The organism is Bacillus mojavensis (genome assembly GCF_012648005.1).
In the GTDB taxonomy this organism is placed as follows: Bacteria; Bacillota; Bacilli; order Bacillales; family Bacillaceae; genus Bacillus; species Bacillus mojavensis.
The window spans coordinates 3,987,109-4,031,121 of sequence record NZ_CP051464.1; the positions used below are offsets into that span (position 1 = coordinate 3,987,109).

46 protein-coding genes and 4 pseudogenes (1 of these 50 only partly in view) are annotated in these 44,013 nt (G+C 39.3%); 19 read left to right on the plus strand and 31 right to left on the minus strand.

The genetic code is table 11. The features are described from left to right. Positions 1-111: the beginning of a LysR family transcriptional regulator gene (locus tag HC660_RS20665; RefSeq protein WP_168749284.1), read on the minus strand. It extends 786 nt beyond the left edge of the window; 111 of the gene's 897 nt are visible here — the first part of the coding sequence; it begins with the start codon at positions 109-111; its stop codon lies beyond the left edge, outside the window. Positions 112-231: 120 nt separating this feature from the next. Here HC660_RS20665 and HC660_RS20670 point away from each other — a divergent pair, with 120 nt between their 5' ends. After that, the gene (locus tag HC660_RS20670; RefSeq protein WP_168749286.1) at positions 232-810 is read left to right on the plus strand and encodes a LysE family translocator; all 579 of its coding nucleotides are present in this window, start codon (positions 232-234) and stop codon (positions 808-810) included. A gap of 81 nt (positions 811-891) precedes the next feature. After that, a pseudogene (locus tag HC660_RS20675) lies at positions 892-1,008 on the plus strand (VOC family protein); the annotation flags it as partial. Positions 1,009-1,160: 152 nt separating this feature from the next. On the opposite strand, the gene HC660_RS20680 reads toward HC660_RS20675, so the two are convergent. Beyond that, complete coding sequence (locus HC660_RS20680; RefSeq protein WP_168749288.1) at positions 1,161-1,841, minus strand: ArsR/SmtB family transcription factor; 681 nt, start codon at positions 1,839-1,841, stop codon at positions 1,161-1,163. Positions 1,842-1,929: 88 nt separating this feature from the next. Here HC660_RS20680 and HC660_RS20685 point away from each other — a divergent pair, with 88 nt between their 5' ends. Continuing rightward, a complete protein-coding gene (locus HC660_RS20685; protein WP_168749290.1) occupies positions 1,930-2,553 on the plus strand; it encodes a flavin reductase family protein in 624 nt (207 codons plus the stop codon). A 102-nt stretch (positions 2,554-2,655) separates the two neighbouring features. Next, on the plus strand, positions 2,656-3,066 hold the full coding sequence (locus HC660_RS20690) for a hypothetical protein (RefSeq protein ID WP_168749292.1): 411 nt from the start codon (positions 2,656-2,658) through the stop codon (positions 3,064-3,066). Between the two features lie 534 nt (positions 3,067-3,600). Here the strand turns inward: HC660_RS20690 and HC660_RS20695 are convergent. After that, a complete protein-coding gene (locus tag HC660_RS20695) occupies positions 3,601-4,155 on the minus strand; it encodes a P-loop nucleotide/nucleoside kinase family protein (RefSeq protein ID WP_010332631.1) in 555 nt (184 codons plus the stop codon). A gap of 334 nt (positions 4,156-4,489) precedes the next feature. Between HC660_RS20695 and HC660_RS21305 the strand changes: the two are divergent. Further along, positions 4,490-4,655: pseudogene (locus tag HC660_RS21305) on the plus strand (DUF255 domain-containing protein); the annotation flags it as partial. 205 nt (positions 4,656-4,860) lie between these two features. Here HC660_RS21305 and HC660_RS20705 read toward each other — a convergent pair. From HC660_RS20705 to ydfH, 3 genes are all read right to left on the minus strand, one after another. Then, positions 4,861-7,035, minus strand: coding sequence for an MMPL family transporter (locus HC660_RS20705; RefSeq protein WP_168749293.1), 2,175 nt, complete (start codon positions 7,033-7,035; stop codon positions 4,861-4,863). A gap of 116 nt (positions 7,036-7,151) precedes the next feature. Further along, a complete protein-coding gene (gene ydfI / locus HC660_RS20710; protein WP_168749294.1) occupies positions 7,152-7,793 on the minus strand; it encodes a two-component system response regulator YdfI in 642 nt (213 codons plus the stop codon). After that, entirely contained in the window at positions 7,786-9,006 is a 1,221-nt protein-coding gene (gene ydfH, locus HC660_RS20715) for a two-component system sensor histidine kinase YdfH (RefSeq protein WP_168749295.1), read from the minus strand. The genes ydfI and ydfH overlap by 8 nt, the downstream gene beginning before the upstream one ends. Positions 9,007-9,451: 445 nt before the next feature. On the opposite strand from ydfH, the gene HC660_RS20720 reads away from it, so the two are divergent. The 5 genes and pseudogenes from HC660_RS20720 to HC660_RS20740 all read left to right on the plus strand — a co-directional run. After that, the gene (locus HC660_RS20720; protein ID WP_168749296.1) at positions 9,452-9,622 is read left to right on the plus strand and encodes a hypothetical protein; all 171 of its coding nucleotides are present in this window, start codon (positions 9,452-9,454) and stop codon (positions 9,620-9,622) included. A 160-nt stretch (positions 9,623-9,782) separates the two neighbouring features. Then, positions 9,783-9,890: pseudogene (locus HC660_RS21210) on the plus strand (DUF255 domain-containing protein); the annotation flags it as partial. Between the two features lie 117 nt (positions 9,891-10,007). Further along, positions 10,008-10,364 (plus strand): MmcQ/YjbR family DNA-binding protein, encoded by a 357-nt coding sequence (locus HC660_RS20730; protein ID WP_010332635.1) that lies wholly within the window; start codon positions 10,008-10,010, stop codon positions 10,362-10,364. Between the two features lie 159 nt (positions 10,365-10,523). Continuing rightward, positions 10,524-11,090, plus strand: a complete 567-nt coding sequence (locus HC660_RS20735; RefSeq protein ID WP_168749297.1) for a dihydrofolate reductase family protein — start codon at positions 10,524-10,526, stop codon at positions 11,088-11,090. A 289-nt stretch (positions 11,091-11,379) separates the two neighbouring features. Continuing rightward, a pseudogene (locus HC660_RS20740) lies at positions 11,380-11,559 on the plus strand (DUF255 domain-containing protein); the annotation flags it as partial. A 264-nt stretch (positions 11,560-11,823) separates the two neighbouring features. On the opposite strand, the gene HC660_RS20745 reads toward HC660_RS20740, so the two are convergent. Both HC660_RS20745 and HC660_RS20750 read right to left on the minus strand, forming a co-directional pair. Beyond that, positions 11,824-12,333, minus strand: a complete 510-nt coding sequence (locus HC660_RS20745; protein ID WP_168749299.1) for a MepB family protein — start codon at positions 12,331-12,333, stop codon at positions 11,824-11,826. Between the two features lie 142 nt (positions 12,334-12,475). Next, positions 12,476-12,919, minus strand: a complete 444-nt coding sequence (locus tag HC660_RS20750; protein WP_168749300.1) for an Lrp/AsnC family transcriptional regulator — start codon at positions 12,917-12,919, stop codon at positions 12,476-12,478. Positions 12,920-13,070: 151 nt separating this feature from the next. On the opposite strand from HC660_RS20750, the gene HC660_RS20755 reads away from it, so the two are divergent. Further along, positions 13,071-14,360 (plus strand): APC family permease, encoded by a 1,290-nt coding sequence (locus HC660_RS20755; RefSeq protein ID WP_168749301.1) that lies wholly within the window; start codon positions 13,071-13,073, stop codon positions 14,358-14,360. Between the two features lie 234 nt (positions 14,361-14,594). Here the strand turns inward: HC660_RS20755 and HC660_RS20760 are convergent, their stop codons facing one another. Continuing rightward, positions 14,595-16,511, minus strand: coding sequence for an SIR2 family NAD-dependent protein deacylase (locus tag HC660_RS20760; protein ID WP_168749302.1), 1,917 nt, complete (start codon positions 16,509-16,511; stop codon positions 14,595-14,597). A 458-nt stretch (positions 16,512-16,969) separates the two neighbouring features. Between HC660_RS20760 and HC660_RS20765 the strand changes: the two genes are divergently transcribed. From HC660_RS20765 to HC660_RS20785, 5 genes are all read left to right on the plus strand, one after another. Then, positions 16,970-17,671 (plus strand): recombinase family protein, encoded by a 702-nt coding sequence (locus HC660_RS20765; protein ID WP_244956478.1) that lies wholly within the window; start codon positions 16,970-16,972, stop codon positions 17,669-17,671. Positions 17,672-17,688: 17 nt separating this feature from the next. Then, a complete protein-coding gene (locus tag HC660_RS20770; protein ID WP_178938637.1) occupies positions 17,689-17,856 on the plus strand; it encodes a hypothetical protein in 168 nt (55 codons plus the stop codon). Further along, positions 17,853-18,371, plus strand: coding sequence for an ImmA/IrrE family metallo-endopeptidase (locus HC660_RS20775; RefSeq protein WP_168749304.1), 519 nt, complete (start codon positions 17,853-17,855; stop codon positions 18,369-18,371). Before HC660_RS20770 ends, HC660_RS20775 begins: the two co-directional genes overlap by 4 nt. 23 nt (positions 18,372-18,394) lie before the next feature. Further along, on the plus strand, positions 18,395-19,225 hold the full coding sequence (locus HC660_RS20780; RefSeq protein ID WP_060399965.1) for a hypothetical protein: 831 nt from the start codon (positions 18,395-18,397) through the stop codon (positions 19,223-19,225). 78 nt (positions 19,226-19,303) lie between these two features. Further along, positions 19,304-21,373: a thioredoxin domain-containing protein gene (locus tag HC660_RS20785; protein WP_168749306.1), complete on the plus strand. Its 2,070-nt coding sequence runs from the start codon at positions 19,304-19,306 to the stop codon at positions 21,371-21,373. On the opposite strand, the gene HC660_RS20790 is transcribed toward HC660_RS20785, so the two are convergent. Continuing rightward, a complete protein-coding gene (locus HC660_RS20790) occupies positions 21,370-22,269 on the minus strand; it encodes a CPBP family intramembrane glutamic endopeptidase (protein ID WP_168749308.1) in 900 nt (299 codons plus the stop codon). The two genes, HC660_RS20785 and HC660_RS20790, sit on opposite strands and share 4 nt — an antisense overlap. A gap of 228 nt (positions 22,270-22,497) precedes the next feature. Here HC660_RS20790 and HC660_RS20795 point away from each other — a divergent pair, with 228 nt between their 5' ends. Then, complete coding sequence (locus HC660_RS20795) at positions 22,498-23,850, plus strand: MFS transporter (RefSeq protein ID WP_168749310.1); 1,353 nt, start codon at positions 22,498-22,500, stop codon at positions 23,848-23,850. A 31-nt stretch (positions 23,851-23,881) separates the two neighbouring features. Here the strand turns inward: HC660_RS20795 and HC660_RS20800 are convergent, their stop codons facing one another. The 11 genes from HC660_RS20800 to HC660_RS20850 all read right to left on the minus strand — a co-directional run bounded on the left by HC660_RS20800 (position 23,882) and on the right by HC660_RS20850 (position 32,540). Further along, entirely contained in the window at positions 23,882-24,436 is a 555-nt protein-coding gene (locus HC660_RS20800) for a maltose acetyltransferase domain-containing protein (protein ID WP_168749312.1), read from the minus strand. A gap of 18 nt (positions 24,437-24,454) precedes the next feature. Then, the gene (locus HC660_RS20805; RefSeq protein ID WP_168749314.1) at positions 24,455-24,835 is read right to left on the minus strand and encodes a VOC family protein; all 381 of its coding nucleotides are present in this window, start codon (positions 24,833-24,835) and stop codon (positions 24,455-24,457) included. A 51-nt stretch (positions 24,836-24,886) separates the two neighbouring features. Further along, positions 24,887-25,828 carry a transcriptional regulator CcpB gene (locus HC660_RS20810; RefSeq protein ID WP_168749316.1) on the minus strand — a complete coding sequence of 314 codons (942 nt, stop codon included), beginning with the start codon at positions 25,826-25,828 and terminating at the stop codon, positions 24,887-24,889. A 58-nt stretch (positions 25,829-25,886) separates the two neighbouring features. After that, complete coding sequence (gene xth, locus HC660_RS20815) at positions 25,887-26,645, minus strand: exodeoxyribonuclease III (protein ID WP_168749318.1); 759 nt, start codon at positions 26,643-26,645, stop codon at positions 25,887-25,889. A gap of 60 nt (positions 26,646-26,705) precedes the next feature. Next, positions 26,706-26,945 carry a 30S ribosomal protein S18 gene (gene rpsR / locus HC660_RS20820; protein WP_010332656.1) on the minus strand — a complete coding sequence of 80 codons (240 nt, stop codon included), beginning with the start codon at positions 26,943-26,945 and terminating at the stop codon, positions 26,706-26,708. A gap of 42 nt (positions 26,946-26,987) precedes the next feature. Continuing rightward, complete coding sequence (ssbA, locus tag HC660_RS20825) at positions 26,988-27,506, minus strand: single-stranded DNA-binding protein SsbA (RefSeq protein ID WP_010332657.1); 519 nt, start codon at positions 27,504-27,506, stop codon at positions 26,988-26,990. Between the two features lie 38 nt (positions 27,507-27,544). Continuing rightward, on the minus strand, positions 27,545-27,832 hold the full coding sequence (gene rpsF / locus HC660_RS20830; protein ID WP_010332658.1) for a 30S ribosomal protein S6: 288 nt from the start codon (positions 27,830-27,832) through the stop codon (positions 27,545-27,547). A 110-nt stretch (positions 27,833-27,942) separates the two neighbouring features. Beyond that, positions 27,943-29,043, minus strand: coding sequence for a redox-regulated ATPase YchF (ychF, locus tag HC660_RS20835; RefSeq protein ID WP_010332659.1), 1,101 nt, complete (start codon positions 29,041-29,043; stop codon positions 27,943-27,945). Positions 29,044-29,169: 126 nt separating this feature from the next. Further along, positions 29,170-31,173 (minus strand): molybdopterin-dependent oxidoreductase, encoded by a 2,004-nt coding sequence (locus tag HC660_RS20840; RefSeq protein WP_168749320.1) that lies wholly within the window; start codon positions 31,171-31,173, stop codon positions 29,170-29,172. A gap of 50 nt (positions 31,174-31,223) precedes the next feature. Then, positions 31,224-31,430 (minus strand): DUF951 domain-containing protein, encoded by a 207-nt coding sequence (locus HC660_RS20845; protein ID WP_010332661.1) that lies wholly within the window; start codon positions 31,428-31,430, stop codon positions 31,224-31,226. Positions 31,431-31,523: 93 nt separating this feature from the next. After that, a complete protein-coding gene (locus tag HC660_RS20850; protein ID WP_168749322.1) occupies positions 31,524-32,540 on the minus strand; it encodes a YkvI family membrane protein in 1,017 nt (338 codons plus the stop codon). Positions 32,541-33,101: 561 nt separating this feature from the next. Between HC660_RS20850 and yyaC the strand changes: the two genes are divergently transcribed. Beyond that, on the plus strand, positions 33,102-33,719 hold the full coding sequence (gene yyaC, locus HC660_RS20855; protein WP_168749324.1) for a spore protease YyaC: 618 nt from the start codon (positions 33,102-33,104) through the stop codon (positions 33,717-33,719). A gap of 37 nt (positions 33,720-33,756) precedes the next feature. Here the strand turns inward: yyaC and spo0J are convergent, their stop codons facing one another. Together spo0J and soj are read right to left on the minus strand one after the other, a co-directional pair. Beyond that, a complete protein-coding gene (gene spo0J, locus HC660_RS20860; protein WP_168749326.1) occupies positions 33,757-34,605 on the minus strand; it encodes a stage 0 sporulation protein Spo0J in 849 nt (282 codons plus the stop codon). Further along, complete coding sequence (gene soj, locus HC660_RS20865) at positions 34,598-35,359, minus strand: sporulation initiation inhibitor protein Soj (RefSeq protein WP_010332665.1); 762 nt, start codon at positions 35,357-35,359, stop codon at positions 34,598-34,600. The genes spo0J and soj overlap by 8 nt, the downstream gene beginning before the upstream one ends. Before the next feature lie 248 nt (positions 35,360-35,607). Between soj and HC660_RS20870 the strand changes: the two genes are divergently transcribed. Continuing rightward, entirely contained in the window at positions 35,608-36,048 is a 441-nt protein-coding gene (locus HC660_RS20870; protein WP_168749327.1) for a PH domain-containing protein, read from the plus strand. A 43-nt stretch (positions 36,049-36,091) separates the two neighbouring features. Here HC660_RS20870 and noc read toward each other — a convergent pair whose 3' ends face one another. From noc to rpmH, 8 genes are all read right to left on the minus strand, one after another. Then, complete coding sequence (gene noc / locus HC660_RS20875; protein ID WP_003219249.1) at positions 36,092-36,943, minus strand: nucleoid occlusion protein; 852 nt, start codon at positions 36,941-36,943, stop codon at positions 36,092-36,094. A 121-nt stretch (positions 36,944-37,064) separates the two neighbouring features. Next, positions 37,065-37,784: a 16S rRNA (guanine(527)-N(7))-methyltransferase RsmG gene (rsmG, locus tag HC660_RS20880; RefSeq protein WP_010332667.1), complete on the minus strand. Its 720-nt coding sequence runs from the start codon at positions 37,782-37,784 to the stop codon at positions 37,065-37,067. Between the two features lie 13 nt (positions 37,785-37,797). Then, a complete protein-coding gene (mnmG, locus tag HC660_RS20885; RefSeq protein ID WP_168749329.1) occupies positions 37,798-39,684 on the minus strand; it encodes a tRNA uridine-5-carboxymethylaminomethyl(34) synthesis enzyme MnmG in 1,887 nt (628 codons plus the stop codon). 20 nt (positions 39,685-39,704) lie between these two features. Then, positions 39,705-41,084: a tRNA uridine-5-carboxymethylaminomethyl(34) synthesis GTPase MnmE gene (gene mnmE, locus HC660_RS20890; protein WP_026014643.1), complete on the minus strand. Its 1,380-nt coding sequence runs from the start codon at positions 41,082-41,084 to the stop codon at positions 39,705-39,707. A gap of 314 nt (positions 41,085-41,398) precedes the next feature. Then, positions 41,399-42,025 carry an RNA-binding cell elongation regulator Jag/EloR gene (gene jag / locus HC660_RS20895; RefSeq protein WP_010332670.1) on the minus strand — a complete coding sequence of 209 codons (627 nt, stop codon included), beginning with the start codon at positions 42,023-42,025 and terminating at the stop codon, positions 41,399-41,401. Then, positions 42,022-42,807 carry a YidC family membrane integrase SpoIIIJ gene (spoIIIJ, locus tag HC660_RS20900; RefSeq protein WP_081638392.1) on the minus strand — a complete coding sequence of 262 codons (786 nt, stop codon included), beginning with the start codon at positions 42,805-42,807 and terminating at the stop codon, positions 42,022-42,024. The genes jag and spoIIIJ overlap by 4 nt, the downstream gene beginning before the upstream one ends. A gap of 141 nt (positions 42,808-42,948) precedes the next feature. Further along, complete coding sequence (gene rnpA / locus HC660_RS20905; RefSeq protein ID WP_010332672.1) at positions 42,949-43,302, minus strand: ribonuclease P protein component; 354 nt, start codon at positions 43,300-43,302, stop codon at positions 42,949-42,951. Between the two features lie 146 nt (positions 43,303-43,448). Further along, on the minus strand, positions 43,449-43,583 hold the full coding sequence (gene rpmH, locus HC660_RS20910; RefSeq protein ID WP_003178075.1) for a 50S ribosomal protein L34: 135 nt from the start codon (positions 43,581-43,583) through the stop codon (positions 43,449-43,451). Between the last annotated feature and the right edge of the window lie 430 nt (positions 43,584-44,013).

A 44,013-nucleotide genomic window follows, 5' to 3' on the forward strand; every position in this document is an offset into this window, starting at 1 on the left:
TTGGATATGAGTGGTGATCGTGGATTGCGTATAACCCAGCTTAGCAGCAGCTCCCGTGTAACTTCCCATTTCTACAATGGCCTGGAACGTGACAAGATGTCTGATCTCCATACGTTTTCCCCTTCTATCGAAAAAAATGATAATGCTTTTTTATATTTCAATTTTATTTATAGATATCACTATCATACAATAAAAACTGCCCAACATGACTTAGCAAATGAAGGTGATTTAATGAGTATCATAGCTTTTCTTTCGTATGTGATTTTGACATCGATTACGCCTGGCCCAAGTAACATCCTAATGATGAACGAAGCGCGAAGGTTTGGCTTTATAGGTTCGTGGCGTTTCAATAGCGGCATCTTATCGGGTTTTGCAGCACTCGGGATTCTCAGCGGTATATTTACAATAGGTTTGTACAATTGGATTCCTCTTGTTGAGCCCTACTTCAAAATAGCTGGTGCGGTCTATTTGCTCTATTTGGCCTGGCAGATCGGTTTCGCCAAAGGCTCAAAGAAGGATTCCGAGGATACGCACTCTTCTTTTTTATCCGGTTTCATCTTCCAGATCATCAATATGAAAAGCATTTTGTTCTTCTTAACATTAATGAGTGCTTTTATACTGCCGTTTCAGCATTCAATGACATCAATTATTTTTTATCTCTCATTGGCCATTTTTCTGGGCTGGTTCGCCCTGCTGCTTTGGTCAGGGTTCGGCTCTGTTTTTAAAAAGCTTTTTGAAAAACATGATAAGGCCTTTCGAGTCATCATGTGTTTGCTGCTTATTTATTCTGCGGTAAGTATCTTTCTTTAGTTGGTCTGATCTGATACGAAAGCAGCTAGGCGGATTAATAATCGTTTAGTGGAATGGTTTACTTTGCAGGAGGGATCATGAATGATAAAACGACTTGATCATTTGGTTTTAACGGTGAAAAGCATTCAGGAGACAATCCGCTTCTACACATTTGTTTTGGGAATGCAGGAAGAAACGTTTGGCTCAGGGAGAAAAGCATTTATTAGACATATGTAAAATTGATTTGCATTGGAAAAGCAGGTTTCAAACCCTGCTTTTTATTTGTCTGCAAAAAAATAAGTGGGTTGCTCATGTTATAAGTTCGTAAAGTACTTTTCTTCCCTTCAACGGTGACATTTTCTATTCAAATCTTAGATACTCAACTTAAAGTAATGCTCAAATGCAGCTTTTCCGCTTTGTGTAACCTTAATAGCTCTAGTTTTAGGCATACGCACAATCCATTGTTGTTCCAGCATCCTGTCTAATAATGCATGTCCCAAAGCTCCCGCTAAATGATGCTGTCGCTCGCTCCAATCTAAACAGCAAAGCGCAAAAGCTCTCCTCTTATTTCTTTGTTTTTCTTCGTCGACTCCAAAATCCTTTAAAAACAAAGAGCCTTCTGAAGTCACCTCATATTGTAAATCCGCTTTTCGTAAGAAGCCTTGCTCGACTAATGAATGTGTCACTTGCACGCCGATATAACCGGCCAGATGATCATAACAGGTACGGGCAAAGTGTAAATCACTTTTTTCTTTTGAATCATTGAAAGACTTCACTTTTGAATCTGGCGAAATACTAAGCAATTGTTCTATCACTTTTGCAGCATCGGCGTTTGCCAATTTATAATACCGATGTCTTCCATGCTTCTCTACACTGATGAGCTGTGCTTCAAGTAATTTATGCAGGTGGAAGCTGGCAGTTTGAGGCTTGATTTTAGCGAAATATGCAAGCTCTCCAGCAGGGTGTATTCTTCCATCCATAAGGCTCAAAAGAATAGAAGAACGCGTGGGGTCAGATAGTAACGAAGCAACCTTTGCAATATTAGGATTCATCATTCTCCTCCTTACATTCATATTTCGATGATAGTTGAAATGTTAAACCTTTACAATATGAATAAATAATGATTAGGAGGCATAATCGTTGAACAGTGAAAAACAAGACACTCTCCATTTTAAAGAAATCAAACCAAACATTATGTACTATGGCACGTCCACATTCCTTCTTTCCACTTTGAATGAAGATGGAACCACCAATATCAGTCCGATGTCTTCCTCATGGGCGCTTGGAAACTATATTGTTCTGGGAGTAGGCTTAGGAGGAAAAGCGATTGAAAATTTAAGTAGTCACAAAGAATGTGTCATTAACTTGCCCAGCCCGGATTTATGGAAAAACGTTGAAAAAATTTCGTCTTTTAGCGGAAAAAAGAATATCCCGCCTTTGAAGAAACAGCTCGGGTTTACGTACAAAAAAGAGAAATACGAAGCGGCAGGGTTAACACCTTTACCATCAATGACAGTAGCACCAACACGAATTAAAGAATGCCCTATCCAAATAGAAGCAGAAGTGAAGCATATTCGGATACCAGATTACGAACCATCATTTGCGATTGTGGAAACACAAGCTTTACATTTCCATGCCGAGGAAAAGATCATATTGAACGACAACCACATTGACCCTTCAAAATGGAGTCCACTTATTTATAATTTCAGACACTATTTTGGTTTAGGAAAAGAAATAGGAAAGACCTTTCGTTCGGAAACATGACTCAAAATAAAGCTTTTAATGGGAAATTGCGTATTATACCCCTTCTATGTTTCAATGGAAACCGTTAGTAACAGCTTAAAAATAAAAACGGAGATATTGAAAATGAGAACTTTACATACGAGATTTAAACGTTTATTGAGATTAAGAGATTTTGAATTCTTTCAGGTAGAATTAAACGATGATGAGAGATGTGCTTTTTTATTATACGTTGATGAAAGATTTCCAGACTCTGAAGAAGGTAACAAAATTAATGTTTATTTGATTTCTCACTTTGAGCTACCTGATTCATCATATCATGATGTGCTACGTTTTAATGATGATCTATTGGGTATGAAACATAATTGTTCATATGTAATGGACACTTTAGCTGTTAAAGAGGAATTTGATTTCAATTTCCCATTTGATATGCTCGCTATACGTGAATATGTTCAAGAGTTATTGTCCATCTTAAAAATTGAAAAAGAACTCCCTGAATGTAAAGAAACGGATTTCAATTATTTATCTCAAGAGTAGTAACGGTTACGTTAAATGAAAATACCGTGTAAGTTTGGTTTTGATCTGTCTTATTCTAATAGTTGTTTGTCGGGTGATAGTTTCAAATTTTAATGGTTCTGAGCCTAATAACAACTTTTCTCATTGTTGCAATTTAGATAAGATCTACCACTTATTCGAATACTAGATAACATTTTCAGTGAAAGACTATCTTGATAACGTACATTTAGCATGTGCTTACCATTAAATTTGGATATATTGTAGAAAGTGTTGATTGATTTGAACAGAGAAACATTAAAATTCATACTGATTTTATTTACAGTTTATGCTACCATCCAGGTTACAAATGAAATTGACTTTACTAACTATTGGTTTCTAAATAGACTTATTCAGTTTTTAATTTGTATAGTTGTTTTTTTGGTCATTACTTTAATGGTTCCCGAAAAAAAGAAAAAGTGAATTTCGTTTTAAAAAAGAGCTCTCATTGAGCTCTTTTTTAAAAATAACACGCTAACCTTTCCACATGCAGTCAATTTACTTTACTACATCCCATAGTTAAGTGAGATAAGCTATTATTGTTTCTATAGTTTCATTAAAATTTAAAGAGCTTTCGAAGTATTGAAGATTATATTTTTGGCATTCCTCTTTTATTCGAATACTATCTGTTTTTATCCTCTCTAATTCTGATTTGATCTGAAAATGATCTAGATTTCTCAATCCGTCATTTTCTGTCATACTGGAGTGAAATTTCATTTTATCTATGTTATTTTCTATGTTTATTTCTGCTATTCCTATAAAACAGGTCTTAACATTCCCTAAATAGTATTGCTCAAACTGTGAAACGTGACTAGGGATTAATTGTACACCTTCTATTATGTAATCTATTTTGTTCTCAACCATAGCCGTCATCAAAGGATTAATTATTTTCCAGAGTCGTTGTCCATTTTTAAAATCACCATCAGTCGGATTAATGTCCATTTCTGGTACTCCATTCGCAATTCCCATCATTAAGTAGTCTAACGAGAAATAAGGAATTTTTGTTTCTGCTAACATTCTCTTTGCTGTAGTTGTCTTCCCACTCCTCGAAGAACCACCAATTAGATATAACATACTTCATCTCTCCTAATGAAAATAACTTCAAAAAGCGACCTCTGAGATAACCTGTATTTAATGCCAAGTTCGTATAGCTACACATTTATCCTTACGCTCATATCGTACTACATTACATTTAAAGAAGAATAGGGTAATTGGCTGTGGAGTTAAAAAACAAGACCAAGCAAGTAGCAGATTTATATAAGAAAAATCAAGACAATAAAGCTTAAAAAGCCGACGAGTTTTTTCAGATTCAGTTCTTTAAACCTCAGATAAATAGATTAAAGAGACAAATTCATTTCACTTCACGTGTTGCATTAATGAATTAGAAACTTAGAAAGAAGGTGATCCCATATCCACTAACAATAAACCCAACAGATTAGTCTCTATACTTACTCCAGCACGCCCACAACCCCGTAGACTGGTACCCCTGATGAGAAGAAGCCTTCGAAAAAACAAAACGTGAAAATAAGCCGGCTCTGGTCAGCATCGGTTATTCGACTTGTCATTGTTGGCATTCTATTTGAATAACCATTTCTTATTCAGATGACGAATGAAAAAAGAGTAGACCTTTCAGTCCACTCTTAAATAAATCTTATTTCTCTCGTTCTATATATTCTTCTTTTGTTGTTTATTGCCCATAAACTTTAACCTCTAATACTTTGCCATTAGTTAAAAAAGAGGAGCTACATCCCTACATGTTATTAGAAAGAGCCTATATTGCTACATACTGATTCGGTGTTTTTGTTCATTCTCTATCTCGGGCTGTATCTCCTTTGTTAGTTGATGACCCTCTATATCTACATTCGGAATGATTTTGTCTAACCACTTTGGTAAATACCAAGCTGCATTCCCCATCAACTTCATAATACTTGGAATGAGTGTCATTCTTACAATAAATGCGTCAAATAATACACCAAAGGAAAGAGCTAATCCATTTGCTTTGATAGAAGCTTCACCAGCAAAGATAAACCCTGCAAAGACGAATATCATGATTAGTCCGGCTGCGGTGACAACAGGTCCACTGTGTTTTAATCCAGCTTGAATCGCTTGTACTGGATTCTTTGTTTTTACATATTCTTCACGCATTCTGCTTACAAGGAATACTTGATAATCCATCGCTAAGCCAAAAAGAATACCAATCGTTAAAATAGGCAAAAACGCGAGTATCGGCCCTTTTTCAGGTATATTGAACAAGTCAATTAAGTTTCCATCCTGTAACACAAATACACAAATCCCAAGAGTTGCTGTCATTGTTAATATGAAACCTGCTACAGCAACAAGAGGTACTAGCAGCGAACGGAATACGATTGTCAGCAATATAAACGCAAAACCAACAATGAGTAAAGCAAATACTGGTATTGCATCATTAAGGCGATCTGAAATATCTATATTCACTGCCGTGGATCCAGTTACGAGCAAATCTACCCCGTTTTGATCTGCTAAGCTGCGCACATCTTGTACCAAATCCTTAGTAGCTTTATCGTTTGGACCTGTTGTAGGAACAACCGTAATAATAGCAAAATTGTCTTTTGCATTAGGCATTGCAGGAGTAACACTTGCTACATGGTCTAAATCCTTAATTTCTTTTACTGCATCTGCGAATGCTTCAGTCTTATTTTCTGTAACACTTGTGGCATCCGCCACTATCGTTAATTTGCCATTAAATCCTTCTCCAAACCCTTCGGCAAGCAAGTCATAAGCTCGGCGCTCGGGATTATCCTTAGCTTTCATTCCTGCATCAGGTAAACCTAGCTCCAAATGTATAGATGGGATACTAATGACTAGCAAGATGAGAATACTAAATACACTTAGAAGAATAGGGTTCTTTGTGACAAAGCGTCCCCAGAAATTTGTTTCAGCGCTTTGTATTTCTTTTTTCTTGTTTGCTTTCGGAATCATGCGTTTCCCTGCTATTGATAAGACGGCAGGCACTAATGTAATTGACGCTAAAACAGCCATGAGCACACTGAGCCCTGCTGTTAGCCCCATTGCAGACATAAAAGGAATATTAACGACAGTCAATCCGCAAAGTGCGACAATAACTGTAAGTCCGGCAAAAACGACAGCACTCCCAGCTGTTCCCGTAGCTCTCGCAATTGATTCATTTTTTTGTATACCTTCTCCTAAAAACTGGCGGTGTTTCGAAAAAATAAACAAAGCATAATCAATACCAACTGCAAGGCCAATCATTCCGGCTAATGAAAGACTGACGGAGGCAATATCAAACACTTGTGTTCCAATCAAAGTCAGCCCAATGCTTACACCTAAACCTATAAGTGCTGTTAAAATCGGTAAGCCTGCTATTAATAATGAGCCAAATGTAATAGCTAGAACAACAAAAGCCAAGACAATACCGACTATCTCTGATACACCGCCTATCTCCATCTCGGCTCCTGGTATATCTCCGCTTAACTCCGTTTGTAATCCTTCATCATCAGCAATGGACAAACTATCTTTCACATGTTTTATAGAGTAATCTTTTATATCATCTGCTGATGATTTGTATTTGATATCAGCATAAGCCACTGTCCCATCTTTTGCGATCGTTCCTGCATGAAAAGGACTTGCAATCGAATCAATGGAATCGTCTTTATTCATTTCCTTTAATGTATTCTCTATTGCTTTTTTTGCTGATTTTGCAGTAAGTTTCTCCCCATCGTTAGCACCGAATATGACCCGTATGCTCCCTTTATCAGGACCATGAGGAAATTCTTTATTGATCACCTTCATTGCTTTTTCCGAAGGCGTGTCTGGTATTGACATATCCTCAGAAAAACTGGGTTTTAATATGCCGGCTGCCCCTATCGCTGCAATCAACACAACGATCCACGCACATAGTACTTTAATGCGATGGCGAGCGACCCACCCGCCTAATTTATATAACATTCTTGACATCATAATCTCCTTTCAACACATTGCTTGATAACATTCCCCCTAATTGTAGTTCATAAGGAAATGAAAAAAACGTACATGCGGGCATGTACGTTTGGGCAACTTTTAAATAACCTGTGTTATAAATCTAAAGTTAAAATACCTCTCTGCATGGCAATTGTAACTGCTTCCGTTCTAGAATCCGCTCCCAATTTATTATAAATGGACGTTAGTCTTGACTTCACAGTTCTCTCTGAGATTCCTAAATCAAAGGCTATCGCTTTGCTTTTATGACCTTTTGCAATCGCCTTTAGAACAACTATTTCCTTTTCCGTTAACTGAGTATCGCTGCTTGGTTTCTTCATTCTTTTAAATTGAATTTCTTGAAAACGTTTAAGAATATCAGGCTGCAGCAGCACTTCTCCTCTTAATGCTGCATCCATTGTATGAAATAGGGTTTCTGAGCTCGTATCCTTCAACAGATATCCTTTCGCCCCTAATTCAATTCCCTCAATCATCAAGTGATCTTCATTATAAGTAGTCAAAATAATAATGGGTATGTTGTGTTTTTCTTTTATTTGTTTAATCGCTTCTAACCCACTCATTTTTGGCATGTATAAATCCATAAGAATGATATCTGGCTTTAATTCATCTGTAAGATGGACCGCCTTTTTTCCATTTTCCGCCTCTCCGATTATTGTGTAGTTATCATTCGTCTCAATTAACAGCTTGAGACCTTCTCTCACAACTAGATGATCATCAACGATTAAAACCTTATTCATCTTCAATCTCTCCCTGATTTGACAAGATTATCTCGATTTGTGTGCCTATTGTTTTTGTACTCTTTATATCGAATTGGCCTTTCATTGCTCTGACGCGTTCTTGTATACCAAGAAGTCCATAATGACCTCTCTTTTTCCTGCCTCTTTCAACATCAAATCCTTTTCCATTGTCTCTGACGGTTAAATGGATGTTTTCTTTCTCATCCCAAACTGATACCCATATGGATTCTGCTTCAGCATGTTTTGCTGCATTTGTAAGACATTCTCCTATGATGTAATAACAATTTTCAGCAGTACGAACATCAGGCAATTGAGTTAATCTGTAGTCTAAAAAACAAGACAGACCTGTTGCATCTTTAAAATGATCCATTTGTAAGGTAATTCTTTCTTTTAAAGAACCGATTTCTTCTGATTTGCTGCGAAGATTGTCAATAGCTGAACGTGCATCAGCTAATGTGCTTTTCACTCTATTCATAGATTGTTGAATGATTTCTTTTGCCCTATCTGTGTTACCTTTCGATATATGAACATTAATAGCATCCAACTGCATATTTAAACTAACCAATCCTTGTGCAAGGGTGTCATGTAAATCCCGAGCCATACGCTGTCTTTCGTTTTGCAACGTCAGCTGTTCTACTTGTTGATGAGCAAGCTCCAGCCTTTCAAGAGTCAGCTGCGCTTTTATTTTTTCATCAACTTGCGCAAAAAATGTGGCAGCATAAGTGATAATGACAACCATGATAGGTACAGCGATAACAAGAAAATGCAAAAACTCGCCTTTGTGAATCTGATATATCGCATTGGCTGATATCAGAAGTAATAGATATACAATGAGGAACGCTCTTCTTCTATCTGCCATTCCTATAATCTGCCCAATCAAAAATGCATAAAGGCCAATGATGACCAGCATTAAGAAGCCCGTCATGACATTAGCAAGTGCATAAGTAATCAAACCTTGCAGTACAAAATATAGAATGACCTTATTCTTAACCCATCGATATGAGTGCCAATGCAGCAGAGTAAAAATAGCGATTAATATTGTAAACACATGAAGCAATAAAATAGACCAGCTCCCAGAAACAAACTGCAGCACGATAGAGGCTATATAGATCATGAGAATAAAAGCTAAGCCTGGTACTCTGAGAGCAAGCATATTTAATGCCCTTCTATCTCGTGAAACGTAGTTTTTATCAAAAGGCTTTCTTCGAAACATATTGCTTCACTTCCTTTCCTTTGACAGTATAATCACAAAGGATCCACAATAAAAATAGGAACAATCCAGTCACATTTGTCATCTTATCATAAGAGCCGTCAGGCATTTCATTTATCACCCAGTAAGGCAAGAAGGAAAACCCAACAAGATGCGGACTTATCTAGTATGCAAGATGTGCCTCAACGTACATAAGGATATGCCCTTATGTACGTTTTCTATATTCAATTTTAAAATTAAAATATATGGAGAGTACTTTCATATGAGAGTATTGAAATGTATTGAAACCAATTGATCTCATAATTATAAGCCTACAAAGAAAAGGAATCAGAGCTGAAAAAACATTTGAAAAACGGTCCAAAATCCTCAAAGAAGTAAAGCAGAAGGGCTCTGCAAAAATGACCCATTAAAGAATAAAGAAACCTTATAGGGAAAAGAGGAACAAGGTATGTATTGGTTTTTTGGTGTTTCATTGTACCTTCTCATCGGTACTTGTATATTCATAGGAGTCATCAAAGACACTCAATCAGGTTCTTGGTTACTACTTGCATTAGCAGCTCCACTCATCATCTTTGGCTATCCTTACTTTTGTTCAAAGCAGCTTCTTTCCAAAAGATAAAGATATATATTGTGATTACAGAGTTATTGAAAACGATTAAAAGGTTTGAACATAATGTTAAAATAACATTTCAAACTCAAACACATTTACCTTCAAGAGTGCCATTTTCGTTAGAATAACCAAACAAGTAATTTTGCAGTCCGAACTTTATGAAATAATTATTGATTGGTTCCCTTGGTGAAGAAAGAAAGCATTTGAAAAAGCAAAACGGGAAAACAAGGCGGTTCTGGTCAGCATCAGCTATTCGACTTGTCATTGGTGCCATGTCTATTAAAGTAACCAAATAGACAAGCCAAGGATCGTAGACTACAAATCCCGTGATTTTTTCAAAAGTGACATTAGAGAGAAGAAATTAACCGTAAGTAGTTGGAGGGATGATTGAAGTATGTTAACAAGAGAAGATATCTTTAAACACGTCAAAGAAAAGTACGGTTCATCGCCTGATTATCCATGGGAGGAATACCCAAACTATGCTTCTTTGAGACATACATCAAACAAAAAGTGGTATGGTCTTATCATGAATGTTCTCCCAGAAAAATTAGGCTTGGAAGGACATGGCGAAATAGATATTCTGAATTTAAAATGCCCCCCTGACATAAGTGATGGCTTAAGAAATGGGGAAAATATCTTACCCGGATATCATATGGATAAGGAACATTGGATTTCAATTGTTTTAGAACGGACAGATCCAGAAAGCGAAATCTATAACTTAATCGAACAGAGCTTTCATTTAACCAAGTGAAGATAAAGAGTGTTCCTGCTAATCGAGCTGCAAAGAGTAGTGGGCACTTTCATTTTAGGATATTGTTCTTCACTCTGTCCACAAACGCAACTTAATCCATCTGGTGTGTGAATAGAAGAAGAATTTCTACCAACTTCTTATGTAAAAGGATGAATAGTTATGACAAATAACTTAAAACAGAGAAGAATAATTTTAAATTTAGCAGTTACTCTAGATGGTTTTATTGAAGGGAAAAATGGAGAAGTTGATTGGTGTATTATGGACCCTGATATGGGGTTTACTGATTTCTTAAATCAAATTGATACTATTTTATATGGTAGAAAAAGCTACGATTTATGGGGACAGTATATCCCCAAAAAAGAAGACCCTGATACGGAAAAGGAAATTTGGAAATTGGTTCATAGTAAAAAGAAATATGTTTTTTCCAGAACACAACATGAGATTGATAATCAAGCAATATTTATAAATGATAATATTCTTGAAGAAGTAAATAAATTAAAGAAAAAGCCTGGTAAAGACATCTGGCTATATGGTGGAGCGAGTCTCATTACAACTTTTATAAATTTGGGGCTTGTTGATGAATTTAGATTATCTCTTCACCCTGTTGTTTTGGGAGAAGGAAAACCGTTGTTTATTGATTTAAAACAGAGGATAAATTTAAAAATGCTGAATACAAGAACATTTTCCTCTGGCGTTGTGCAAATCGTTTATCATTGGAATGGCTAAAAACCTTTCAGTCCAAAGTATATATTGTTAGGTAACACTCGACAGTAATTTTTCTTATTGAACTAAAGGGGCGTCCATAAATAATGGGTTCCCCTTAATACTATGGAATGATCAACATCAAATTTAACAGAGCTAAAAATATCCATTCTCCTGTAATAAAAGAAAAGAAAACTGAAAAGGACGGTGTCTTCCTTCATTAACATTTTAAGTAAATCGGCTAAGCTTTGTATTTATTTATAATTATTGTGGTGCCTAAATGTAATTAAAACAAAAGAAAGAAGGTGATCCCATGCCCACTAACAGTAAACCCAATAGATTAATCGCTGAGAAGTCACCATATCTCCTTCAACATGCTCACAACCCTGTGGACTGGTTCCCGTGGGGAGAAGAAGCCTTCGAAAAAGCAAACCGCGAAAACAAGCCGGTTCTGGTCAGCATCGGTTATTCGACTTGCCATTGGTGCCACGTTCGTATAGCTACACATACCTGATAGTCCAAGAGGATCTCGGCATAGAATGATTAACAATTTCTGAAAACATCCCTTTGTTAAACATAAACAAAACCCCCATAAGTAACAGTACTTCCTATTGCTATTAGAAAAACTGAAAAACACCGTTCTGTTGAGTAGAACAGTGTAAAAAAATATTCCTTATAGAACTGTTGTAATCTTTTTTTGTGATTAACTTATTTTTTTAATGACTCTTTTTGATTTTCTACTCAGGGCTATCCAATTTTAGTTAGAATATAGCCTTAATAGTTCTTGTACTGGAAAACCATTTGTATTGTTCGCCTCAACAAAATATGCTAACTGCCATTTTTGTGTTTTGATAGCTTGTTTGCTAATGGGATTTTCCCACCTAGGGTAAACTCTAATTGCCATTTTTCCTTTTGTAGTTGCTGTTTTAAGGATATTATGTTTTAAAAGAACTCCTTTTGGAAAAACGAATTGTCCAAAATTATTATTACTAGTAAAAGTATTGATAACCAATAAATCAGTAGCCTTTTCATATGAAAAGGCTTGGTTTTTATTATCCTCATCTTTTTCCCAAAAAGCAACAAACTGTCCTATCTTGTTAGGTGTTATTTTTGCGACTCTAAATCTAACCGATTTTGAATTTATTTGAAACATACCAGCCCCATAATCTGAATTTTGAGCTTCTTCTCGAATAGCATTTATAGTTAAGTGATTTGGTTCATATAAAATTTTATTTACATATGTTAACGCCTTATAAAATTCATTCACTTCTTTGTACTCCTTATTTTTTATACTACATAATCCAATGCCTTCTTGAATAGAATGGCTAATCAAGGTAAGTAAATCATGACTTGCATTTGGTGACATATCTGTTAGAATAACCGGACATTAGGACATACACAAAGTTTTTTTATCTATCAGTGACAGGCAGCAGAGGGCGAGAAAGAATAGGCGATGACAGTACGACAGATGTATTTAATTGCCCATAAGGAATAAGGCGGTCTACTAAGGCTTCTAAATCCTTCATCGTAGCTACTGCTGCCTTTAGAAAATAACTATTCGTTCCTGTTACTCTATGACATTCTAGAATATCCGTTTCTTCCTTGATCAATTCCTCAAATCGACGACACTCTAATTTTAAATTTCCTATTTGTATAATCACAATTGTTCCTTTTCCAATAGCCTCAGCAGAAATGCGTGCTGTAAACCCCTGAATTACCCCGTTTTCCTGCAAACGACGTAATCGTTCATTTACACTCGGACGACTTAAATTCAGTTTTTTCGATAATTCAATAATTGTTATTCGGGCATCCTCTTGAAGCAGTTCTAATAATTTACCGTCTATTTCATCCATTTCCATCTCTCCTTCATAATTGTATATAATTCTATTGTTTTTCGTTCATACCGTAAAGCATAAGAGAATAAAACATTCATTAGTTTATATAAACAAAGAGAATAACCTTCTATAATAAAAATAAGTTCAGAAATGTAAGGAGAGAATATCTTTGACACAGCCATTGAAGCAAACTATATCAGTTTCACAAGGCACTGCTCTGTATGTAGGAGCCGTTTTAGGCTCAGGGATTTTAATATTACCTGGTATGACAGCAGGGATTGCGGGTTCAAATGCACTAGTTTCATGGATTATTATGGTGCTGCTAAGTATTCCATTAGCGTCCACATTTGCATTCCTTTCAATTGATTTCCCTAGCTCAGGCGGAATATTAACTTTTGCGGATAAAGCTTTTGGTCATTATGCAGGTGCTATTTGTGGATGGTTTTTTTTCATCGCAGGAAGTGTAGGACAAATTATTGTTTCACTAACAGGTGGGACTTATATATCTTTTGCGTTCAATTTACCGCATTTTTCCGCATGTATAATTGCAAGCATATTACTCTCAATCGCTGTAATCGGAAACTATGTAGGTCTACAAACAAGTGGAAAAATTCAATTGGTATTAGCCGGACTTACTTTATTGATATTATTAGGTACATCAGTTTTAGCATTTCCAGCAATTGACCATGAGAGCATAACACCACACATCACAAAAAAAAGCATCATTCCAATCGGCCAATCTGCAATGCTCATTTTTTGGTCATTCTTTGGATGGGAAGCAATCTCTAGTCTGGCACCTGAATTTAAAAGCCCGAGAAAACAAAACATCATGCGATCAACATGGGGAGCCATTGTTATTATTGGTGTATTATACATAGGCATCGCTTTAGCTGTCATTGGCACAAACTCTTATTCAACTGGTAAACAAACCGTTAATAGTGCTATGAATAATGCTTCAATAGCACAAGTCGTTGAAAAAGTGGCAGGGGTAAATGGCGCTTGGGTAACAGCAATACTTGCCTTTATCATATGTTTAGGAACTAACAATGCATTTGTGGCAAGTATGAGCCGATTAGGTTATTCCTTATCTCATAAACGTCTTGCCCCCTCATGGCTGGACAACATGAATAAAACATATTCAACCCCTAGCCGTGCTGTAATATTAGTAGGAGCAATTGCCGGAGTTGGTTTACTTTTTAGTTCTATTTTTCACATTGGTTTAGACCAGTTAGTGTTTATTCCTAATTCGTTAGCAATCGCAACCTATATAGTTGGTACAGCAGCAGGAGTTCGGCTGATTACAAATGTCTTTGGTAAGTTTCTAGCTGTCATTGCCTGTCTATTATGTCTTGCCGCTTATCCTTTTATCGGCTCCTATATAGCAATTCCTATCATTGTTGCACTTTCATGTATTGGATACATCACCTGGAGAGTTAAAAGAGAGAGAAATATTAAATAATGAAGGGTATTCTTTAAAATCATGGAGGGAGGCTGAAGTATATTGCCTATCTCTTTCCCATGACATGAATCCGATGCCAGGTTGGTTAGAATAACTATATGATGTCCTTAGGGTTACAAAAGGTTTTAAAAAGACAATAGGTGCCCCCGATATATCCCTTATCATTTTTGGGTATATCTATTCTAAATTATATGTATGTTGTAAAATATAAATAAAGAGCCCATTTGGGACTCTTTATTTTCGTAACCATTGTGCTAAATCTTCCTTTATTTTTTCCTGTAACATATCAATAAAACTTTTTAGACTACGAACACTAACTTTATCATCATCAATCTCATAAACTACTTTCATTTCATTATAATCGGGATAAAATTTAAAAATAATTTCTTTTTCATTATATTTTATGCGATAAATTTTAGTCTCATTATCATAAGAATTTGGGCAATCAAACTCAATTAAGTCTATATCTTTTTTATAAGTATACTTTTCATCACTAGTATTCCAGTCATATTCAAAACCATTATTCTTTACTAATAGTTTATTTAATAATATATAAATATTTCTTTCAATTCGGAGAGAGAATTCAGGCTCCCATACATGTTTATAAAGCAAATTAAAGCGTTTTGGTTTATCCAAATTATCAACCAATGCATAAATTTGTTCTATCTGTATTTGAGTTTTATTTTCTTTAGGATACTCATTTAATATTTCCTCTATGATACCAGTATCTAAAACTGAAATTTTTCCTTTTACATCCGACAGACTTTTCCACGAATACCCTAATTCTTTGGTATCCGTTAAATATTTATAATTCCCACAAAAGGATTTTATAAAATCAGATCTTTTATTTCCAAGTTCTCCTTCAAATATTTCATAGTAGTCCAGTAGCGCTATTGTATATATTTGATAAAGATAAAAATCATTAATATTATTCGCGCGAGATATTAGGCTTTCTAATAACTGATGAGAATAATGCTTATTAGCAATAAAAAAAGACTTCACCTCTAAATCATCCCTTATTAAATCAATTAATGTAAGAAGATGATTATCCTCAACACCTAAGATATCTTGTGTTTTTGATTCAAATTTTAATTGTATATCTGAATGTGACCTAGCCAATAACATAAAAAATGCTTTATCGGCTTCTTTTCTAAGACCATCGTCTGTAATAAATTTGTTATATATATGTAGTAAAACTTGATCTGTTTTATTTAGTTGTTGGATTTTATCAATAATATCTAAATATTCCACTTCAGAAAGAGGGGTTTCAGCCATTAAATCATTAGCTGCTGTTTCTAGCTCTAATTCAACTGTATTCATATCATTCCATTTTGATTGCACTAAACGAACTATGTGTTTATAAAAATCTAATATTTCTAGCTTGTCTATTATTTGTATTGAATATATATTTTCATAAAAATTTCTGTCAACCTCATTTATTTCATCCCGGTTAATCCAATATATTTTTTTCTTTTCAAATTGTTTTGATTTAATCTCTTCAATTACTTCATTCAATAAGCTTCTTATATTCGGATCAGATAAGCTATACCCGATAAATACAATATTGTTCTCTATAAAAATTGAATATAGCTTATTAAATATATATCTGTTACTATAATTGAATTCTTGATAGTTTTTTTCAGTTATGACAATTCCGTTATTATTATCTGTAATACAACCATGTATCTTATAAAGTTTGATTCTATCCTTTATCCTCCCATAATCTTTGTTCACACTTCTAAGATTCCTATGAATTACAGAAATATTTTCAATACAATACTCAAGGTTAGTATCATAATTTGTTGTTATGATTTCACTAATATATGGGGTTATTTTTTTAAAAACATCCTTATACTCATTATATCTATCAGTATAAGCTACCCTTTTCCTTTCATATTGAGTAATTTTTTTTATAATTTCAGTTTGTATATCGTTATCGTTTGTTTGTTTTAATAAAATATCAACATATCCTGCTAATCTTAAAAAATCAACTCCAATTAAATTTTCTAACATTAACTCATTGATCTTTTTGTAGTCTGAATCCTCCTTTTCGGAAACTAAATAAAACAAGCTAGACATCTTTATTTTTTCTAACAAATTGTTTTCAGATATAATTTGTTTTAATAATTCTCCCCATCCTGGATAACCCAAATCTCTTGAAAATCCCGCCCCTATAAAAAAACCACTTTATTTCCTATTAAATCTGTAGCTATATTACTTAATTGTTTAAATTGATACTGACTTAAATTCATAATTTACATCCCCATTTATTTAAGCTGTATTTTCTCAAAAGATACCCATTTATTATTATAATATGGGAAATAAAAAATCACTAATACTCACTTATTTTAAAGCATGTATTATGCAAAATAACTATTCTTCCACAATTGCTAGGGCAACAAAAGCCATGGATATTGTCGTTAACTGTTGAATACATCGGAGTCAAAACAATTAGTTATCGTGTCTATATTCTGCCTTCAATGTTTCCTTATCCATTACTTCCTCAAAAAATTTATAAGTTAACAGTTATCCAATAAACCTTAACAAACGTAATTATCATGAAATTTCTGTTATTATAACATTATATTAACAAGTTAGGATGGGTTAATATGGAACTGAAAAACAAAATAAAACGAGTCGCCATTTACCTCAGAAAATCCCGCAATAACGAAGGCGAAGAGACTGAAGAAACTCTAGCAAAACACAGAAAACGTTTATTAGATATTGCAGAAAAAAACAACTGGGAGATCAAATTGTTTCAAGAAGTTGGCAGTTCAATGGATGAAAATCGACCAGAGTATCAAAAAACGATCTGCGAAATTAAAGAAAACCTTTTTGATGCTGTTTTATCTGTTAACCTTACACGTGTTACTAGAGACGATGCTGAAACACCTAAATTTATGAGTTTATTAAGACAAGAAGATGTCCTCTTTGTTACCGATAGTGAGCGTATATATGACTTAGAAATCCAAGAAGATTTGCAAGCGTTAAAGTTCACTGGGTTCGTAAATAACTGGGAGTATGAAAATATAAAGGCGCAGCTAAGGAAAGGAAAAAAGGATAGTGCAAAGTTAGGCAGGTGGTCAAACGGAACCCCGCCATTTGGTTATATTTATAACCCTTTAGAAAAAAGAGTGGTAATTGATAAAGAACGGGCAAAGGGTGTCAAGTTGGCTTTTCAGTTGGTTTTAGATGGAATGGGTGTCGATAATATTGCTATAAATCTAAACCAGTTAGGTTATCGAACTAAAAGAGGGAATTTATTTAGTGGAAAAGTGATTTATACGATGTATCAACGGATTATCTATTAGGACGTAAACCAAAGAATATGTCCAAGCTGGATGAAACATTAAATGAAGCTATTGAAGAATTAAAAAATGAAGAAACTCTCCTTTTTATGAAGGACGGGGATATTGATGAGGAAACTGCTCGCTTAATCAAACAGGCATTAATCAATGGAATGAAATTCGTTGACGCAATGAAAAAGAAAGAGTGATTCTTATCTATACTTCAAAAAATATCAAAAATAAAGCAGAAAGAGTTATTCAGGAACACGGAACAAACGATGTCTACGAAATATGCGGCAACCTCAACATTTCAATCTTAAAAAGTAATTTAGGTAGCATCAAAGGCTTTCTTCAATATTACAAAAAACATCATCATTATTTAATACAGGTAAATCAAAAATACCAAAACACCAAAATCATAATCGCTCATGAACTAGGGCATTATTTTCTCCATAAAAACTTAAACACATTCAAAATGGAAAACTGCTCTCTAGTTCTAGGTGAGAAGTTAGAACATCAGGCGAACATCTTTGCAACTGAATTACTTTTACCTGATTATGTTCTGACTAATGAAGCGTCACAATTACAAAACTGGACACTAAATCAAATAGCCTCTTTTTTTCAACTCCCTGTACCCATTGTGGAACATAAAGTAAGACATATGAATCTTCTTTCACCAAATATAGCAATAAACCAAAACAGATTAACAATTATAAATTCATAAAATCAGAAATGGGGTACTACAGTATGAATTGGCTTGTTGGGCTTGATTGGGGTATTCAATGGGGAACCGTTTTTACAGTTGCCGGCACACTCACCGCCGCTTTTTTAGGACAAGTTTTTTCTCATCGTTACTCTCAAAAAAGGGAAGACCTTAAACAGAAAAAAGAAAGTTTTCAAAACCTGTATTCTCCTACAATTCATCATGTAACAAACTATCTTTACAAAGAAATCGATAAACAAACTGATATCATTTTCAACTATAAGGATGAAGAAGATTTCGCAGACGAAGATGATTATTTTAATCCCGAAAAATTATTCTTAGAAGCATTTTCTTTAATAGGTGATAACCTCAAATATGCGAATCTAGAGTTAATAATGCAATACCAGGATATCAAATCAACTAACAAATTAGGCAAGCAGTTTCTCTCGATAGATAAAACTATAAAATTGTGTGACATATTCATAACAGACTACATTAAGATAAGTAAAGAAATAGGTGTTTACTCACCGAATATAAAAAAGAAAATCGAAGGCATTTTATTATTTACTAAACTGTATTTCTTACTTTTAAAAATGGAAGGGTTAAATTTTGCATACACGACTTTAAGCTATGCTGACCTATTAGATAAAGTAGGAACAAAAAACACCAAATACATCAAAAACGCTATACAGTTACAACAAAAATACGAAAAATATGCTGAAAAAAATGCATTAAATGGTACTCATACAAAACGTCTTAAAAAGTTAGAGTCAGAAACATATAAACTGTTATGCGATATCGGAAAACAGTTTGAACCAATGGGGCATGAAATATCGGATAGTTGGGCAGATCATATAAATAAGCTCAAACGTTAAAAGAATTAAAATTCAAAAAAAGTGTTATATTAACGAATGTATTTAATCTACATATATCAAATGAAAGAAGGTGATCCAATGCCCACTAACAATAAGCCCAATAGATTAATCGCAGAGAAATCCCCTTATTTGCTTCAACACGCTTATAATCCAGTAGACTGGTATCCCTGGGGAGAAGAAGCCTTCGAAAAAGCAAAACGCGAAAGCAAGCCGGTTCTGGTCAGCATCGGTTATTCGACTTGCCACTGGTGCCACGTTATGGCTCATGAAAGCTTTGAGGACGAGGAAATTGCGCGCCTTCTTAACGAACGGTTTGTAGCGATTAAAGTCGACCGGGAAGAGCGGCCGGATGTGGATTCTGTTTATATGAGAATCTGCCAGCTGATGACCGGACAGGGCGGCTGGCCGCTGAATGTGTTTATCACGCCTGATCAGAAGCCGTTTTACGCGGGTACATATTTTCCAAAGACGAGCAAATTCAATCGTCCCGGTTTTGTTGATGTGCTTGAGCATCTTTCTGAAACGTTTGCGAATGATCGTGAGCATGTCGAGGATATTGCAGAAAACGCCGCTAACCATTTACAGACAAAAACAGCAGCTAAAACAAGCGAGGGGTTGAGCGAATCAGCGATTCACCGGACATTCCAGCAGCTTGCCAATGGTTTCGATACAATCTATGGCGGCTTCGGGAAGGCGCCGAAATTTCCTATGCCTCATATGCTCATGTATTTTCTTCGTTATTATCACACGACGGGGCAGGAAAACGCTTTGTACAACGTCACGAAAACACTGGACAGCATGGCAAATGGAGGCATCTATGACCATATCGGCTATGGGTTTGCCCGCTATTCGACCGATGATGAGTGGCTCGTCCCTCACTTTGAAAAAATGCTGTATGACAATGCGCTGCTGCTGACAGCTTATACCGAAGCTTATCAAGTCACGCAAAACAGCCGGTACAAAGACATTTGTGAGCAGATTATTACGTTCATTCAACGGGAAATGACCCATGAAGACGGGAGCTTTTTCTCGGCTTTAGACGCGGATATAGAAGGCGAAGAAGGAAAGTACTACGTGTGGTCAAAAAAAGAGATCTTGAAGACGCTCGGAGAGGATCTCGGTACGCTGTATTGCAGCGTGTATGACATCACAGAAAAAGGAAACTTTGAGGGCAAAAACATTCCCAATCTCATTCATACCAAGCGGGATCAAATCAAAGCGGATAGCGGCTTAACCGAAGAAGAGCTCAGCCGCAAGCTTGAAGATGCAAGATTGAAGCTGTTAAAGACGCGTGAAAAAAGAACGTATCCGCATGTCGATGATAAGGTGCTCACCTCATGGAACGCGCTGATGATTGCGGGTCTTGCTAAAGCGGCAAAGGTATTCCAGGAACCCCAATACCTCAGCTTGGCTGAAGACGCTATCACCTTTATTGAAAACAATGTAATCATCGACGGCCGGGTGATGGTTCGGTATCGTGACGGCGAAGTGAAAAACAAAGGATTTATCGACGATTATGCCTTTCTCTTATGGGCTTATCTCGATCTCTATGAAGCCTCGTTTGATCTATCATATTTAGAAAAAGCGAAGAAGCTGTCAAACGATATGATCGATTTGTTTTGGGACGAGGAGCATGGGGGATTCTACTTTACCGGACATGATGCAGAAGCATTAATTGTCAGAGAAAAAGAAGTGTACGATGGCGCCGTGCCTTCAGGAAACAGCGTGGCAGCCGTTCAGCTCCTGCGCCTCGGGCAAGCCACAGGCGATTTGTCGCTGATTGAAAAAGCCGAAACGATGTTTTCCGTGTTCAAGCCTGAAATCGAGGCATACCCGAGCGGCCACTCTTTCTTTATGCAAAGTGTGTTAAAACAGATGACGCCTAAAAAGGAAATTGTGATTTTCGGGTGCCCGGACGATCCAGACAGAAAACAGATCACAAGCGCGCTTCAAAAGGCCTTTAATCCAAACGATTCCATCCTGGTGGCAGAACATCCCGACCAGTGCAAAGGCATTGCAACGTTCGCGGCTGACTATCGCATCATAGACGATCAAACAACCGTGTATATTTGTGAAAATTTCGCCTGCCAGCAGCCGACAACAGACATAGAAGAAGCCTTACAAACATTAGAAAGCAGCAGGGATTAAACACCTTGCTGCTTTCTTTTTGATCTCTTATGGTATTGTACAACGATAAATGCAAATAAAAGATTAATGACAACGGTAAAGAAAGTCTCCCACATCGAATTTCCCCGTGTGATGGCAAATAATGAAGGAATATCTCCATATACACTGTTTTTTTCAGTAATAAAAAGACATAAAAACATATTATTCGCGGCATGCACACCAAGTGAAATTTCAAGGCTGCCTGTTTTAACCGTATAATACGTTAAAAGAATCCCAATTGTTACATACTCAATGCCTGCCCAAAAAGCGCCATTATTCATTTCAGGATTGCCAAAGTGTACAGCCCCAAATAGACCGCCGACAATCAGCGTCAATATAAAAGGGTTCTTTATCACTTTTCCAAAAGCCTGCAATAGAAATCCCCTGAAAAACAGTTCTTCCGCAGAAGTCTGGAGCGGCACCAATAACAGAGATGCCACAAGCAGCCACAGAAAACGAGAGGCGTCAAAATCCTGAAAAGTGTATTTCGCCGGATGAACCGCATAATCAATCCCTTGAACCACAGCCATCAGCAAGAAATAAGCGATAAAGCCAAAGAAAATGCTGCGCCAGCTGATTTTTGCATGCGGTGTAATGACTGACCGAAACGGACGTTTCAGGATAAAGCGCACCGCCAGCCAAACCCCTGGGATTGCAAATATATAAACGATATGAGTTAAAAACAGATCAGCCAAAGAATCGGTTAACATTCCTGTATCCACATCAAACGCAATATTCGGACTTAAAAGTGCAGTCAATAACATCATAAAGACATAAACAATGCTTCCAAAAAAGAATAAGCCAACCATCACCAAAAAGGAGAAAAAATATCTCCACAATGTATTGTTTCCTTCTAGAGGACGGATAAATGAATTCATTCCTTCTATGACTCTTCCTTTCAATGAGAATATTACTATATATTTGCATAATTTGGTCTATTAATCTACTGTTTTGGAAATCTTTTAAGCAAAATTAAGGCGAAAAGTGTGAATTTAGTTCTTCCATCTAGTGATTTGAACACTGTTCCCAATGATTCCAGGTACTTATAATAGTGCCAAGAGGAGAATGTTCAGGCTTTCTCCCGCTATTAAAAAAGGGGGTTTTTTATGAATACGGGCGTCAAACCGAAACATGCACATCCTTTTTCAAACGCGGCAAACCGTTTAGACCGCCTCCCGATTTCACGTGTCCACTTCCAAGTATTAACCGCTCTCGGCATTGTTTACTTCTTTGATCTTGCGGATTTATTTACCCTCAGCAATGTAGCGCCGGCGCTGATCGAGCATTGGGGCGTCCAGCTTTCAACCATAGCCAATGTAACGGCTGCTTCGTTTCTAGGCATGTTTTTGGGAGCATCACTTGGGGGACGGCTTTCAGATCGAATCGGCCGAAAAAAAGCCTTGAATTTATTTGTCTTCGTTTTTTCAATCGCATCGCTATGTAACGCCGCGGCTTGGGACATCCCATCCTTAATGGCGTTTCGTTTCCTCACTGGATTTGGCGTCGCAGCTGCCATGGTCATCACCAATAGCTATTTAGCAGAATTTTTCCCTTCAAGTGTTCGCGGAAAGTATATTTCTTTCTGTGCCATGATCGGATTGATCGGCGTTCCGATCACCAATATCGTATCAGCCTTTGTCATTCCGCTCGGCTCTTGGGGATGGAGACTTGTCTTTGTATGGGGCGCTGTTGGTCTTATTTATTTCTTCTTTATTCGGCGGCTGGAGGAATCACCCCGCTGGCATGAAAATCGCGGTGAATATGAAAAAGCCGATGCCATCCTGAAAAGGATTGAAGCAAGCGTTGAAAAAGAAAAAGGCCCGCTTCCTGCTCCGGTGCCGCAGACCGCAAGCGGACAAGTACAACATGCGGGTTACGCAGGATTATTAAAGGGGAGAAACCTGAAAATAACCATTGTGTTATCCGCGGTATGGATTTTTGAAACCTTTGGATTCTATGGCTTTGCCTCTTGGGTCCCCAGCTTGCTAAAAAGCAACGGGGTCACAATGGAAAATACATTATGGTATAACGTATTGCACTCGGTCGGCGCTCCGCTCGGCGCGTTGCTGGGTTCAATGATTTCTGAAAAATTCCAGAGAAAATGGATATTGGCCGCCAGTGCGTTTCTGACTGCCATCGCAGGTCTTTTATATGGCATGACCTTCATTCCCATCATGATTATCGTGTTTGGTTTCATCGTTAATATTACGGAGCGGGTTTTCACATCAAACTTATATGCGTATACATCTGAGCCTTTCCCAACAGAGTATCGCTCGTCAGGCAGCGGTTTAGCCTATGGTCTCGGCCGCTTTTCGAACATCTTCGGATCATTGCTCGTCGGTTTTATCGCCGTTCAGCTCGGCTATGTCAGTGTCTTTTTCTTTATAGGCGGCTGCTGGCTCGCATGCTCCATTTTGTTAATCTGCTTTGGTCCCAATACGAATGCCAAGCAGATATAAAAAGTCAGTGCGGCGTTTAACCGCACTGATTTCAATTCAATTCCTTCAGCTTTCTCGCAGGGTTTCCTCCTACAACCGTATTCGCAGGCACATCCTTTGTCACTACGGAACCCGAAGCAATCACCGCGTTATCGTCGATCGTCACTCCCGGGTTTATCACTGCCCGCCCGCCAATCCAAACATTATCTCCAATTGTAACAGGCTTACCGAATTCCTTCCCCGACTTCCTAACAAGCGGGTCGAGAGGGTGACCAGCCGTGTAGATATGCACCCCTGGAGCTATCAAACAATCACATCCTATACGAACTTCACACACATCAAGAATGACACAGTCAAAATTAACAAATGTACGATCCCCCATATGAATGTGATAGCCGTAATCACAGCGGAATGTCGGCAAAATGGTGACTTGATCACCGATCGAACCAAGCAGATTTTTCAAAAGCTCCGTTCGCACTGACTCGTCTTCTGGTGATTCGTTATATTGTTTAATCAGATTTCTCGCATGTTTACGCTCTAGTGATAATTCACGGTCTTCCGAGTTGTATAATTCTCCGGCTGCCATTTTTTCTTTTTCTGTCAGCATTCAATTCACTCCAAGATGTTAAATTGTAATCTCTATTAAATTTCCTTCCTCATCTTCAATTACACTTTCATAGTAGCCGTCCCCTGTCGTCCTTGGACCGCTTACTACAGCGAATCCGTCCTGCTTTAACCTTTCTGTCAGTTCATCAACATTCTTTTTGCTTCCAGTGGAAAAAGCGATATGCGCCCAGCCTGTCATCGTTTGTGTCGGCTGATCAGTCACATCTCCTTTTTTCATGATTTCCAGCCTTGCTCCGGAATCAAACGTCATAAAATACGACTTAAAATCTTTCTTCTCATTATGATAAAGAGAATTGGCTTTGCCATTAAAATACGTTTCATAAAAAGCCTTCATTCGCTCTAAATCTCTGACCCAGATGGCCGTGTGCTCAATATGCATGTCTTCCTCCTCCTTTGTCTTTCAATGAAGTTATAAGGGATGAAATGCATTTCAGTTCAAGCTTTTTTTCATGAATTGATGCTGAATTTTTATATCTATGGGATGTTCCTGCAAAAATAACGAAAATGCTGCGGTGCCCAGCTGCTCAAGATTCAGGTCAAGCGATGGGAAACAGAGGGCACGGCTGATAGAGGAATGTCCTTCTCCAATGATCTCAACATCCCAGTCTTTCTTTTTGGCAAATACATAAATTCCCGCTGCCACTTCATCACTGTTTGCATAAATAGCTGTTGGAGCCCGGCCGCTTGTATAGAAATACGCACCCGCCTGCTCTCCGTCGTCCATATGATTGCAGCCGGTCAGCATATGGCGGTCCTCCAGGCTGCCATAGACGGCCTGATAAGCCGCTGCTTTATCCGCCGTACTCGGGCTCTTGTCGGCGCTTCTCACGCAAGTAAAAGCGATATTCTCATGTCCGCGATTCTTTAGATATCGAAAGCTTTCTATGTAGGCTGCTTTTCTGTCATTGTAAGCACAAGGAATATCCATGTCTCCAGTATCTTCACAAGCGATAATCGGTCCATATTCTTGATAGGCTATTATACTGTCCCAGTGATTGGCTCGTGATGTAATAATGAGGCCATCTATTTTTTTCATTCTTAACAGCTCTAAATATTTGATTTCAATGTCGGGGTTATAGTTGGTAGGGAGGAGGGTTGTTGCATATTCATGTCTAAATGCCGCCTTTGTGATGCCGTTTACGATTTTATCAAAGCAAGGGTGATCGCTGTAAGGCAGGATTACACCGATCGTTTGCGTCTTGCCGCGAATGAGGTCGATCGCAGTTCGATTCGGTGTGTAGTCTAATTCCTCCATGACTTGATGCACCAGCTTCCTTTTTTCTTCAGACACGTACGGATGATGATTCAGCACGCGTGACACAGTCGAAACAGATACATTCGCCAATCTCGCAATCTCTTTTATGTTTGCCATCTCTTTCTCCTTTTTCATCATAAAAAAGCAGTAAGGATCAATCCTTACTGCTATCACGTCATATATTGATCGTAAGTTCAACAGGACAATGGTCGGAGCCCAAGACTTGTGCTGATATCTTGGCATCTTCAATCTGCCCCTTAAGCCGCTCAGAAACAACAAAGTAATCCAGACGCCAGCCGATATTTCTGTCCCGAGCCCCCGCACGATACGACCACCAGGAATATGCGCCTTCCAGATCAGGATATAAATAACGGAATGAGTCGATAAAGCCGGCTTCCAAGAAACGAGTGAATGCTTCTCTTTCTTGATCAGAAAAACCCGCGTTATTCCGGTTTGCTTTTGGATTCTTCAAATCAATTTCCTGATGAGCCACATTTAAATCACCGCACAGGATAACGGGTTTTTTCTTGTCCAATTCGAGAATAAACGCTAATAAAGCCTCTTCCCACTGCAAACGGTAATCGATGCGTTCCAGTCCTCTTTTTGCATTAGGCGTGTAAACGGTCATCACATACATGTTTTCAAATTCCAGCGTAATCACTCTGCCCTCTTGATCATGCTCTTCTATTCCAATGCCATACATGACTTTCAGCGGCTTTTGTTTTGAAAAAACAGCCGTGCCGGAATATCCTTTTTTCTCTGCATAGTTCCAATATACGTGGTAGCCTTCTGGCTCAAGATCCACTTGGCCGTCCTGAATCTTTGTCTCCTGCAGACATACAATATCGGCATCCTCGTCTTTCAAGTAAGAGAGGAAATCCATTTTTCTCATGACAGCCCGCAGGCCATTCACATTCCAAGAAATGAGCTTCATTTTTTATCCCCCTATAAAAAAGAGCAAGAACCCGAAGGTCCTTGCTCTTTACGTATCAGCTTACTCACCAGTTACGTATGGAAGTAAAGCCATTTGACGAGCGCGTTTGATCGCTGCAGTCAATTTACGTTGGTATTTAGCGTTTGTTCCAGTTACACGACGTGGTAAAATTTTACCGCGCTCAGAAACAAACTTTCTAAGAAGATCTACATCTTTGTAGTCGATGTGCGTGATGCCGTTAGAAGTGAAATAACACACTTTACGGCGCTTCGCACGACCGCCTCTGCGTCCTCCTGCCATTGTCATTTCCCTCCTTTCTTTGTCAATTTAGCGATATTCTCATTAGAATGGAAGATCATCATCCGAGATGTCAATCGGCTTGCCGTCGTTGGCAAATGGGTCATCATTAAAGCTGTTCCCCTGATTGCGTCTCTGGTTGTTTTGATTTCCCCCGAATGGATTATCATTTTGGCCTCCGCCAAAGTACTGGCCTCCGCCGCTGTTTCCTTCGTTGTATCCACCTGAACCAGAACCGCCGCCGCTTTTCGGCTCAAGAAATTGAACACTTTCAGCTTGGACCTCGGTCACGAAGACACGCTGCCCTTGCTGGTTTTCATAGTTTCTTGTTTGTAAACGGCCATCTACGCCTGCAAGGCTTCCTTTTTTCAGGAAGTTTGCAACGTTTTCGGCTTGTCTTCTCCAAGTGACACAATTAATGAAATCGGCCTCACGTTCTCCAGACTGGTTCGTAAATGTACGATTCACAGCAAGAGTAAACGTGGCAACAGCCGCACCGTTTGGCGTATAACGAAGCTCTGGGTCTTTTGTCAGTCTTCCGACTAATACAACTCGGTTAAGCATAAGAAAGACCACCTTTTACCATTATATTTCAAAATTGCTTATTCTTCTTCTTTAACAACAATGTGGCGAATGATATCGTCACTGATCTTAGCTAGACGGTCAAATTCTTGAACTGCCGCAGCATCAGCTTGAACGTTTACGATTTGGTAGAAACCGTCGCGGAAATCGTTGATTTCGTAAGCAAGACGACGTTTACCCCAATCCTTTGTTCCAGTGATCTCCGCACCGTTAGAAGTCAGAACGTTGCTGAAACGCTCGATAACTGCTTTTTTAGACTCATCGTCAATGTTTGGGCGGATAATGTACATAACTTCGTACTTTCTCATCTGTTTGCACCTCCTTTTGGACTAAGCGGCCCGTAATGGGCAAGGAGCAATAATTCTATTACTCACAATTTTATATTATACCAAAGCTCTTGTCCCTTTACAACTGCATCCTATACATTAAATCGGAAATGAATTACATCTCCGTCTTTTACCACGTAATCTTTACCTTCAAGACGGACTTTTCCGGCTTCCTTCGCTCCTGCCATGCCGCCGCCCGCAAGAAGATCCTCATAGGCAACCGTTTCAGCGCGAATGAAGCCGCGCTCAAAGTCACTATGAATAATTCCAGCGCATTCAGGGGCCTTCATGCCTTTTTTGAATGTCCAAGCTCTGACTTCCTGTTCACCGGCTGTGAAATATGTTGCCAGCCCAAGCAGGGAGTAAGATGCTTTAATTAGCTGATCAAGACCTGACTCTTCAATACCCAGCTCTTCAAGAAACATTTGCTTTTCATCGCCTTCAAGCTCAGCGATTTCGGATTCAATCTTCGCACAAACGACGATGACTTCTGCGTTTTCGCCGGCAGCGTATTCACGAATCTTCGCTACATATTCATTGCCAGACGGATCAGCCACTTCATCTTCACTTACGTTCGCAACATACAAAATAGGCTTTGACGTCAGCAAATGAAGCTGCTTTACAAGCTTTTGCTGCTCTTCAGTAAACTCAACAGAACGAGCAGGCTTTTCATTCTCAAACGCTTCTTTCAGTTTAGACAAAATGTCAAACTCAAACACAGCCTCTTTATCTTTTTGCTTTGCAAGCTTGCTGACACGTGTAATCCGCTTCTCGACTGTTTCCATATCAGCGAGAATCAGCTCAAGATTGATCGTTTCGATATCATCAATCGGATCAACTTTACCGGAAACGTGTGTAATATTATCATCAGAAAAAGCACGGACAACGTGGCAGATTGCGTCAACTTGGCGAATATGAGAAAGGAATTTGTTACCGAGACCTTCTCCTTTTGACGCACCTTTTACGATTCCTGCAATATCAGTGAATTCAAAAGCAGTCGGCACAGTCTTCTTTGGTTGGACAAGCTCAGTCAGCTTTTGCAGACGATCGTCTGGTACTTCTACAATTCCCACGTTCGGATCAATTGTACAGAACGGGTAGTTGGCTGATTCGGCACCGGCCTGTGTAATTGCGTTAAATAATGTTGATTTCCCGACGTTCGGCAAACCGACAATTCCAGCTGTTAAAGCCATTCTTTCATCTCCTCTATATAAAACCGTCATTGCATTAACGTATTTTGAACCTAGAGCAATTATAAGGAGGTTCACTGGAAAAGACAAGCTGACAAAAAAGCATCTTCAGCCTGCTGAACCTTCTCATTATGCTTTTTTCAAGCCCACTAAACAGTCAAAAAGCGTACTTCCCATTCCATTATCAGAATTTGTATCATTTGTCAGCGTATTGACGGAGCCGCCAAAAGCCGCCCACATGCCTTCATCTATATTTATCGTCTTCGGATGAGCCTGTTTCATCACTTTCACTTTGCCATTCAAACGGCCCCGATCATTGAAAATGACAACCTCGTCTCCATCCTGAAGATTCTGCTCAGCTGCTATGTCTGAAGAAATATCGACGTGTATGTGCTGAAGCTTCTCGATGAACGGAATATGCTGTGAATGATTAGAGCGCTGCGGATGAATAGACAAAAGCGTGTAAGGGTATTTTTCGGCAAGTTCTTCGTTATGGTAAACAGACTCCTCAGGCACATCCAATTGAAGTGCACCGCTAAATCCTTTTTCTTCACCTAAAGACGAAGTAAACTCAAATTTACCGCTTGGTGTCAGAAATTTAAAGTCATCCCACGGCACCTGTTTAACCGGAAGCGGGAGATGGCCTTTTTCTTTTAGGCGCTCAAGCGTTACACCGTCAGCCTCTAATGAAGAAAGCCCCATCTCCAAAAATGCTTCAGGACTGTGTTCAAAAAGCTCTCCAAACCCAAGGCGTTTTGCAAGCTCTGCCCAAATCCATCTGTCCGGCTTCGCTTCGCCCTGCGGTTCCACCAGCTTCTTCCCATACTGAACATAATGATGGTACATACTAGAATAGTAAATATCCTCTTCTTCAAAAACAGTGGCAGTCGGCAAAACATAGTCGCACAGCTTTGCCGTATCGGTCATGATGGAATCAATCGCTACGGTCACCGGAACCTTTTCAAATGCTTTTCTTACTTTATTTGTATTTGGCACCTGAGTCAGCGGGTTCCCGCATGTCACGATAATCATCTCGATCGCAGGATCAGCAGCAGTTAAAACCTCTTCAGCCTGTGTCATCATTGAAAAAGAACGTGATGTCGTTTTTAATTCCGGCATTGTCAGCTTTGTTTTTGCAAAGCTTTCACCAATCTGGACATTGCCAAAATTTGCGCCGCCGCCTTTAATACCAACGTTTCCGCTTGCCGCAACAAGCGCATCAATCCAGCGAATCGTCCCGCCGCCATTTTTGTACCGCTGCATACCAAGCCCCATAAAAGTAGACACAGGGCCATCGGCATACAGACCAGCAAGAAACTCCAGCTCCTCCATTGTTGTCTCTGTTTTCTCAGTAAATTCTTCTAAAGAAACGGTACTCAAAAGCTCTTTTACATCATCAAACCCGACAGAATGCTGAGAAATAAAATCCTCATCCGTTCTTCCCGTCTCGATCAGAACCTTCAAAACAGCCGCGGCAAGCCAGCCATCCATTCCCGGCTTTACAGAAATATAACGGTCAGCCAGTTTTGCAGTCGGATTAAAAATCGGATCAATCACCGTCAGTGTTGCGCCCTTTTTCTTTACCTGCTGCAAATGGTGATAAAGGTGCATATTTGTCCTTGATACATTTCTGCCCCACACAACGACGTGTTTGCTGTTGTAAATATCAAGCGGCCCGTGCCCATACGACCGGCCGAAATCCCAGCTTTGCGCCTCTATACCAGAGCCCCAGCAAATGCTTCCGACAATCTCTGTCACACCGCCATACGCATTAAAAAAACGCTGATCTAGCGCTTTTAACAAACCGTTATTGGCGTAATCATGGCTGTGCAAAACTGCTGTTGTTTCTGACGTCTCCTTAATGTCCCGAAGTTTATCGGCAATTTCATCAAGAGCCTGCTTCCAGGAAATCCGCACAAACTCGCCATTTTGTTTCTTCATCGGATAGCGAAGCCGATCAGGCGAGTTTGTTTTCGTCTCTAGCATTCTGCCGCGGCCGCAGATTTTTCCTTCTGTAATCGGATGGTTTGGATCTCCGTCCACTTTTGTTACCTTTCCGTCATCAACAGTCACCACAAAACCGCAGCTGTCCCAGCAATTCAGAGGGCATGCTGACTGATGCACTTTGCTCATCGCCGTCTTCTCCTTACCTTCTATATGAAAAAGCATGAGTGTCAGCCTTTTTATGAAGTAGGCTCCTCATGCTTGACCAGTACTTTTTTTACTTTTCTTTCAAATTCTTTTCTGGGAATCATCACACTGTGAGAGCAACCCTCACACTTAATCCGAATATCCATTCCCATACGTATGATTTTCCATCTGTTTGCTCCGCATGGGTGCGGTTTCTTCATTTCTACAATATCTTTCAGGCCAAAGTCTTTATCCGCCAAGACCCTTCACCTCTCTTCATAAACTGCTGAATCTATTGTACAAAAAAACTGATCACTAGAGCAATCATCATACCCAAAAAGAAGAACATCCTCTTATTTCCATTTACTTAAAATAGGATATAACAGCAAACAAACTAATAGATAAAGATTCAGCATTCCATAAATGGGATACAGAAAAGCGATTAAATCGGAAAAACCGAAAGAAGTAAAAGGCACCATCAACACTAACAGAATCAATACAATCATCCATCTCGGCATGTTTAGAAATGCCATGAGCCGACTGGACAATCCGAATAAACCAGCCACTGTCGTCGTATATATCGCAAGGCACAGCACCGCAGTCATACATAAAAAAAGAAAATAAGGGGCGCCTTCCAGAACGGCAAACAGCGGAATTTCAAATTGAGAAAGGGAGCCCGCCAGCTCCACTAATGTTTCATTATAAACAAAAGAGATCACGCCAAAAATAAGACCGCTGGCCACACTGGCGATTTTAGCTTCCCCCAGCCCTTTCATTTCTTTCCCGACAGACGATAAAATCGCGACCACCGAAAGAATATTTAAAGAAGTAAACGTAATGCTGGCAGGCCAGTTATACTGCCGGCTCAAATCTATCGTCCACGTATGGTAATGAGTGCTCTGAAATGAAAATAACGCGTACAGCAGACCCGCTACTAAAATAGGAATTAAAATGGCATTCACAGATAAAATCCCATTCACATCCCAAAAAAACAAACAAACCGTCACGATGCACAGCAGCGCAATCCCCCACCAAAAAGGGAGCTTGTACATCTGCAGCGTCACTCCGCCTCCTGCGATCATCACCATGGTTGTAGAAAATAAATAAAAGACAATGAGAATATCATAAATTTTCGCCAGCCACGGTCCCATTAAATGTTCAAGAACCGGCAGAAAGTGAGTGGATTGAACCTTAAAACTGATTTTCATCACAATATAAGACGAGAAAATGAACATTACTGTAAACAGCACAATAGCCAGTCCGCTTTCTGCGCCAAAAAACTGCCATATCTCCTGACCGCTTGCATATCCGGCGCCGATCAGACTGCCCAATATAAGGAGCATCCACCTCATTCCGGCTCTCCACAACATTATCACCTCATAGGTACAGAGTTCAGCTTGTTTCCGTTATTGTTACTATATAAAACGCTAATAACAAAAATGCCTATTTTCATAGAAAAACAAAAAATAATGACTGGAGTGAAATTATCATACAAAATACACATAAAAAAAGACCGCCTAAACAGGCAGTCAAAATACAGAATTCCATTCTCCACTTTCTCCACCAAGCTATCCTGATACTTCCTAAAATAAATGTTCGACAGGCTCAATGCCAAAAATTCAAAAATCCCGGTATTAGAAGTCAATTTCAATCCTTCGATCATTGTAAACTTCATTAGGCGTTCCGTATTCACATGATTGCTTCATTACCAGAACCATAACCAAGTTAGACAGCAGACCAAATCTTGCGTCACCTGAAGCGCTGCGACACAATACTTGTAAACAACCTCTATCATCTCCTCTCTGTATTCAAAAATCCGTAAACAGACACAAAGCATAAAAAACCTAACTGCTGGATATAATGTAAACAACCTTACATACCAAAAAAACACATCCCTAGCAATTCCGATACCTAACAAGGAAGTGAAACCTATGAATCGAAAAGGCGGGCTTTTTTCTTCTCAGGAACGAGTAAAGCAATATGTTTCACATACAGATAAAGCTGCAGCAAAACAAATACAAACGATTCTTTCTTCATCCTTACGTAAAGCTGCCGGCAGACCAATTGTTGTGGTTTGTATCGGAACAGACCGTTCAACTGGTGACTCATTAGGCCCGCTCGTAGGAATGAAACTCAAACAGATGCAGCTCACCAGATTCCACGTCTACGGCACCCTGTCTGATCCCGTGCATGCTGTAAATATGAAGGACAAATTAATGGAAATTCACAAATTACATAAAAACCCATTTATTATAGCGGTGGATGCATGCTTAGGGCGTGTGAAAAGCGTAGGTTCATTCCAAATCGGAGAGGGTCCTTTAAAGCCTGGGGCCGGTGTACAGAAGGATCTTCCTGAGGTAGGCGATCTCCATGTGAACGGAATTGTAAATGTGAGCGGTTTCATGGAGTACTTTGTTTTACAAAATACAAGGCTTCACTTGGTCATGAGTATGGCAAATGTTCTTGCTGAAGGACTGAGTTTAACAGATCGAACAGAGTGGAGGCAGGAACGGCTTAGTCCGCTGCAAAGACTCACAGGACGATTATAAAACAAAAACCATCTTCAATAGAGATGGTTTTCTTTCATTACGACTCTCGTTCTGATAAAAGCTCTAAGATCCGTTCAAGATCCTCGTTGGAGAAAAACTCAATTTCGATCTTGCCTTTTTTCTTTTGTCTCTTAATATTTACTGTTGTACCAAAATAATTTTGGAGATACGATTCCCGTTCTTTGATAATCGCATCCTTCACAGGTTCTTTTTTCTTTGTTTCACGTGGAACATTCTCATTTAATTGCTGAATCAGCTGCTCAAGCTGGCGAACGTTAAGCTGTTCTGCAATCACTTTTTGCACAAGCGGTTCAAGCTTGTTTTTATTTTTCAAACCAAGAAGTGTGCGGCCATGCCCCATAGAGAGCGTGCCTTCCGCAATCAGCTGCTGAATGTTCTCAGGCAGTGTCAGCAATCTTAAATGGTTGGCAATATGCGGCCTGCTTTTTCCTAGACGTTTTGCAAGCTGCTCTTGCGTAACATCTAAGTGCTTAAGCAAAGAGTCATAAGCCTGAGCCTCTTCCAGCGGTGATAAATCCTCACGCTGAAGGTTTTCCAGTAAAGCAATTTCTCTCATTAACGCCTCTGATAATTCACGGACAATCGCTGGAACAGTTTCTAATCCTGCAAGCTTTGCCGCCCGAAAGCGCCGTTCACCCGCAACGATATCATAGCCTTTTAAAGATTTTCTGACGATAAGCGGCTGGAGAATGCCATGCTGCAGCACAGATTCCTTTAGCTCAGCTAGCGCTTCGTTGTCAAAGTGTTTTCTTGGCTGATAAGGATTAGGGCGTAAATCGGTAACTTTGATTTCCTCAACTGTCTCTTCAGACAAATCAACCTGATTAAACAACGCATTAATCCCTTTTCCAAGGCCTTTAGCCATTCGCAGCCACTTCCTTTGCTAAATCTAAATATACTTCCGCTCCTCTTGATCGCGGATCGTATAAAATGATGGGTTTACCGTGACTCGGTGCCTCGCTCAAACGGACATTACGCGGAATAACAGTCTGATATACTTTATCTCTAAAGTATTTTTTCACCTCTTCAATCACTTGAATGCCAAGATTTGTCCGGGCATCAAGCATCGTCAGCAATACGCCTTCAATCATTAAATCAGTATTCAAATGCTTTTGCACTAGACGTACTGTATTTAATAATTGGCTCAGTCCCTCTAAGGCATAGTATTCGCACTGTACAGGTATGACAACTGAATCTGAAGCAGTCAACGCGTTAATTGTCAGCAATCCCAATGACGGAGGACAATCAATAATAATATAATCATAATTCTGCTTCACTGCTTCAAGCGCTCTCTTAAGTCTTACTTCTCTTGAAATTGTCGGAACCAGCTCGATCTCAGCTCCTGCAAGCTGTATCGTCGCAGGAATCACATCCAAGTTCTCTACTGAAGTTGCTTTAATAATATCTATTACATCTGCATCATCTACTAAAATATCGTACACACACTGATCTACATCGGCTTTTTCAATCCCCAATCCGCTCGTTGCATTCCCTTGCGGATCAATATCTACCAGCAGAACCCTTTTCCCTATGTAAGCTAAGCATGCTCCAAGGTTGACAGACGTCGTTGTTTTTCCGACTCCGCCTTTTTGGTTCGTAATTGCTATGATTTTTCCCACGATGTCACCTACTTTCACATGAACATGTACTGTCATGTTTCTATTTTATCAAAAAAAGATTAAAGCGTTTCACTTTTTTCATCATTTTATCTTTTATCAGAAGGGAATATTTGAAAATTCAATCAGCGCTTTATTGCTTTCTCTTATAAATTCTAATCCTTATATGTTTTTTTGACTTAAAAAAGGGATTTTAAATAGAAAAAAAGAAGAAGTTACAATAAAGAAAGTACAAACAGGACGGTGATCATATGGTTTACAAAACAAAAAGAGATGCACCCGTTACTCTTATGATTGTGTTTCTCATATTACTGATACAAGTAGATGCCATAGTTCCTTTTGTGCTGGGAAATATGAGGATATCCGGCTCGATCATTTTTGTTCTTCTGACTCTCTTAAATGTGCTCATCATTTGGAGTTTCATTGATCTGAAATATGTATTGAAGGAGCACCGTTTGATCATTAAAGCCGGATTGATCAAATATCAAATTCCTTATGAAAAAATCGACAAAGTGATTCAACAAAAGAAGCTGTGGTCAGGTTTTCGGCTTATTGGATCACGACATGCGATTACAATTTATTATCGGGGAGGCTGGGGACATGCAGTCATTTCTCCAAAAGACACGGAAGAATTTATCCAGCAGCTCAAAGAAAAGAATTCTAATATAATAACCGCAGCTAAAAGTAATTAATTTCCTTTTAGCGAAAAAGCTCTCCTGGACAGCAGGAGAGCTTTTATTTTGGTATGCGAATCGTCAGTTGAATATATTCTTCAAATTCTTCTTCTTCCGTATTCAATTTTACACCGCTGTCTTCGACCATTGACAGTGACTGGCGAATCGTGTTCATTGCAATTCTAGTATCCCTGCTGAACGCTTTGCGTCTAGGCTTTGGTTTTCTCTGGCCTTGCTCCAGCATTTTAACCACGCGGTCTTCTGTCTGCTTTACATTTAAGCTTTTCTCGATTATCTCTGTGAGCAGTGTGACTTGGAGCTCAGGCTGTTTCAGGGGAATCAGCGCTCTGGCATGACGCTCAGTGATTTTCTTCTCCATGATTGCGTCTTGAACCGGCTGAGGCAGCTTTAATAGCCGCAGCTTATTCGCAATCGTTGACTGTCCTTTTCCTAAACGCTGCGCCAGTGCTTCCTGTGTTAAATCATGAAGCTCAAGGAGCCTTGCGTAGGCATGCGCTTCCTCAATCGAAGACAATTCCTCCCGCTGCAAATTTTCAATTAACGCCACAGAAGCGGTTTCCGTGTCGGAAAAATCCTTAATAATGGCCGGAATCTTTTCCCACTCGAGCGATTGCACTGCTCTCCAGCGTCTTTCACCTGCAATGAGTTCGTATTGGCCTTCTTCTTCTGTATGCCTGACAACAATCGGCTGAATAATGCCGTGTGTATGAATGGTCATTGCTAACTCTTTGATTTTTTCATCTGAGAAAATGGTGCGTGGCTGAAAACGGTTGGGAACGATAGCATTTACCGGTATTTCAAGAATCTCTTCTTTGTTTGTCTCATGTTCAGCAATCTCCGGTTCCTGTTCCTTCTCACCAAGCCCGAAGAAACGAGAGAATGAATGCTTCATGTACCTACACCACCTTTAAAAACTGCCATTTTTATAATTCTATTTTCTCATGGTTTTTCCTGCTGTACCGTCATTAATTTTGAAGAAAATATGATGGTATTGTCATATCAGGCTGTCTAAATTACCCTTCAATTGGCGATTTATTAGGAGTTCCCGGTTTTCTTGGATACTTCTTAGGTGTATTTTTAATCTTGCGTATCACCATAATATTACGATCGCTTTCTTCAATAGGCAGCTTAAAGGAATAGGTATTCTCCAGTTCTCCTCCAAGCGTTGTGATTGCTTTTTTCCCCGCATTTAATTCTTCTTCAGCAGATGCGGCTTTTAAAGCAACAAATAAACCGTTTTTCTTCACCAGAGGCAGACAAAGCTCGCTTAAAACAGATAGTCTCGCAACCGCTCGCGCTGTCACGATATCATAGCTTTCCCGTATGTCCTTCCGTTGCCCGAATGTTTCAGCTCTATCATGGCAAAATGTCGTATTCTCCAATTGTAAAGCTTCAGACAGCTTTTCTAAAAATGTTATTCGTTTGTTTAATGAATCTACGATTGTGACATGAAGGTGCGGAAAACATATTTTAATCGGCAGACTCGGAAAACCCGCTCCCGCTCCGACATCACAAATCGTATTCACCTGATTGAAGTCGACATAAAATGCAGCTGTAATGGAATCATAAAAATGCTTCAGATACACTTCTTTTTTCTCTGTAATCGAAGTCAGATTGATTTTTTCATTCCACTCAACCAGCATATCGTAATACAGCTCAAATTGCTCCAGCTGACGAGGAGAAAGGGAGATCCCTTTTTCCGCCAGTCCAGAGGTGAATTCTTCAATATTCATGCCGTCATCCTTTCTACTCGGCTATCTTCGCAATGCGGCCCTGCTCTAAATATACCAATAGAATTGAAATGTCTGCCGGGTTCACACCGGAAATACGGGAAGCTTGGGCAACAGACAAAGGCCGTACGTTTTTCAGCTTTTGACGAGCCTCAGTTGCAATCCCTTTAATTGCATCATAATCAATTCGATCAGGGATTTTTTTGTTTTCCATCTTCTTCAGTTTTTCCACCTGCTGAAGGGATTTTTCAATATACCCTTCATATTTCACTTGAATTTCTACTTGTTCTGCCACTTCTTGCGGAACCGATACTTCTGGCGGTGCAAGTTTAGTCACAGTTTCATAGTTCATTTCAGGACGTTTCATCAAGTCTGTGCCGCGTACTCCATCTTTCAATTCGCTTCCGCCAAGAGAACGGATATATTCTTGATTTTCTGGAGACGGCTTGATAATCACAGAATGCAGACGTTTTTTCTCCGCTTCGATGGCCGCTTTTTTCTTTTCAAAAGCCGCAAATCGCTCATCAGAAATTAATCCGATACGGTGGCCGATTTCTGTCAGACGCAGATCTGCATTGTCATGGCGAAGAAGCAATCTGTATTCAGCACGAGATGTCAAAAGACGGTATGGCTCATTTGTTCCTTTTGTCACAAGGTCATCAATGAGAACACCAATGTAGGCGTCAGAACGGCTTAGAATCACTTCTTCTTTTCCAAGCGCTTTTCGCCCTGCATTGATTCCCGCCATAATGCCTTGTCCCGCGGCTTCTTCATAACCGGATGTTCCATTAATTTGGCCGGCAGTGTAGAGATTTGTAATTTTTTTCGTTTCAAGCGTCGGCCATAGCTGAGTCGGTACAATCGCGTCGTACTCAATCGCATAGCCGGCTCTCATCATTTGAACGTTTTCCAGACCCGGAATCGTTGCAAGCATTCTTTGCTGCACGTCCTCTGGAAGACTAGTAGACAAACCTTGAACATAAACTTCCTGCGTATTTCTGCCTTCTGGCTCAAGGAAAATTTGATGACGCGGTTTATCATTAAAACGAACAACTTTATCTTCAATTGATGGGCAGTATCTCGGACCTGTACCTTTGATCATACCGGAATACATCGGTGAACGGTGCAGGTTGCTGTCGATAATTTCATGTGTCTCAGGGCTCGTATATGTCAGCCAGCAAGGAAGCTGATCTGTGATATATTCAACCGTTTCATATGAGAAAGCGCGAGGCACTTCGTCACCAGGCTGAATTTCCGTTTTGCTGTAATCAATCGTGTCGCTTTTGACGCGAGGCGGCGTACCTGTTTTAAAACGAACCAGGTCGAAGCCCAGTTCTTCCAAATGCTCAGAAAGCTTAATAGAAGGCTGCTGGTTGTTCGGACCGCTTGAGTAAGAAAGATCACCGAGAATGATACGCCCTCTCAAATATGTTCCAGTCGTCATGACAACAGCTTTCGCGCGGTAATGCGCACCGGTTTGTGTAATGACACCGCGGCACTCGCCGTCTTCTACGATCAGCCGCTCCACAATTCCTTGCAGCAGCGTTAAGTTTGGTTCTTTTTCAAGCGTATTTTTCATTTCGTGCTGATATTGGAATTTGTCTGCTTGGGCACGCAATGCACGGACCGCAGGACCTTTTCCAGTATTCAGCATTCTCATTTGAATATGCGTTTTATCGATGTTTCTGCCCATTTCTCCGCCAAGCGCGTCAATTTCGCGGACGACAATCCCTTTTGCAGGGCCGCCGACAGACGGATTACATGGCATAAACGCAACCATATCTAAGTTGATGGTCAAGACAAGCGTTTTGGCGCCTTGGCGTGCTGATGCGAGGGCAGCCTCAACACCGGCATGCCCGGCGCCAATCACAATCACATCGTATTGGCCTGCTTCATACCCCATGATTCTAATTCCTCCTTTTATTATTTTCCTAAACAGAACTGTGAAAAGAGCTGATCAATTAAGCTTTCGTGGACAGCGTCTCCAATGATTTCGCCCAGAAGCTCCCAGCATCTTGTTAGATCAATCTGCACCATGTCGATCGGGACATCCTGTTCGATGCCGCTAAGCGCGTCTTCAATGGCGCGTTTTGCTTCCTGTAAAATTGATATATGACGTGTGTTGCTGACATACGTTAAATCTCCGCTTTCAATAGCACCTGTAAAGAACAGCGATTGAATCGCTTCCTCCAAATCATTAACGCCTTCTTCTTTTAGAAGAGATGTCGTTACAACAGGACGTCCATTGGCCAGCTCACGTACACGTTCTATGTCAATTTTCGCCTCGAGGTCAGTCTTATTCATAATAACGATGACGTCCATTCCCTTAACGGCTTCAAAAAGCTTCACGTCTTCTTCAGAAAGCTCTTCACTATAATTGAGCACAAGTAAAATCAGGTCTGCTTCCTTCAAAACCTGACGAGAGCGTTCAACACCTATTCGTTCAACAATATCCTCTGTTTCACGAATACCTGCAGTATCAACAAGACGAAGCGGAACACCTCTCACATTCACGTATTCCTCAATCACATCCCGTGTCGTACCCGGAATATCGGTAACAATGGCTTTTGCCTCGTGAACCAGGCTGTTCAGAAGAGAAGACTTCCCGACATTCGGACGGCCGATAATGACAGTGGAAAGACCTTCCCGTAAAATTTTGCCTTGCTCAGACGTTCTAAGCAGCGCCTCAATTTCTTTTTTAACGGAGCTTGCCTTTTCAACTAAAAGCTGATGTGTCATTTCTTCTACATCATCATACTCCGGATAATCTATATTTACCTCAACATGGGCCAGCGTTTCTAAAATATCATCGCGCAAACGGCGCACCAAAGCAGAGAGACGCCCTTCCATTTGATTCAAAGCGACGTTCATTGCCCGATCCGTTTTCGCTCTGATTAAGTCCATTACCGCTTCCGCCTGTGAAAGGTCGATTCGGCCATTTAAAAATGCGCGTTTCGTAAATTCACCAGGCTCCGCCAGTCTCGCTCCCTCTCTTAAGGCGAGCTGGAGCACTTGGTTTACTGTCACAATTCCCCCGTGGCAGTTTATTTCTATGACATCTTCACGTGTAAAAGTTCTCGGTGCTTTTAACACCGATACCATTACTTCCTCCACAACCCGATCGGTACGTTTGTCTACGATATGGCCGTAATGAATCGTGTGTGATTCGACCGAGCTGATCGTTTTCCCTTTCGGCCCTTTATAAATCCTGTCGGCAATCTGGATTGCTTCCGGTCCGCTCAGCCGTACAATAGCAATCGCACCCTCACCCATCGGTGTAGAAATGGCCGCAATTGTATCCATGTTGTTCACCTCTCTTTTCTATACTCTCATTCATCTATATAAAAAATATTTTATTATGCCAAAACTAAAAGATAACATAGTTTGGTTCGAAGTGGAAGATGTGTTATCCACAGACTTAGAAATTCATCCCTTATTACTTTAACTTATCCACATGTGAATAACAATTAATTTTATTTCCTGAACTTCCTTTTTATCAACAGGATACACCTAAAAAGGAAAAACTTAAACGGAAAAAGCTTGATATTACAAGGGAAAATAGATTTTTCTATACAAAAAAACCGAAGCTCCGATTTTTACCGGACTTCGGTTTTATGTTATCTTTTCTGGGAAATAACGAGGTGGCGATTATCGCCTTCACCCATTGAATACGTATTGATCTGCTGATTTGCATATTTGGAAAGAGCATCATGAATGATTTTTCTTTCACTGGACGGCATCGGTTCTAAATGAACATCTTTTTTTGTTTTCAAAACCTGGTCTGCCAGTCTCACAGCCAGCTGACTCAGCGTATCTTTCCTTTTCGAACGGTAGTTTTCTGCATCTACCGTCACATTTTTATACTGATCTGAATAACGATTAAGGACAAGCTGGGTCAAAGTTTGAAGGGCATTTAAGGTTTGTCCTCTTTTCCCAATCAACAATGCCGCTTTTTCACCCGTTATATGGAAACATACTGCCTTTTTGCTTTCTTTTACAGTCACATCAGACTTTCCGGCAATGGATTCGGCAATTCTTTTAAGATAAATCCTTGTTTCCTGAATCGGATCAAATTTTTCAGCCAGCTTTACGATTGCCGGCTTTTTGCCGAATATACCGAGGAAGCCTTTGTTTCCTTCCTCAATAACGGTAATGTCAACTTCATCTCTCGTTAATTGCAGCTCACGTAATCCGGACTGTACTGCTTCATCGACATCTCGCCCTGCAGCAGTCACATTCCTCACTTTTTCTTTCCTCCGGCTTTTTGCGGCTGAGGATCTTTTTTAATATCAGGCCCTTTAATGAGGAAAGTTTGCGCAATCATAAACAAGTTACCGACTACCCAATAAAGAGAAAGCGCCGCTGGGAAGTTGATCGCAAACACAATGATCATAATCGGCATAATCCAAAGCATCATTGCCATTTGCGGATTTTGCTGCGCGTTGCCCGCCATCATTAATTTTTGCTGTACGAAAGTAGCAACCCCGGCAACAATCGGAAGAATATAGAAAGGATCTTTTTCCCCTAAGTCAAACCATAAGAAACTGTGCTCTGAAATCGCCTGTGTTCTCATGATCGCATGATAGAATCCGATTAAAATCGGCATTTGAATTAAAATCGGGAAACATCCTGCCAATGGGTTGACGCCATGCTTTTGAAATAAAGCCATTGTTTCCTGCTGAAGTTTCTGCTGCGTTTTTTGATCCTTTGAGCTGTATTTTTCTTTAAGCTTTTGCATTTCCGGCTGTAAAGCCTGCATCGCTTTCGAGCTTCTCAGCTGCTTGATCATCAGCGGCAAAATTAATAAACGGATTAAAATTGTAACAATAATAATTGAAAGTCCATAGTTGTCTCCCGTCAATTTCGCAACATACGTAATGAGCTCAGACAATGGAAATACTACGTACTTGTCCCAAAAATGCGGACTATCTGCAGTGATCGGCTCTTTGACACTCGAGCATCCAGCCAAAAGCATGAATACGCCGACCATACTTAATAGCAACCATATTCTCCTTTTCAACAACATTTCCTCCTATAATCATTCTTTACACTCTCTTATTACAAAACATACTTGTATGTATTTTAGCATCTTTCAGTTTTAAATGGTGTCTTTTTCTGTTCAACCAGAAAGGAAGCGCTTTTAAAAGTTGTAAGAAAGCAGTGGCACCTACTTTTTTGACGAAGTTTTCTTATATAATGAGGCCTTCCTGAATAAATGCTGCAGACTTTTTTTCGTTTCCTCAAATGTCAGCTGACTTGCTGGTTTTCTGGCAATAATAATATAATCCTTTTCCTTCAGCCTGTCTCTCTCTTCTAGAAAAGCTTGCCGGATTAAACGTTTTATCCGGTTTCGCATTACTGCATTGCCAATTTTTTTGCTGACGGAAAGACCAACGCGCAGCTCATCGTTTTCAGGCTGATCAAGCGTATATAAGACAAACTGGCGATTCGCTACTGATGTGCCATGCTTAAACACTTTTTGAAAATCTTCATTTTTCTTTAAACGATTTCGCTTCTTCAAATTGACTCACTCCGATACTGGCTGGCAGAAACTTTTAATTTTATTTGAAAATGAGATGTGCAGAGAGAGGGATATCCCCCGCTCATACACATCACATATATCTTTTCCCTTAAAGTGAAAAAAGACCACTGACATTATTCAGTGGCCTAAGCTGATAATACTTTTCTGCCTTTGCGGCGACGGCGCGCTAAAACTAGACGACCGTTTTTTGAACTCATACGGCTTCTGAAGCCATGAACTTTACTGCGTTTACGGTTATTCGGTTGGAATGTTCTTTTCATTTATGACACCTCCCTCGAGGAATAGCTGTTAAAGACAGTCTTACTTATTATATTTGCGTTACCTATTCATTGTCAACTTCACTAGTGCTTTTGTTTCTTGCAACCATAATAGGATACCATACCTTCTCGACTTTCGAAACCTTATTTTTTCAGATTCCTGAATTTAACGAAAAAAAGTCAGATACAAATGACATTCTGAGCTGAAAATTCGTGATGTGGATATCTTTTTTCCCTTTTTTTAATATCCACAAAGGTTATCGACAACATTTTCACACTGCTAACTCCTGTGGACAAATTTTTTTCAACAGGTTGTCTGCTTTGTGGATAAGATTATGACAACCATTGCAAGCTCTCGTTTAATTTGGTATTATATTTGTGTTTTAACTCTTGATTACGAATCTTGCTTTCACTCTTTATCCACAAACTGTGG

Excerpts from the sequence above, each read along its gene's own strand:
- HC660_RS20695 (WP_010332631.1), bottom strand. The coding sequence starts at position 4,155 with ATGTTATATCTAATTGGTGGTTCTTCGAGGAGTGGGAAGACAACTACA.
- HC660_RS20730 (WP_010332635.1), top strand. The coding sequence starts at position 10,008 with ATGTTAACAAGAGAAGATATCTTTAAACACGTCAAAGAAAAGTACGGT.
- xth (WP_168749318.1), bottom strand. The coding sequence starts at position 26,645 with ATGAAGCTCATTTCTTGGAATGTGAATGGCCTGCGGGCTGTCATGAGA.
- HC660_RS20705 (WP_168749293.1), bottom strand. The coding sequence starts at position 7,035 with ATGTCAAGAATGTTATATAAATTAGGCGGGTGGGTCGCTCGCCATCGC.
- HC660_RS20800 (WP_168749312.1), bottom strand. The coding sequence starts at position 24,436 with ATGCTGACAGAAAAAGAAAAAATGGCAGCCGGAGAATTATACAACTCG.
- HC660_RS20810 (WP_168749316.1), bottom strand. The coding sequence starts at position 25,828 with ATGGCAAACATAAAAGAGATTGCGAGATTGGCGAATGTATCTGTTTCG.
- HC660_RS20690 (WP_168749292.1), top strand. The coding sequence starts at position 2,656 with ATGAGAACTTTACATACGAGATTTAAACGTTTATTGAGATTAAGAGAT.
- HC660_RS20735 (WP_168749297.1), top strand. The coding sequence starts at position 10,524 with ATGACAAATAACTTAAAACAGAGAAGAATAATTTTAAATTTAGCAGTT.
- mnmE (WP_026014643.1), bottom strand. The coding sequence starts at position 41,084 with ATGGATACAATTGCGGCCATTTCTACACCGATGGGTGAGGGTGCGATT.
- HC660_RS20795 (WP_168749310.1), top strand. The coding sequence starts at position 22,498 with ATGAATACGGGCGTCAAACCGAAACATGCACATCCTTTTTCAAACGCG.
- HC660_RS20785 (WP_168749306.1), top strand. The coding sequence starts at position 19,304 with ATGCCCACTAACAATAAGCCCAATAGATTAATCGCAGAGAAATCCCCT.
- HC660_RS20720 (WP_168749296.1), top strand. The coding sequence starts at position 9,452 with ATGTATTGGTTTTTTGGTGTTTCATTGTACCTTCTCATCGGTACTTGT.
- ssbA (WP_010332657.1), bottom strand. The coding sequence starts at position 27,506 with ATGCTTAACCGAGTTGTATTAGTCGGAAGACTGACAAAAGACCCAGAG.
- HC660_RS20870 (WP_168749327.1), top strand. The coding sequence starts at position 35,608 with ATGGTTTACAAAACAAAAAGAGATGCACCCGTTACTCTTATGATTGTG.
- HC660_RS20770 (WP_178938637.1), top strand. The coding sequence starts at position 17,689 with ATGTCCAAGCTGGATGAAACATTAAATGAAGCTATTGAAGAATTAAAA.
- HC660_RS20790 (WP_168749308.1), bottom strand. The coding sequence starts at position 22,269 with ATGAATTCATTTATCCGTCCTCTAGAAGGAAACAATACATTGTGGAGA.
- yyaC (WP_168749324.1), top strand. The coding sequence starts at position 33,102 with ATGAATCGAAAAGGCGGGCTTTTTTCTTCTCAGGAACGAGTAAAGCAA.
- ychF (WP_010332659.1), bottom strand. The coding sequence starts at position 29,043 with ATGGCTTTAACAGCTGGAATTGTCGGTTTGCCGAACGTCGGGAAATCA.
- HC660_RS20780 (WP_060399965.1), top strand. The coding sequence starts at position 18,395 with ATGAATTGGCTTGTTGGGCTTGATTGGGGTATTCAATGGGGAACCGTT.
- spo0J (WP_168749326.1), bottom strand. The coding sequence starts at position 34,605 with ATGGCTAAAGGCCTTGGAAAAGGGATTAATGCGTTGTTTAATCAGGTT.
- HC660_RS20765 (WP_244956478.1), top strand. The coding sequence starts at position 16,970 with ATGGAACTGAAAAACAAAATAAAACGAGTCGCCATTTACCTCAGAAAA.
- HC660_RS20840 (WP_168749320.1), bottom strand. The coding sequence starts at position 31,173 with ATGAGCAAAGTGCATCAGTCAGCATGCCCTCTGAATTGCTGGGACAGC.
- HC660_RS20680 (WP_168749288.1), bottom strand. The coding sequence starts at position 1,841 with ATGAATCCTAATATTGCAAAGGTTGCTTCGTTACTATCTGACCCCACG.
- rsmG (WP_010332667.1), bottom strand. The coding sequence starts at position 37,784 with ATGAATATTGAAGAATTCACCTCTGGACTGGCGGAAAAAGGGATCTCC.
- HC660_RS20670 (WP_168749286.1), top strand. The coding sequence starts at position 232 with ATGAGTATCATAGCTTTTCTTTCGTATGTGATTTTGACATCGATTACG.
- mnmG (WP_168749329.1), bottom strand. The coding sequence starts at position 39,684 with ATGGGGTATGAAGCAGGCCAATACGATGTGATTGTGATTGGCGCCGGG.
- HC660_RS20750 (WP_168749300.1), bottom strand. The coding sequence starts at position 12,919 with ATGGATGAAATAGACGGTAAATTATTAGAACTGCTTCAAGAGGATGCC.
- ydfI (WP_168749294.1), bottom strand. The coding sequence starts at position 7,793 with ATGAATAAGGTTTTAATCGTTGATGATCATCTAGTTGTGAGAGAAGGT.
- rpsR (WP_010332656.1), bottom strand. The coding sequence starts at position 26,945 with ATGGCAGGAGGACGCAGAGGCGGTCGTGCGAAGCGCCGTAAAGTGTGT.
- spoIIIJ (WP_081638392.1), bottom strand. The coding sequence starts at position 42,807 with ATGTTGTTGAAAAGGAGAATATGGTTGCTATTAAGTATGGTCGGCGTA.
- HC660_RS20805 (WP_168749314.1), bottom strand. The coding sequence starts at position 24,835 with ATGCATATTGAGCACACGGCCATCTGGGTCAGAGATTTAGAGCGAATG.
- HC660_RS20850 (WP_168749322.1), bottom strand. The coding sequence starts at position 32,540 with ATGTTGTGGAGAGCCGGAATGAGGTGGATGCTCCTTATATTGGGCAGT.
- rpsF (WP_010332658.1), bottom strand. The coding sequence starts at position 27,832 with ATGAGAAAGTACGAAGTTATGTACATTATCCGCCCAAACATTGACGAT.
- ydfH (WP_168749295.1), bottom strand. The coding sequence starts at position 9,006 with ATGTTTCGAAGAAAGCCTTTTGATAAAAACTACGTTTCACGAGATAGA.
- noc (WP_003219249.1), bottom strand. The coding sequence starts at position 36,943 with ATGAAGCATTCATTCTCTCGTTTCTTCGGGCTTGGTGAGAAGGAACAG.
- rpmH (WP_003178075.1), bottom strand. The coding sequence starts at position 43,583 with ATGAAAAGAACATTCCAACCGAATAACCGTAAACGCAGTAAAGTTCAT.